Raw genomic sequence first — 57,671 nt, 5'->3', positions numbered from 1 at the left:
GCGTCACGGACCTGAAGGCGTACGGCGCGGGCAAGCTCGACGGCACGTACTCGCCCGGCCCGTGGAACTCGGTGCAGTCCGGCGGCGGCATCTACGGCCTGCCCATGGACTCGGGCCCGATGGCGCTCTTCTACAACAAGAAGGTCTTCGACAAGTACAAGATCGCCGTCCCGACCACCTGGGAGGAGTACGTCGAGGCCGGCCGCACGCTGCACAAGGCCAACCCCAAGGCGTACATCACCAGTGACGTCGGCGACGCGGGTCTGACCACCAGCCTGCTGTGGCAGGCCGGTTCGCGCCCCTACAAGGTCGACGGCACCAAGGTCGGCATCGACTTCTCCGACGCGGGCGCCAAGAAGTACACGGACACCTGGCAGCAGCTCATCGACGAGAAGCTCGTCGCGCCCGTCACCGGCTGGACCGACGACTGGTACAAGGGCCTCGGCGACGGCACCATCGCCACGCTGCCCACCGGCGCCTGGATGCCCGGCAACTTCACCACCGGCGTGAAGAACGCCTCCGGCGACTGGCGCGTCGCCCCGATGCCGCAGTGGACCAAGGGCGAGAACAAGAGCGCGGAGAACGGCGGCAGCTCGCTGGCCATGCCCTCGCTCGCCAAGAACAAGGAACTCGCCTACGCCTTCACCGAGTTCACCGCGGCCGGCGCGGGCGTGCAGACCCGGATCGACGGCGGCGCCTTCCCGGCGACCACGAAGGACCTGAACTCGCGGAAGTTCCAGGACACCGAGTTCCCGTACTTCGGCGGCCAGAAGGCCAACAAGATCTTCGCCGACTCCGCGAAGGCCGTGCCCAGCGACTGGAAGTACCTGCCGTACCAGGTGTACGCCAACTCGATCTTCAACGACACCGTCGGCAAGGCGTACATCTCCGGCACGAAGCTGACCGCCGGCCTGACGTCATGGCAGGACGCGTCCGTGAAGTACGGCAACGAGCAGGGCTTCACCGTCGAGAAGTAGCCCTCGCACCTTTTTCACCGCACCGCTGGAAGGACCTGGAAGGACCTTGATGACCGCCCCCCGCACCTCCCGTTTCCCGTACGCGAAGGGCCCCGACGGCGCTCGCCTGATCGGCTACGGCGCCGACTACAACCCCGAGCAGTGGCCGCGGGAGGTGTGGGAGGAGGACGTCCGGCTGATGCGCGCGGCCGGGGTGAACGTCGTCTCCCTGGCGATCTTCTCCTGGGCGCGCCTCCAGCCCACCGCCGACACCTGGGACCTCGGCTGGCTCGACGACGTGATGGACCTGCTGCACGCGGGCGGCATCGGCGTCGACCTCGCCACCGCGACGGCCTCCCCGCCGCCGTGGCTCACCACCGCGCACCCGGAGATCCTGCCGGTGACCGCGACCGGCGAGACGCTGTGGCCGGGCGCCCGGCAGCACTGGCGGCCCACGTCGCCGGTCTTCCGCGAGCACGCCCTGCGTCTCGTACGGGAGCTGGCGACGCGGTACGCCGACCACCCCGCGCTCGTCGCCTGGCACGTCAACAACGAGCTCGGCTGCCACAACGTCTACGACTACTCCGACGACGCCGCCCGCGCCTTCCGCACCTGGCTGCGCCACCGGTACACGACCCTCGAATCCCTCAACCACGCCTGGGGGACGGCCTTCTGGTCGCAGCGCTACAGCGACTGGGAGCAGATCCTGCCGCCGCGGCTCGCCGCCTCGCACCCGAACCCGACGCAGCAGCTCGACTTCAAGCGGTTCTCGTCCGACGCGCTCAAGGACCATCTGCTCGCCGAGCGCGACCTGCTGCGGGAGCTGACCCCGGACGTCCCCGTCACCACCAACTTCATGGTGATGCCCGGGACCAAGGGCATGGACTACGCGGACTGGGCTGGCGAGGTGGACTTCGTCGCCAACGACCACTACGTCATCCCCGGGCCGCAGGACCGCGACGAGCTGTCCTTCTCCGCCAACCTGACGAGCGGCATCTCGGGCCACCGGCCCTGGTTCCTGATGGAGCACTCCACCAGCGCCGTCAACTGGCAGCCCGTCAACCTGCCCAAGAAGCCCGGCGAGTTGGCGCGGGACTCGCTCCTGCACGTGGCGCACGGAGCCGACGCCGTCTGCTTCTTCCAGTGGCGCCAGTCGGCCGCCGGCGCCGAGAAGTACCACTCGGCGATGGTGCCGCACGCCGGTGAGGACAGCGCCCTCTTCCGCGACGTCGTGGAGCTGGGCCGGACGCTGGAGGCGCTCGCGCCGATCGCCGGGTCCGTCCGCGAACCGGCCCGCGTCGCCGTCCTGTTCGACTGGGACTCGTGGTGGACCAGCGAGCAGGACTCGCACCCCACCTCCCGCCTCGACTACCACGGCGAGGCCCTCGACTGGTACTCGGCGCTGCTGCGCCTCGGCGTCCGCGCCGACATCGTGCCCGTGCACCGCACCGACCTGTCCTCGTACGACGTTGTGATCGCGCCGGTCCTGCACGTGGTGCCGCAGCCGCTCGCCAAGGAGCTCACCCGGTACGTGGAGGGCGGCGGCCACCTCGTCACCACCTACTTCTCCGGTGTCGTCGACGAGAACGACCACATCTGGCTCGGCGGGCACCCCGGCGCCCTGCGCGAGCTGCTCGGGGTGCGCATCGAGGAGTTCGGTCCGCTGCTCGACGGCGACACCGTCGGCCTCGACAACGCGACCACCGGCAGCCTGTGGACCGACCGGATCGAGGTCGCTGCGCCGGACGTCGAGGTGCTGGCCCGCTACCGCACCGGTCTGTACGCCTCCCGCCCGGCCGTCACCCGCCGCACGACGGGCCGTGGTTCGGCCGCGTACGTCTCCACGCGGCTCGGCGCCGACGGCCTCGCCACGCTCCTGCCCCAGCTCCTGGCGCCGGCCGGGGTCGACAGCGAACTCCCGGAGAGCGCGCGCGGGTCGGTCGAACTCGTCGTCCGCAGGGACGCCGACAGCCGCTACCTGTTCCTGGTCAACCGGAGCGAGGAGAGCGTGCCGCTGCCCGGCGTGGCCGGTGACGTCCTCGTCGGCCGGGAGACCGGGGACGACGGGATCGTCCTGGCGCCCCGCGAGGTCCTCGTGCTGCGCCGCAGCGCCGGCTGACCCCGGATCCCGAGGGACCGTCCCCGAACCCCCGCACCACCGACCCACCACCCACACAACGACGTTGGGAGCACACGTTGGCGCGCTTGAATCGCAGACGGTTCCTCGGCCTCGCCGCCGCCACGGCGGCGGCCGCCGGAACCCAGCTGTCCTTCGCCCGGCTCGCCGCCGCGGCCGGTACGACCGTCACGATCACCCCCGACCCCTCGTACGCGCACGAGCGGTTCGAGGGCTGGGGCACCAGCCTCGTCTGGTTCGCGAACGCCACCGGGCACTACCCGGACGAGATCCGGGAGCGGATCGCCGACCTGGTCTTCGGCCGTGACGGGCTCAACCTGAACATAGCCCGCTACAACATAGGCGGCGGCAACGCCCCCGACGTGAAGGACTACCTGCGGCCCGGCGGCGCCGTCGAGGGCTGGTGGAAGGCGCCCGAGGGCACCACCCGCACCGACACCGACTGGTGGGACCCGGCGAACCCGGACCACTGGAACGAGGACGCCGACGCCACCCAGCGCTGGTGGGTGGACCGCGTCAAGGGCGGCATCACCCACTGGGAGACGTTCTCCAACTCGGCGCCGTACTTCATGACGGTCAGCGGCTATGTCTCCGGCGGCTTCGACGCGTCGAAGGACCAGCTGAAGGAGGCGTCCGTCGACGCCTTCGCCGCCTACCTGGCGGGCGCGACCCGCCGCCTGGAGCGGGCGCACGGCATCACTGTCGACACGGTCGACCCGTTCAACGAGCCCAACACCAGTTACTGGGGTACCCGGTTGGGCACCGACGGCGAGCCGACCGGCGGACGCCAGGAGGGCTGCCACATCGGGCCCGCCCTCCAGCAGAAGGTGATCCCCGCGCTCGACGCCGCCCTGAGGAAGGCGCGGACCCGCGCGGTCGTCTCGGCGATGGACGAGACCAACCCGACCACCTTCGCCACGAACTGGACCAGCCACCCGGCCGCGGTGAAGGACCTCGTCGGGCAGTTGAACGTGCACACGTACGGGACCGGCGGCCGCACCACCGTCCGCGACCTCGCCAAGGCGGCCGGCAAGCCGCTGTGGATGAGCGAGGTCGAGGGCGACTGGGGCGACGGACAGTCCTTCACCGACATGCGTCCCGGGCTCGGCCTCGCCCAGCACATCGTCGACGACCTGCGCGAACTGGAGCCCACCGCCTGGGTGTTCTGGCAGCCCGTCGAGGACTACGACAACATGAGGCCCGGCGGCGAGTCGGCGAAGGGCGGCAACTGGGGCGAGATCCAGGTCTCCTTCAGCGCCGGCGCCGACGACACCCTGGAGACCTGCCCGGTCCGCACCAACACCAAGTTCGACACCGCCCGGAACTTCACCCACCACATCAGGCCCGGTGACCGCCTCGTCAAGGTCGGCGACCCCAACAGCGCCGCGGCCGTGACCCGGTCCGGCCAGGGCGCCACCGTCGTGCACGTCAACAGCACCACCGACACCCGCACGGTGACACTCGACCTGTCGAAGTTCGCCTCCGTGCGCCGGGATGCGACCGTCACCCCGGTCGTGACCAGTGCCGACGGCAAACTCGTCGCGCGGCCCCCGCTCGCGGTCACCGGCACGTCCGTCGTCTGCGCGGTGCCCGCGCAGTCGGTGACGACGTTCGTGATCAAGGGCGTCTCCGGGGTCGCGAAGGACGCGGCGGCACTGCGGCACGGCCGCACGTACACGCTCACGGGCGTACAGAGCGGCAAGGACGTCACGGTCGCCGACGACGGCACGAAGCTCGTCATCAGGACCGGTGCCGCGAGTGCCGGTCAGCGGTGGCGGCTCGCGCAGATCAGCGGTCCTGGCGCCGCCCACCGCAAGCGGTACGTGTTCACCAGCGCCGCCGACGGCAAGCGGCTCGCCGTGCGCGGCGACGTCCCCGTCGTCGAACCCGACACCGACGAGCGGGACGCCGCCACCCAGTGGATCCTGTCGACGACCGGCGACGGCACGTACACGCTGGTCAACGCCGGGACCGGCAAGCTCCTCGAGGTCGGCGGGCAGGCCACGAACGACGGCGCCGCCGTCACCACGTGGCAGCCCAACTCGGGTGCGAACCAGCGCTGGAGGGTCACCGACGTGACGTCGTAGGCCGGTCGGGCACGGGCCGGCCGAACGACGCTCGGCGGGGCGCCGTGCCCGAATGCGCGTGACGGCCCGCCTCGCCGTCCGTAGCGTGTCCCGATGACTTCCGAGACCTCCGCCACGGACCGCGAGCGGCTGCGCCGTACCTTCACCGAGGACGCCGAGCTCTACGACCGGATGCGCCCCGGCTACCCGCCCCGCGTGTACGACGACCTCGCCGACATCGCCGGGGTGGGCCCCGGCTGCCGGGTCCTGGAGATCGGCCCCGGGACCGGGCAGGCGACCGTGCCGCTGGCCGAGCGGGGGTGCCGCGTCGTCGGGGTGGAGCTCGGCGCGCAGATGGCCGCCGTGGCCCGGCGGCGCCTCGCCGGACACGGCGACACCGAGATCCACGTCGCCGCGTTCGAGGAGTGGCCGCTGCCGCCCGAGCCGTTCGACGTCGTCCTCGCGGCGACCGCGTTCACCTGGATCGACCCCCGGGTCCGGGTCGCCAGGGCCGCCGCCGCGCTGCGCCCCGGCGGGGTCCTCGCCACGATCGCGACCCACCACATCAAGGGCGGCACCGAGGACTTCTTCGCCGCGGCGCAGGAACCCTACGAACGGTTCGACCCGTCGACACCGCCCGGCCTGCGCCTGAGGCCCGCGGCCGACATCCCGTACGACAGCGCCGAATCGGGCGGTGTCCGTACGGACCTGAACAGTGCGGCGGCGCCGGGCTCCGACCGCTTCGAACCGCCCGTCTTCCATCGCTACGAGTGGGACGCCACGTACACCACGGACCAGTACCTGGCGCTCCTGTGCACGTACTCGGGGCACCGCGACCTCGCCCCCGGGCCCCGCGCCGGACTCCTCGCCGCGCTCGGCCGTCTGATCGACCGCGACCACGGCGGCACGATCACCAAGCGGTACCTGACGGAGCTCCGCACGGCCCGCAGGCGCGGCTGAACCACCGTTCCCGCGGGCCGAGTCGGGGCGCCCCGTCCGGCTTAGGGTGGGCGGCATGAGCGAAAAGCTGACCGTAAGCGTCCTCGGCACCGGCATCATGGGCGCGGCGATGGCCCGCAACATCGCGCGGGCCGGGCACTCCGTACGGGCCTGGAACCGAAGCCGCGCCAAGGCCGAACCGCTGACCGCCGACGGCGTCCACGTCACCGACACCCCGGCCGAGGCCGTGACCGGCGCCGATGTCGTCCTGACCATGCTGTACGACGGTCCCGCCGCCCTCGACGTGATGCGGCAGGCGGCCGACGGGCTGCGGCCGGGAGCGGCCTGGATCCAGTCGACGACGGCGGGCCTCGACGGCCTGGAGGAACTGGCCGCGTTCGCCGCCGACCACGACCTCGTCCTCTTCGACGCCCCGGTGCTCGGCACCCGCCAGCCCGCCGAGGCCGGGCAGCTCCTCGTCCTCGCCGCGGGCCCCGGCGAGCACCGCGACAGTGTGGCGCCCGTCCTCGACGCGGTCGCCGCGCGCATCGTGTGGACCGGTGAGGACGGCGCCGCGGGCAGCGCGACCCGGCTGAAGCTGGTCGCGAACAGCTGGGTCCTCGCGACCACGAACGCGGCCGGTGAGGTCCTCGCCCTGTCCCAGGCGCTGGGCGTCGATCCGCAGCACTTCTTCGACGCGATCGCGGGCGGCGGCCTCGACATGCCGTATCTGCGGCTCAAGGCCGGGCTCGTCCTCGACGACAAGCTGACCCCGCCCCAGTTCGCCGTGGACACCGCCGCGAAGGACGCCCGCCTCATCGTCGAGGCGGGCCGCGCGAACGGCGTCCGCCTCGACGTCGCCGAGGCGAGCGCCGCCCGGCTGACCCGCGCCGCCGAACTCGGCCACGGCGACGAGGACATGGCCGCCGCGTACTACGCCTCGTTCGCACCCGACGCGGACTGAGCCGCGAGGCCCGCGCCGCCGCCCGCCGTCATCCCAGGTGCGGGATCTCGATCGCCGGGCACTTGTCCATGACCATGGCGAGGCCGGCGGCGCGCGTGCGGTCGTAGGCCTCCTCGTCGATGACGCCGAGCTGGAACCAGACCGCCTTGGCGCCGACGGCGACCGCCTCGTCCGCGACCGGGCCCGCGAGGTCGCTGTTGACGAAGACGTCCACCACGTCGACGGGGAACGGGATGTCGGCGAGCGAGGCGTAGCCCTGCTCGCCGTGGACCGTCTCCGCCTTGGGATGGACGGGGACGACCCGCTTGCCGAAGTGCTGGAGCACCTCCGCCACCCGGTAGGCGGCACGGGAGCGGTTCGAGGACAGGCCGACGACGGCCCAGGTGTCACCGCTCTCGGTGAGGATGGTGCGGACGGTTTCCCGGTCGCCGTACATGGACGCCTCCTGCGGACGGTGTGTCGCTCTCGTAGGCGTAACCCGGCGGGCGCCGGGAGGATTCCGCTCAGCGGGCGGCAAGGACCTCCCGGGGGACGAATCCCTCCGCCGCGAGCCGCTGCCACAGCTCGTCCGGGACCGGGAAGCGGGCGGCCGCCGCGTTCGCCGTGACCTCGTCCGCCGAGCGGCAGCCGACGACCACCGAGGTGACGGCCGGATGCAGGTACGGGAACTGGAGCGCGGCCGCGGGCAGCGGTACGCCGTACGCGTCGCACAGCTCCCGGGCCCGCCGCGCCCGGTCGAGGGTCCGCGCGGGGACCGGCCGGTAGTTGTACATCGCGCCGGGCGTCGGGTCGGCGAGCAGACCGGTGTTGAACACGCCGCCCACGACCACGGCCGTGCCCCGCGCCGCGCACCGGGGCAGCAGCGTGGTCAGCGCCTCGTGGTCGAGGAGCGAGAAGCGGCCCGCGACGAGCACGACGTCGACGTCGAACTCGTCGACGTAGCGGGCGAGCGGGGCGCTGTGGTTCATGCCGAAGCCCAGCGCCCGGACGAGGCCCTCCTCGCGCAGCTTGCGCACCGCCGGGTACGCGGTGCGCCGGATGTCCTCGGCGTAGTGGTCGGGGTCGTGGAGGTAGAGGATGTCGACGCTGTCGCGGCCGAGGCGGGTCAGGCTCGACTCCAGGGACTCCCGGATGCCGCGCTCCGTCCAGTCCGTGACGACCTCGCCGGGGGAGCCGTCCGGGCGGGGGCGCAGCAGCCAGCCCGTCTTGGTGGAGATCACCGGGTCGGTGATCCCGGCCGGGCCGAGCAGCCGTCCCAGGCGTTCCTCGGCCTGGCCGTGGCCGTAGCGGGGCGCCGTGTCGACGTACGTGATGCCTTCGGCGGCCGCGGCCTTCAGCGTCGCCGCCGCGTCCTCCTCGGTGACCTCCGCGAAGAGGCCGCCCAGGGGTGCGGTGCCGAGGCCGAGCCGGGGCAGGTCGAAGGGCAGTCGGTGCGTCATGCCGTCTCCCACGGGGAGGCCAGGGCCGCGCGGCCGGCGCGCAGCGTCATGGTCAGGGTCAGTCGGATGCGGGTGTTCCCCGGCAGGTCGACGCGGCAGTACGGTCCGTCGACCGGCTGCTCCGGGCCGTCGTCCACCCGGACCGTCGCGACGTGGTGCTCGGCGAACGAGCCCGTCTGCACGAGCAGGGAGCGCGCCGAGCCGCCGAGATTCACCAGCTCCACCACCGTGTGCTCGGGGCGGATGTCGGTCACGAGCGCGGCGACGTCCGTGGGCAGACCGGGGCGGCGCGCGTCCATGTCGTGGTAGCGGACGTGGAGTTGGGTCAGGCCGCCGTTGTAGAGGACCTGCGGGGAGCCGGTGGTCAGCTGCAACAGGGCTTCCGTGACGACCGGGTTGAGATGCTGCCAGTGGTGGATGTCCAGGACGTCGGGGCCGACGGCCGGGTCGGTCGGGTCGTTCTCGATGGCCGCGACCCGCTCGGCGCAGCTCGCGAGGGCGCTGCGCAGCATCCGCTCGGGGAACCCCGGGTTGCGCCCGTGCAGGAACTCGTACCAGGGCTCCTCGTGGCCGGCCTCGTCCTTGATGCGCTGCGTGTGCACGGCCGTCCAGTCCCAGGAGGAACCCGTGCGCAGCACCTCGATGCGCTCCCGGTCGGCCTCGTCACGGCTGAAGTGCCACAGTCCTACGGGGAGTTGGCCCGGCATGACGGTGTAGTCGAACCAGCCCGCGTCGTTGTGCCGCTGCGGCACCATCAGGGTGCGCTCGGCCTCCATCGCGGCCAGGTGCGGGTCCCAGCGTTCGCCGAGCGTCCCGCGCTCGTCGGCGCCGCGCTGTTCCGCGTGGCGCAGCACGGTGTCGAGCGGGTTGCGCGCCAGGTCGAGGAAGCCGCGGTCGCCGGTGAGGAGCGTCGCGTTGGCCGCGCCGACGAGGGTGGAGCTGGCGACGGGGGAGAGTCCGTGCGGCCAGGACCAGCCGTAGTGGCCGCCGTACCAGCGGCCGTCGAGGTACTCGCCGACGACGCCGTGCGCCCCGGCGTTGTCGGGCACCACCTCACGGCCTTCGAGCCGCTCCCGCCACACGCCCACGTACTCGGCGACCCAGTCCGCGTACCGCTGCTCCCCGCTGAGCAGGAAGGCGTGGGTGGCCAGGCCCGTGGCGCCCAGGTTCGCGAGGGTGTCGCCGCGGCCCATCCGGTCCCACATCGCCCGGCCGTACGCGCGGGCGAGTTCCGGTGACGCGGCCAGCTCGTCGAAGGACGTGACGCCCTCGAAGCCGTCCAGCGGAAGCCCGTACGGATGCAGCGCCAGGCTCCACGGGAAGTACGGCTCCTCGTCGCTGAACCCGAAGCGCGGCCCGGCGGCGCCGTTGTGCGGGGCGCGCAGGACCCGGTGCTCCGGGTCGTAGTTCGGACCGCCGGGAAGGTACAGGTCGGCGAACCGGCCCGCGAGCGCGCGCAGTTCCGGGTCGCCGGGGTCGGCGAGGCACAGGCCGTAGAAGAGCAGCAGGCCCTCGCCCTGGTGGAACCAGTCGTAGCCGCGCTCCAGGCCGTCGACGAGCATGCCCATCTCGGTGAGCTGTGCGGTGACCCCGCGCCAGTGCCGCCGCGCCGCCGTCAACAACTCCGCGCTGCCGCCCAGGACATACAGCGTCGGCCAGTTGAAGAACGGCTCGTAGAAGTCGTCCACGCCGTCCCGGCCGTCCATGCCCGCACCGAGCGTGTCCCGGAAGACGAGCCGGCCGTCCCCCTCGGTATAGCGGTCGGCGAAGAGCCGCCACGCCTTCTCCTGCGCGGCGAACAACTCCCTTTCGAGCAGCGCCCATCGGGGGTGTTCGGTGAGCGTCCGGCGCGCGGTCAGGCGGGGCCCGAACGTCTCTCCCCCTGTCTGTGTGCCGTCGGTCGGCTCAGGCCTGAGCATCGAGAACACCCGCTCCCTCGTCACCTACGTATTGAACAATCGCCCATCGATAGACGATGGTTAGAGTCACCGGCGGGGAGCCGACGTGTCAATACGTAGGCGGCGAGGGAGCGGACCGTGATCGACTGCCATGTCCATCTGTGGAACCCGGCCGAGGGGTTCGGGTGGATCCGGCCGGAGAGCGTGCACCACCGGGTCTTCGACGAGGCCGACCTCGGCCGATCAGGTGCGGACGTACCGGAGTTGGCGGGTGCCCTCCTGGTCGAGGCGTCGCGCGGGGACCTCGGTGAGACCCTCGCGCTGCGGGCGCTGCGGCTGCGCCGCCCGGATCTGGTCGCGGGCTACGTGGCGAACCTGCACGTCCACGGCGACGAAGGCGCCGGGCGGTTCCTGGAGCGGCTCGACGCGTGGGGCGCGTCCCGTCCCAACGGCATGCGGCTCGGCGGCGCCGCCTGGAAGGACACCCCCGAGGCGGCCCGCGCCCTCGTCCCCGTCCTCGCCGCGACCGGAGTCGTCCTCGAACTCAACCTTCACCAGGGCGCGTTGACCGCGGCGGCCGAGGTCGCCGAGCGGCACCCCGCGCTGACCGTCGTCGTCGACCACCTCGGCAACGCGCCGCACCTGCGCGCGCGGGACGCGGGGGACTGGCACCGGGACGTCGAACGGGCCGCGGCCGCCCCGAACGTGCTGGTGAAGGCCTCCGGGCTGCTCACCCAGCAGCACGGGGTCGAGCCGGCGCGCGTCGCGCACCTGGTGCGCCACGTCGTCGACACCCTCGGCCCCGACCGCTGCCTGATCGGCTCCGACTGGCCGATCTGCCTGCCGCGCGGCACCCGCGCCGCCTCACTGGCCCTGTCCCGCAGCGGACTCGACCACCTGGACGCCGGCGACCGCGAGCGCGTCCTGCACACGAACGCCGTCCGCGCCTACGGCCTCGACGGCTGACCACTCACCCTGCCCCCCGCCCTCACCCGGAGGTTCCCCATGGCCCAGTTCGACCTGCCCCTCGACGAGCTGGAGAGATACCGCCCCGACATCCCCGAACCGGACGACCTCGACGCGTTCTGGCGACAGACCCTCGACGCGCAGGAACAGCACGACGTGGCCGCCGTGTTCGAGTCCGCGCACAACGGGCTCGCCACGATCGACACCTTCGACGTCACCTTCGCCGGCTACGGCGGCCACCCCGTCCGCGGCTGGCTCCAGCTGCCGGTCACCCGCTCCGGCCCGCTGCCCGTCGTCGTCGAGTACCTGGGCTACGGCAGCGGACGCGGCGCCCCGCACGAGAAGCGGCTGTGGGCCGACGCCGGCTACGCGCACTTCGTCATGGACACCCGGGGGCAGGGCGCCGAGACGCCCGACCCCGACCCGGCCACCGGCGACGTCGCCGCCCCCGGCTTCCTCACCCGCGGCGTGCTCGACCCCGAGCGCTCCTTCTACCGGCGCCTGTACACCGACGCGGTGCGCGCCGTCGCCGCCGCGCGCACGCACGAGGCCGTCGACCCCACCCGCACCGTGGTCACCGGCACCAGCCAGGGCGGCGGCATCGCCCTCGCCGCCGCGGGGCTCGTCCCCGACCTCGTGGCCTGCATGCCGGACGTCCCGTTCCTGTGCCACTTCCCGCGCGCCACCACGATCACCGACATGCCGCCGTACGCCGAGGTCACCACGTACGTGAAACTGCACCGCGAGCACGCGGCCACCGTGGTCCGCACCCTGTCCTACGTCGACGCCGCGACCCTGGCCCGCAGGGCGAACGCGCCGACGCTCTTCTCGGTCGGCCTGATGGACCGCATCTGCCCGCCCTCCACCGTGTACGCGGCGTTCAACCATTACGGCGCGCTGCGGAATGTGGACCAGGCCGACAAACAGATCCGGGCCTATCCGTTCAATGACCATGAAGGCGGCGGGCCCACCCACGAGACCGTGAAATTGGAATGGCTGGCCAAGCAGCTGGAAACATCCGTGTGATTCCATCGATAGACGATGGGTGCGTATCATGGCCCGACAAGGGATCAACTGACGTGCCCCGGCGCGGGATTGGGAATTCATGGCATCTGACGCGTCAGCTGGTTTCGTCTCCACGCTGGCTACGAACAAGGACCGGTTCCGCAAGACGCTGATCTCGGACCAGGTCTACGACCTGCTCCGGCAGGCCGTCGTCGAGGGCGACCTGGAGCCGAACGACCGGGTGGTCGAGTCGGAGATCGCGCGGCGGCTCGGGGTCAGCCAGGCCCCGGTGCGCGAAGCGGTCAAGCGGCTGGCCCGTGAGGGCCTGCTCACACACGTGCCGCGCCGCGGCCACTTCGTCGTCGAGATCTCCTCGAAGGACGCCGAGTACGCCCGGCAGGTGCGCGAACCGCTGGAGCGTCTCGCCGCGCAGCTGGCGGCCGAGCACGCCACCGAGGAGCAGCTCGCCGAGCTGGACGCGGTGGTGGACCGGATGCACGAGGCGGTCGCCGCGGGCGACGTCAGCGGCTTCCGGGACGCCGACATCGAGTTCCACACCCTGGTCAGCCAGTTCGCGGGCAACCCGTTCCTGGCCCGGATGTGGGAGGTCATCGAGCCGAGCCTGCGCACGCTGCGGGCCATCTCCGACCCGCTCTTCGACGGCGACCGGGGCGCGATGGCCGAGGAACACGGCCGTCTCGTGGGCCTGTTGCGGTCCGGTGAGCCCGACAAGGCCGCGGCGGCCTTCGCCGATCACGCGGCGGGCCGCGGTCCCGTACCGGACGCGCGCGAGGTGAGGAAACCGCGGAAGAGGGTCGCCGCAAAGAAATCAGGCTGACTCGATAAGGGGCCCGGTGCGGAATTCCGCACCGGGCCCCTACTGTTTTGCAAGTGAGTTGCAGAGTCTGCGTGAAATCGGGGAATTATCGGCGGGCGCCGGCCTCCCACTTCGGTGCGCCGTACTGATACGCGCCCAGACTCGGTGTCGCGTCCGTGGAACCGTCATTGATCCCGGGCAGCGGGATCGCCGCATTGCGCGCCGGGGAATCGGCGGTCAGCCGGAAGTCGTGGTTCGCCGCGTCGACGAAGCGCGGATCGCTCTCCGGGGGAAGGTTGTTCGACAGGACCAGGCCGCCGTTCGTGGCGTCGGTCAGGCCCCGGATCGTCCCGACGTTGTTGTAGATCCGGGTGCCGGTCGACGCGTTCGGCTCCTTCACGTAGAACAGCGTCATGCCCCCGGTGTTGTTCGCGACGAGGTTGTCGTGCGAGCCGGTGCCGAGCCCGTTGAGCATCACCGTGCCCTCGCGGTTGCCCCAGCCCACGTTGTTGTGGATCCGCAGATCGCTCTGGCCGTTGTCCGCGTACACCCCGGAGATGCCGAACGTCGACGACGTCGTGGTCGGCGCCGGGTCGTGCAGCACGTTGTGATCGAGGGACGAGCCCATCATCGACGCGCTGCAACAGGTGTAGATCGCGGCGACGTCCAGGCTGAGCCGCGCGTACCCGGAGATGTCGTTGTACGCGATGACGTCCTTGCCCGGGGCGAGGCCCTCCACGGTGTTCCACTGGAGGTTGATGCCGCTGCGGCCGACGCGCGAGATCGTGTTGTGCGTGACGGTCTGGCTGTTGCCCTGCACGGCGATACCGGCCGCGTACGTGCCCAGGTAGTCGACGTCGTGGATGACGTTGTCGGACGCCGTGTTGTTCTGGCCGCGCAGCGCGATGCCGTTGCCCGCGCTCAGCGACAGATCGCTGTTCACGACCTTGTTGTACGTGCCGTCGATGATGAGCCCGGTGTCGGCGACGCCCCGCGTCACCGTCGAACCGCAGTCCGTCGCGCCCTGGGTGATGTCCGTGTAGTGCGACAGGTACTGGCCCTTGATGCCGTCGAGCGTGACACCGGTGCTGGTGGGGCCCGTCCGCACGGTCGTGGCGAACAGCGAGATCCCCGCGACCTTCGTGTGGCTGGTGGCCGTCAGATCGAAGCCCAGGGTGCGCCGCTTGGCCTCCATCCGGTGGTTGTCCGGGTCGTCCTCCCCGTACACGTACAGCCGCTTCGCCGTCGGGTCGTAGAACCACTCACCGGGGTGGGCGAGCTCGCCGATCTTGCCGGACAGCGCGTAGCGCGTCTCCTTCGGTACGACCTTGTGGACGCACGGCGGTGCCACGTCGAGGGTCACCGAGCCGACGGCGGAGCTCTTCACGGTCCCGGTGGCCGAGACGTACCAGTAGCCGGTGAGGGCCCGCGCGCCGTCCCAGTAACCGGCCGGGCGGGTCAGGTCCGCGTCGGCGATCGTGGCGCTCGCGCTGCCCTCACCGGCGTACTGGAGCGAGGGGTCGAGCAGGTCGAGTCCCGGGTAGGGCCATTGGGCCTCGACGCCCATCTTTCGGTCGGTCAACACCTGCACCGTGGACACGTCGGAGCCGAGGTCGACATCGGTGCTGTAGATGTGGCCGGCCGCCACCGCGTCGCTGAACTGCGAGTCGGCGGCGTACGGATCGGTCGTCGCGATCCGCGCGACATCGGCGGCGGTCACCGGGGCGAAACCGGTGAGCGACGAGGCGCCGCTGACCGTCACGTCCGCGCCGGGAGCCGCCCGGTACGTGATCGGCAGCTCGGCGGTGCCGGACCGGGCGGGCACCACCGTCTCCTCGTACCGGCCCGACACGATCTCGCACGTGTCGCCCGGCACCATCACGTCCGCGCACTTCTGGATGTGCCGGAACGGATACGTGGCGTCGGTCCCCGCGGCGCTGTCGTCACCGTACGGACCGACGTAATAGACCTTCCCCGCCTGCGACGTGGCCGGATGGGCGGCGGCCGGGTGACCGGCCGCGACCACCGCGAGGCAGGCGAGCAGTACGGCCGCGGAACGGCTTCTTCCTCTCCTGGGCACTCCGAGATCCTTTCTCCTGGGGCGGCTCAGCCCTTGACGGCGCCGACCGTGAGACCGCTGATGATGTGGCGCTGCATGTAGATGAAGAAGATGACGACGGGCGCGACGGCGAGCAGCAGGTTCGGGAACACCTTCGTCAAATCCGTGGAGTACTGGCTGATCCCGGCGTAGATCGCCGTCGTCACCGTGTAGTGCCCGGAGGACGGGCTGAGCAGGATCTGCGGCGACACGAAGTCGTTCCAGATCCCGATGGAGTTGAGGATCAGGACGGTGACGACCGCGGGACGCATCAGCGGGAAGATGATGGTCCAGAAGGTGCGGTAACGACCCGCGCCGTCGATCGTCGCCGCGTGGTCGATGTCCACCGGGATCGTGCGGATGAAGCCGACGAACAGGAAGATGCTCACCGGCAGCGTGGACGCCACGTCGTGCGCGACGAGACCGGTCACCGTGTTGGCGAGGCCGATCTCGCGCAGCACGTAGATCACCGGGATGATCACGGCGGCGCCCGGGATGAACGTGCCCGCGAGGAAGTACAGCAGCACCAGCTGCGTACGCCGCTGGAGGCTGCGCGCGATCGCGTACGCCGCCGGACCCGCGAGCAGGATGCAGAACACGTCCACCAGCACGACGAGGAACAGCGTGAAGCCGTACCCGCCGATGACGTTGAACTGCGGGCTGCTGATCGCCGCCGACATGTGCGCGAAGGTGAGCCCGCCGAACGGGATCGAGAACGGGTTGTCGAGGATCTCCTGCTGCGACTTGAACGCGTTGACCACGAGCAGGTAGATCGGCACGACCATGACCACGAGCAGCACACCGAGCAGTACCCGGCGCACCGGTGAGCGCGACTCCTCGCGGTCCGCCCGCACCGTGTCGTCACTCCTCGGCCGGCTGCCCCGCGCGGCCTTCGGCCGGTCGTCGGCCTGTGCCTCAAGTACCACCACTGCTGCTCCTCAACTCCCTGTCGCGGCTTGGTCTTGGCGGTTGCGCAGCGCCGTCACGAAGAGGGCGAGCGCGGCGGACACCACCATCAGGAACACCGCCTGCGCGGTCGCGTAACCGACCTTGGTGCCCTCGAAGGACCGGGCGAGGATGAGATACGTGAACGTCTGCGTCGACCCGGCGGGACCGCCGCCGGTGAGGCTGACCACGATGTCGTACGCCCGGATGAGCCCCACCAGGTTCAGGACCGTCGCCACGGTCACCACGGGCGCGATCATGGGGACCACGACCCGCAGATTGATCTGCCTCCTGCTCGCCCCGTCGATCGCCGCGGCCTCCAGGAGCTCGGCGGGGACGGTCTGGAGGGCGGCGACGAACAGCACCACGTTGAAGCCGAACCCGGCCCACACGATCACGGCGATCAGTGAGATCAGCGCGAACGTCTCGTCGAAGAGGAAACCGACCGGTTCGACGCCGAACTTCGCGAGGGTGTTGTTGATCGCGCCGTTCGTCCCGAGGATCGCCGCCCACAGATAGCCGAGGATCAGGGCGCTGATCACGTGCGGGAAGTACGCCACGGCCCGGAAGAACGAGTTCGAACGGGACCGGCCCTTGAGCGCGAGCGCGTACACGAGGCCGAGGCCCACCATGAGCACCGTCCCCGCGCCCGCGATCAGCGCCGTCACGTACCAGGCGTCCGTCGAACTCGGGTCGTCGAAGAGGTGCTTGTAGTTGTCGAGCCCGATGAACGAGGCCGTGGAGAAGCCGTCCCAGTCGGTGAGGCTGAGGTACACGGCGACGCCCACCGGGACGACGGTCATCACCGTGTACAGCAGGACGGCCGGGCCCATCATCCCGAACGAGACCGCCGCGTCGCGCAGCCGCGCCCGCCGCCGGCCCCGCAGCTGCTCCGCGGTCAGCCGGTCGCTCAGCCCTGCGAGTTCCACCACTTGTCCAATCCGTCGGCGACGGCCTGCGGGGACGCGCCCGTGTACAGGGACTGGACCTGCTTGTTGAGCTCGTCGCTGAACCCGGCGATCGGCTGGCTGTCCCCGGACTTCACGAGCACCGAGGGCGCCTTGTCGAGGATCTTCTGGACCGACGTGCCCAGGCTCGACATCGGGTACGTGAAGCCCTCGCGCAGATTGCCGTCGGAGGCGAGCTGGCTCTTGATGGCCTGCGGGTCGGTGGTCGCCCACTTCACGAACTCGATGGCCTCGGCCTTGTGCCGCGACTTGTTCACCACGGTGTACGGGTTCGAGATGTTGCCGAACTGGCCCGAGGGGTACGTCCCGTCGGTCGGCATGGTGAACACACCGATGTCGTCGCTCTTCTTCGCGGCGTCGGCGGCGGGCACGAAGAACGAGCCCATGATGTACATCGCCGACTTGCCGTTCAGGAACGCCGTCTGGCCGTCCGCGTAGGTGAGACCGAGCGCGCTCTTGTCGAGGTAGCCCTGGTCGATCCATTTCTTGTACGTCCGCAGGTAGGACAGGTAGCCGCTGTCGGCGAAGGACGCCTTGCCCCGGTTGCGCTTGGCCGTCCACTTCGGGTCCTCGGTCAGGACGCCCGCGTCGGCCATCATGGAGAACTGCGAGCCGGTGACCCACTGCCCCGCGGTCTGGAGCGGCTTGTAGCCCGCGTCCTTCAACTCGCCCATGGCGGCCGTGAACTGGTCCATGGTCTTGATGCCGGTCGCGTCCAGACCCGCCTTCTTGAAGGCGGCCTTGTCGTAGAAGACGAGCGACTGGATCTGCTCGCCCACGCCGACCACGTAGTGCTTGCCGTCGACGGCGTACTGGTCGGCGAGCGGTGTCTTCGCGGTCCAGGCCTGGTCGGACAGGTCGGCGAAGAGGGACGCCGTGTCGGCGGTCGGCGTGATCTGCTGGGCGACGTCCGGCGGGTCGCCGGCGGCGAGGTCCTGACGCAGCTTGGCGTCCGCCGAGATCGTGCCGGTCAGCTCCAGCTTCACCGTCACGCCCGGGTGGGCCTTCTCGTACGTCGCGAAGAGGTCGTTCCAGTACTTCTCCGTCAGGTTCGGCGTGATGTTCACGATGACCCGGAGGGTCGTGCCCTCCGCGGCCTGGTCGGACCCGCCGCCACAGGCGACGGCCGAGGCCATCACCAGGGGGGCCACGGTGAGCCCGCAGGCACGGCGCCACATTGTTCTCATCGGACACGCTCCGTTGCGTAGTCGTGGTGCTCAGACGTCTTGCTCGGTTGCCTTGTTCAGGCGTCTGGCTCAGATCTCTTGCTCAGATCTCTTACTCAGTCGTGAATAATCGATAGCTGGTGTTCGGCCGCCGGGCTCCCTGTGGAGCAGCGAGGGGGGAGGGGAGGTGGCGGTGGCGCGGCGGCGAACGGCCCGCGCCTCAGCGACTATCGTCTATCGATTGCCGATGCTATGGGCGGCAGTTCGCTTCTTCAAGAGTCGTGCAGCGACCAACCACCGTACGGACAGGCGACCTTCGGCCCCAGGGGCGCGCACCGTGAGCGTGAGCCGGGTGAGGTGGTCGCCCCAACTCCTGCTCAGCAGGGGGTCGTCCAGGTCCCGGCGCACGACCGTCGCGGTCGCGAGACGCGCGTCCCAGCGCATGCGCAGACCGCTTCCGTCCGGTGCGCGGACCGTGGCCCAGCCGTCCCCGAACGCGACCTCACCGGCCAGGACATGGTGCACCGCCACGCGTTCCGGGCCGCCCCGCCACCGGTCCTCGACGGTCACGTACGCGGCGTCGGCCGTCCGCGCCCGGGTCAGTCGCACCGTACGTTCCCAGCGGTCGACGGCGCCCGAGGGGTACGCGGCACCGATCTCCGCGGTCAACTCGGTGATGTCCGAGCCGAGTTCGACCCGTACGTCCCGGGCGCGGTGCTCCGGACCCGGCCGCTGCGGGGCGCCGGGCTCGGGCACGTTGTGCCAGTCGCCGCGCAACGGCCAGGCCGCGTAACGGTCCGGGCCGAACGTGGCCGCCGTGTACGTGGGTCTGCCGACGTCCACCACCAGTGGCCTGCCGTGCACCGCGACCCAGTACGAGCCGACGTCGAGGTGGTTGTGGTGCTCGCCGTTGTGGCCCGCCTTCACGGCGACGGTCAGGCCCTCGGCGCTCGCCGCCGTCTCGCGGGCCACCAGGACCTGAAGGCGGGGCAGCCAGGTCTCACGGGCCGACCACGGCGCGGCCCCCGACACGACCGGGGCCGTGACCGCCCGGCACCATTCGGCGTCGGCCAGCGCCGTGAGCGCCCGCCCGAGCCCGGCCCTCGGCGGCGCGGCCCGCCCCGCGCCCCGGCCACCGCGTGTGCCACGGTCTCCGGCTGCCCGAGCCGCACACCCCAGCGGAACGGCACCTGCCAGGGCTGCCGCGCGTCGAGCCGGGCGGGCGCGTCGCCCACGTTCACGTACCAGGCGCCGCCGAGGTGCATGCGCTGCGGATAGCGCAGCAGCTCGGCGAGCAGGGGGAGGCGGCGGGCGTCGAGGGCCGGGGCGGCGGTCCTGCCCTGACCGTCCCGGTCCACGGGACCGGCCTCGGCGAGGAGGTCGAGGATCTCCAGCAGGCGGCACGCGCCCACCCACCAGTACGCGATGCCCTCGTCGATCCCGCCGTCGTCGGGCAGCGTGGCCACGTAAGGGTCGAGGCCCTCCACGACGAGCCCGACGAGCCGCGCGCGCCGGGCGTCGTCGTCGCACAGCAGCAGGGCGCAGGCGAGCACCGCGCCATGGATCCACGGGTTCCAGTTGTTGGCGCTCCCGTCGGCGCCGATCCAGCGCCAGTCCCGGCGCCGCTCGAACGGCAGCAGCACCCGCCGCTCCACCTCGCGCCGCAGCCGCCGGCGCAACCCCGGCATCCTGCGGTCGAGGTGGGGGCCGAGCGCGTGGTCCGCCCAGGCGAACAGCGCGGCGACCTCCGCCGCGCCCAGGTCCAGGTACGGGTCGTCCGGGTCGGGCACCCACTCGCCGCGCTCCGCCGTGAACCGGTCGTGCGGCGCCCAGCACCAGGAACTCGCCTCGGCGAACGCCATGAGTCCGTCGATCGCCGCGTCCAGGTGCGGACACGCCTCGGTCTCCCCGGTGGCCGCGGTGGTCCCGGTCGCCGAGGTCGCGTCCGCCGCCTCGCCGGTCAGGACGGCGGCGAGCGCGAGCAGCGAGACCCGTTCCTGGAGGTCCCAGGCCGCGTTCTCGTACGCGCCGCGATTCCCGTCGCGGAAGGCACGCGCCCACGCCCCGGCGGACAGCCGGGGTTCGGGGCGGTCCAACTCCCGTGCGGCGTCGGCCAGTACGGACGCGCGGATGTCCGGCGGCACCGCGTCCCACACGGCACGGCAGGTGACATCGGGGACCTTCACCCGCCCCGCCGGCGTGAGCGGCCGGTTCCCGAGGAGTTCGCTCAGCGGCCCCGGCACGGTTTCACTCCCCGCCGTCGTGTTCGCGCTCAGGACCGAGTTCGAGCTCGATCACGGGGAGCAGCACGTCGGGCCGGGCGATCGGCAGGTCCAGGGTGAGGGTGCCCGCCGGCTGGCCGGGCGGCGCCAGGTTGTTGTGCTCGTGCCGGGCGCCGTCCGTCTCGTGGAAGCGGATCTCCGAGCCGTCGTGCAGGAGTTGGGCGTAGCGCACCCGCCCCGCGAGGCCCGGCAGGTGGAGGTGCTTGAGGGGCCAGGCGAGGAGGTGCAGATAGAGGTGCCGCCCGCGCTGCGTGTAGAGCGCGTTCGCGGGCGCCTCGAACGCGCTCGCTCCGGCGCCGTGCACGGACCGGGCGTGCGGCGCGGTCCACTCGGCGATGGCCCGCAGGATCTCGCGGGCCCGCGGATCGAGGGCGCCGCGGCCGGTCGGTCCGACGTTCAGGATGAGGTTGCCGCCGCAGGCCACGGACTGCACCAGCATCCGGACGAGCAGCGCCGGATCCTTGTGGTCGTGGTTGTCGCGGTCGTACCCCCACGAGCCGTTGAGCGTGTGGCACGCCTCCCAGCGCACCGGCTCCCCGTCACGTTCGAGCGGCCGGTCCGGCTGGTACTGCTCGGGTGTGACGTAGTCGCCGGGTATGCCCATCCGGTCGTTGACGAGGATGCCCGGCCGCACCTCCCGTACGACGCGCATCAGATGGTCGGCGCCCCACTCCTCGGGTCCCTTCTCCGGATAGCTGAAGTCGAAGAACAGCAGGTCGATCTCGCCGTACCCGGTGAGGAGTTCCCGCACCTGCCCCTCCATGTACGCGCGGTAGCGCGCCATGTCGCGGGGCTCCCGCTCCGCCGGGGTGCCGCGCAGCGGGTGGTGTTCGTCGACCGTGAAGTCCGGGTGGTGCCAGTCGAGGAGCGAGTAGTACAGCCCCACCCGCAGCCCTTCGGCGCGCATCGCCTCGACGAACTCCCGCACCAGGTCACGCCCCGTCGCCCGCACCGACGTGTAGTCGGTCAGCGCCGAGTCGAACAGGCAGAAACCGTCGTGGTGCTTGGCGGTCAGGACCGCGTAGCGCATCCCCGACTCCCTTGCGGTGCGCGCCAGTTCGCGCGCGTCGAACAGGTCGGGGTCGAAGCGGTGCAGGTAACGGTCGTACTCCTGCTGGGACATGGACTCCCGGCTGCGTACCCACTCGTGCCGCGCGGCCATGCTGTACAGCCCGAAGTGCACGAAGAGGCCGAACCTGGCCTCCTCGAACCACCCTGCTGACGAGGCGAGTTGAGTGTTTTCGGGGGAAGCACCGGCCACCGGGATCTCCTGACGAGGCAACGAACGGAAGCGATCAGTGAAGCGGCGAACGGAAGCGGTGGGACGCATTGACATCACTAATCGATTGGCTGTTATCTACCATCGATAGGCGATGATGTCACTGGCGTTGCGTGCGACGAGCGCGCGGAGAGGCACGTGCATGCACCCGACTGGGGATCAGAAGGCGCCGTCCACGGGGAAGACCCGTACGAACGGGACGGAGGTGCCCGAGCCTCGTCCCTACGACTCGATGCGCGCGCCGGTCCACACCTCGACCTACGTACGGCCCACCGCGCGGATGGTGGAGGCGCTGAAGGACGTCAGCGCGGCGACGGCCTGCGCGAAGCTCCACCAGATGGGCATCACCCGGACGTTCATCGACGGGCCGGTGCCGCTGCACCGCGAGCCGGACGTGAAGATCACCGGCGGCGCGGTGACGTTGCAGTTCCTGCCGCAGCGCGAGGACGTGTTCAACGGCGCCGAGCAGGAGGACATCGAGCGCAAGACCCCGCTGTGGGGCGTCCTGGAGTCCATCAGGCCCGGCGACGTGCTCGTCGTCTCCGCCCACGGCAGCCACTTCACCGGCTGCCTCGGCGACATGCTGGTGCGCTACTTCAAGCTGCGCGGCGGCGCCGGGATCGTGGTCGACGGACGGGTCAGGGACGCGGCCCGGATCCGGGCGCTCGGCGTGCCCGTCTGGTGCACCGGCGTCACTCCGCACTACGCGTCGCAGACCGAGCTGTTCCCGTCGGCGTTCAACGTGCCGGTGGGCGTGGGCGGCTCCCTCGTCACGCCCGGCGACCTGATCGTCGCCGACGAGGACGGCGCCGTCGTCGTCCCGCAGGACAAGGCGGTCCCCCTCGCCGAGGACTCGCTGCTGCACCAGGACCGGGAGGCGTTCGCCCGCCGCCGGCTCGACGAGGGCGCGCGTCTCTCCGACTACTACCCGCTGACCGGCGAAGGTCTGACGGAGTACCTGGCGAGCCGCGCCGCCACCTGACCGGCGCGGGCCGGCCCGCGGGCCGTGTCAGCCCCCGTCGGCCGGTCAGCCCACGTGGACGCGCGGCCGCAGCTCCGGGTCGGACTCCGCGCGCCGCAGGACCTCCCGCGTCACCGGCGCCACCTCGCCGTCCCCGAAGACGAGGAAGCGCAGCAGATGGCTGACGGGGTGGCCCTCGGTCCAGTTGAAGTACGCGTGCGGGACCTCGCCCGTGCGCTCCCGCAGGTTCATCAGGACCGCGGCGACCGTGTTGGGGACGCCGGGCCCGTGCACCCGCAGCCGGCGCACGCCGTGCTTCTCGTCGCCGTGCACGACCAGGTCCTCGGTGAAGTCCGACGAGTCCTGGATGAACACCTCCAGGAACAGCACCGGGCCGCCCTCCGGGATGTGCGTGTCCTCGCGCTGGCAGTACTCCTTGTTCCGGTACTCGGCCGTGCTGTGCTCCTGCGGTTCGTTCGCGATGATCCGCAGCGGGCCCTGCGCGGCCGCCTCGTCGATGATGCGCGCGGCCGTCTCGTCGTACGTCACCGCGCCCGCCCGCAGTTCGAAGGCGCGATGCACGCGCGACGCGAAGGAGGTGACCAGGATCGCCACGATGAAGATGAGGGCGATCTTGATGCCGTCGGGGCGCTCCACCACGTTCGTGACGAGCGTGTACGCGAAGACGGCGGTGATCGTGCCGAAGCCGATCGCCGCCGCGCGGTGCCCGCGCCGGTGCACCGCGACCGTCGAGGCGAAGGAGGCGGAGAGCATCAGGACCAGGACACCGGTCGCGTACGCGCCGGACTGCTCGTCGACGTTCGCGTTGAACCAGAGGGTGATCGCGACCGCCGCCGCCATGAAGGTCAGCACCAGCGGGCGCACGGCCCGGGTCCACTCCGGGGCCATGCCGTAGCGCGGCAGATAGCGCGGGACCAGGTTCAGCAGACCCGCCATCGCGGAGGCTCCGGCGAACCACAGGATGGCGATCGTCGAGATGTCGTACACCGTGCCGAAGGCCTCGCCCAGGTAGGTGTGGGCGAGATAGGCGAGCGCGCGCCCGTTCGCCGAGCCGCCGGCCTCGAACTCGTCCTGCGGGATCAGGATCGTCGTCGCCAGGCTGGACAGGAGCAGGAAACCGCTCATGATCAGGGCGGCGGTGGTGAGCAGCTTGCGGGTGTCGCGGATACGGCCCTCGGGCTTCGCGAACGTGTCCGTCGGGTCGCCCTTCACCTGCGGCATCACGGCCACGCCGGTCTCGAAGCCGGACATGCCGAGCGCCAGCTTCGGGAAGACGAGCAGCGCGACGCCGACCATCACGAAGGGCGAGGAGTGCTCCGCCGTCATCGCGTCCCACCAGTTGGTGATCTTGACCGGCTCGGTGAGGACATGGGTGGCGGCCGTGACGAGCACGACCACGTTCAGCGCCAGGTACGCGGCCACCAGCACCACGGCGACCCGGATCGCCTCACCGAACCCCTTGAGGAAGACCGCGCCGAGCGCGGCGAGGAGCAGCAGCGTGATCCAGGTGTTTGCGCCGTGCAGCGACGTGGGGGCGAAGGGGTTCTCGACGACGTGCGCCGCCGCGTCCGCCGCCGACAGCGTCATCGTGATCATGAAGTCGGTGGCGGCGAAGCCGAGCAGCACCAGGACGAACAGCTTCCCCGCCCACCACGGCAGCAGCCGCTCCAGCATCGCGATCGAACCCTCGCCGTGCGGCGACTCCTTGGCGACCCGGCGGTACACCGGAAGCGCGCCCAGGAGAGTGAGCGCGATCAGGACGAGCGTGGCGAGCGGCGACAGCAGACCGGCGGCGAGCGCCGCGATGCCCGGCTGATAGCCCAGCGTCGAGAAGTAGTCGACGCCCGTCAGGCACATCACGCGCCACCACTTGTGGCCCTTGTGCTCCTGCGGGGCGTGACCGTGCGGCCCCTGGTGACGGGCCGTCTGCTCGCTCAGTCCCTCCAGGAGCCAGGACCGCCAGCGGTGCGTGGCGGCAGGCGTGGCTACAGGCTGGGCGGCAGGGCTCTCGGCCTGGGTGCCGGTCATGGGTCGACGCTTCCTGTTCGGACGGCTCGGACGGTGTCGCCTCACGACGACGACGAGCGAGTATCCATCACATCGTCGCCCGTGCGTCGGGCGGGGGCGAGCCCGGCGTCACCTGCGCATACGCTGGTGCGATGCCGGACGAGTACCGCACCGTGGCCCACGAGGGCGTGCACGAGACAGAGATCAACCGTTCGCGGTTCCTGTGCGCGCTCGCGCCCGCCGCCACCGAGGAGGAGGCCCAGGCCTTCGTCGCGCGCGTCCGCAAGGAGCACCCGACGGCGTCCCACAACTGCTACGCGTACGTCATCGGCGCCGACGCCTCGATCCAGAAGGCCGGCGACGACGGCGAACCGGGCGGCACCGCGGGCGTCCCGATGCTCCAGATGCTCACCCGGCGCGAGATGCGGTACGTCGTCGCCGTCGTCACCCGCTACTACGGCGGTGTGAAGCTCGGGGCGGGCGGCCTCATCCGGGCCTACGGAGGTGCGGTCGGGGAGGCCCTCGACGCGCTCGGCACCGTGACCCGGCGGCGCTTCCGGCTCGCCACGGTGACCGTGGACCACGCGCGCGCCGGAAAGATGGAGAACGACCTGCGGTCCACGGGGCGCGAGGTCCGCGACGTCCGCTACGGCGAGGACGTCGCCATCGAGATCGGGCTGCCGGAGTCGGACGTGGAGCGGTTCACCGCGTGGCTGGCCGATGTGAGCGCGGGGTCGGCCGGGCTTGAACTGGGGGGAGAGGCGTACGGGTGAGGGGGCGGGCGGTTTCGCGCGTACGGCTCCGTCCTCGCAGGGCTCGGCAGGCCGCCAGGGCTCACGGGGCTTCTCGGCCTTCCAGGGCTCATCGGGGGCGTAGGGGCTGCGTCCTCGTGTGACCTGCGTGTGAACAGGTGGTCGGCCCTCTCGACGCGGCGGCGGGGCGACTGTTTGAATCGCGGTATGGATGCAGGGCGAAACGAACTCACGCGGCGACGGCACGTCGACCTCGCGCGGGTCTCCAGCGCCACCTGTCGCCGCTCCCGCTGAGCCGCGCTCCCACCGGGCTGCCCCGCTCACCCGCACCGCTCCTCCCGCGCAACTCCTCCCGCCGACACGGCGGTCGAGGTCACTCCCGCCTGTCCCGGCACCGCGCACGTCCGCGTGACGTGTGCGTCCGCTTCCGCCCGCACGCCTTCGCGCACCCGTACGCCCTCGTGTAAAGGACCTCCCGTGGCCGTCCTCCTCGCCCTCACCGGCAGCGCCTCCGCCCCCGGCACCTCCCGCACCGCCCGCCTCGTCCAGGACATCGGGCGCCGGTACGCCGCGCACGGCCACGAGGTCCGCCACCTCGACGTCCGCGACCTGCCCGCCGAGGCGCTGCTCTCCGCCGACGTCGCCGATCCCGAAGTCGCCCACGCCGTCGGCCTCGTGGCCCGCGCGGACGCCCTGATCGTCGCGAGCCCCGTCTACAAGGCCGCGTACTCCGGTGTCCTGAAGACCTTCCTCGACCTTCTCCCGCAGTACGCGCTGCGCGGCAAGTCCGTGCTGCCCCTGGCCACCGGCGGCTCGCCCGCGCACGTCCTCGCCGTCGACTACGCGCTGCGCCCCGTCCTCACGTCCCTCGGAGCCGATGTCGCGCAGGGCTGGTTCGTTCTCGACCGGCACATCACCGTCGCCGCCGACGGGTCCGTCACCCTCGCGCCCGAGACGCGGGAGGCGCTCGCCCCGGTCCTCGACCGCTTCGGCGAGGGCCTGCCCACCGGCGCACGCCTCGCCGCCGCGTAGCCCGCCCGGCCCGCCCGTCGGTTCCGTAGCCCGCCCGGCCCGTCCGTCGGTTCCGTAGCCCGGCCTCTGCCTCGCCGGTTCCCGTGCCGCCGGGTTCCGTCTCCGCGGCTTCTGTCTCCGGCCTCCGTCTCCCGGCCCCTGTGAGGACTCGTATGTCCCTGACCTTCCACTGGTTCCTGCCCACCAACGGCGACAGCCGGCACATCGTCGGCGGCGGCCACGGCGTCCCCACCGGCGCGGCCGGCGGCGACCGGCCCGCCTCCCTCGCCTACCTCGGCCAAGTCGCGCGCACCGCCGAGCAGTTGGGCTTCGAGGGCGCGCTCACCCCCACCGGGGCCTGGTGCGAGGACGCCTGGCTGACCACCGCGATGCTCGTCGAGCAGACCGAGCGGCTGAAGTTCCTGGTCGCGTTCCGGCCCGGCCTCGTCGCACCCGCCCTCGCCGCCCAGATGGCCGCCACCTACCAGCGCCACTCCGGGGGACGGCTGCTCCTGAACATCGTCACCGGCGGCGAGGACCCCGAACAGCGCGCCTACGGGGACTTCCTCGACAAGGAGGCGCGCTACGCCCGCACCGACGAGTTCCTGCACATCACGCGCGCCCTGTGGCGCGGCGAGACCGTCGACTTCGACGGGGTGCACGAGCGCGTCGCCGGGGCCCGCCTGAACCGGCTGCCCGACCCGGTCCCGCCCGTCTACTTCGGCGGCTCGTCCCAGGTCGCGGGCCCGGTCGCCGCCCGGCACAGCGACGTCTACCTGACCTGGGGCGAGCCGCCCGCGCAGGTCGCCGAGAAGATCGACTGGATCCGTACGCTCGCCAAGGCCGAGGGGCGCGAGGTGCGGTTCGGGATACGGCTGCACGTCATCGCCCGCGACAGCGCCGAGGAGGCGTGGGCCCAGGCGGACCGACTGCTGTCCGGGATCGACCCGAAGACCGTCGCCGAGGTCCAGGCCGGGCTCGCCCGGTCCGGCTCCGAGGGACAGAAGCGGATGCTCGCCCTGCACGGCGGCAGCGCCGACCGCCTGGAGATCCACCCCAACCTGTGGGCGGGCATCGGCCTCCTCCGCGGCGGCGCGGGCACCGCGCTGGTCGGCTCGCACACCGAGGTCGCCGACCTGATCGCCGAGTACCACGCCCTCGGCATCGACGAGTTCGTGCTCTCCGGATATCCGCACGTCGAGGAGGCGTACTGGTTCGGCGAGGGCGTCCTTCCGGTCCTCGCCGCGCGCGGGCTGTGGCGACACCCGGAGGCGCGCCGCCCCTGACACGGCTGCTTTGCCACGCTCCCTTCTGCCACGCTTGGCCCGCGGGGCGACGGGGGGGGCGGTCCGGGCGGTCCGGGCGGTGCCGGACGGTTCGGGTGATGCGGTCGCTTCAGCCGTTTCGGCCGTTCCGGCCGTGATGTCGGACCCACCCGTTAGCCTCGTGTGCCATGAGGCTGCTGCATACATCCGACTGGCACCTGGGGCGCGCGTTCCACCGTGTGTCGATGCTCGACGCCCAGGCCGCGTTCATCGGCCACCTCGTCGACACCGTGCGCGAGCGCGGCGTGGACGCGGTGGTCGTGTCGGGTGACGTGTACGACAGGGCGGTCCCGCCGCTCGCCGCCGTCGAGCTGTACGACGACGCGCTGCACCGCCTCGCGGACCTCGGCGTGCCCACCGTGATGATCTCCGGCAACCACGACTCGGCCCGCCGCCTCGGCGTCGGCGCCGGACTCATCGACCGCGCCGGCATCCATCTCCGTACGGAGCCGAACCGCTGCGGCGACCCCGTCGTGCTGGCCGACGACCACGGCGAAGTCGCCTTCTACGGGCTGCCGTACCTGGAGCCCGCCCTGGTCAAGGACATGTTCGGCGTGGCGAAGGCGGGGCACGAGCATGTGCTCGCCGCCGCCATGGAGCGGGTGCGCGCCGACCTCGCCGAGCGCCCCGCGGGGACTCGGTCCGTCGTCCTCGCACACGCCTTCGTGACCGGCGGCGCCCCCAGCGACAGCGAGCGCGACATCACGGTCGGCGGCGTCGCCGCCGTCCCGTCCGGCGTCTTCGACGGTGTCGACTACGTGGCGCTCGGGCATCTGCACGGCAGCCAGGTCATCTCCGAGCGCGTGCGCTACAGCGGATCACCGCTGCCCTACTCCTTCTCCGAGGCCGACCACCGCAAGAGCATGTGGCTGATCGACCTCGACGCCGACGGCGCCGTGAGCGCCGAGCGGATCGACTGCCCGGTGCCGCGCCCGCTCGCCCGCGTCCGCGGTGACCTCGACGATCTGCTGGCCGACCCGGACCTCGCAGGCCACGAGGAGTCGTGGGTGGAGGCCACCCTCACCGACGCGGTCAGGCCCGACGACCCCATGGCCCGCCTCACCGACCGATTCCCGCACACGCTCAGCCTCCTCTTCGAACCGCGCCGCACCGAGACCCGGCCGGACGCCAGCTACGCGGAGCGCCTCAAGGGGCGCGACGATCACGAGATCGCGGAGGACTTCGTGACCCACGTCAGGGGCGCGGGGCCCGACGACGACGAGCGGGTGGTGCTGCGCGCCGCGTTCGACGCCGTGCGGACCGACTTCTTCCGGAACGGCACGCGCGAGGTCGCCCGGTGAGGTTGCACACACTGACGATCACGGCGTTCGGGCCCTTCGGCACGACGCAGAAGATCGACTTCGACGCGCTGTCGTCCGCAGGGCTCTTCCTGCTGCACGGGCCGACCGGCGCCGGGAAGACCTCCGTCCTCGACGCGGTCTGCTACGCCCTGTACGGGACCGTGCCCGGCGCCCGCCAGCACGGCAGCGGCCAGGGGCAGCACCTGCGCAGCGACCACGCCGAGCCGGGCGTGCGCACCGAGGTCGCCCTCGACCTGACCGTCGCGGGCCGCCGTCTGGAACTCACCCGGCAGCCGCCGTTCGCGCGCCCCAAGAAGCGCGGCACCGGTTTCACGACGGAGAAGGCGCAGAGCTGGCTGCGCGAGTACGACGCCGCCGCGGGGGAGTGGAAGGACCTCAGCCGCTCCCACCAGGAGATCGGAGAGGAGATCACCCAGCTCCTCGGCATGAGCAAGGACCAGTTCTGCCAGGTGGTCCTGTTGCCGCAGGGCGACTTCGCACGGTTCCTGCGGGCCGACGCCGAGGCCCGGGGGCGACTCCTCGGGCGGCTCTTCGACACGCACCGCTTCGCCGCCGTGGAGCAGCGGCTCGCCGAGGACCGGCGCGCCGCCGAGAAGCAGGTCACCGCGGGCGACACGGAATTGCTCGCGGACGCGCACCGGATGCAGCAGGCCGCGGGCGACCTCGTGGACCTGCCGCCGGTCGACGCCGCACCCGGCGACCCCGGCCTCGCCGACGCCGTCCTGACCTGGGCGGCGACCGCCCGCTCCAGCGCCCGCGAGCACTACACGCACAGCCATCTCGCCCTGGCCGCCGCCGAGTCGGCCCGGGTCGCGGCGCAGCGCGAGCTCACCGACGTACGGGAGAGACACCGGTTGCAGCGCCGGTTCGCCGAGGCGCAGAGCCGGGCCGCGTCCCTGGAGGAGCGGGCCGACGAGCACCGGGCGCTGCGCGAGCGGATGGAGCGGGGCCGCAAGGCGGAGACGGTGGCACCCGCGCTCGCGCTGCGGGACGCGGCGGACGCGGAGCACACGGCGGCGCAGCGGGAGGCCCAGGAGGCCCGGCGGGAGCTGCGGGCAGCGACCGACAGCACGCTCCTCGGCGGCGCCGGGCAGCACACCGCCGACACGGCTGACACCGTCGACGCCGACGGCCCTCCGGAGGCGCTCGCCGAGGCCGCACGGCGTGTCGCACAGGAGCTCGGCGGGCTCGAAGCGGCGCGCCGGGCCGAGCGGCGCCTCGGCGACCTCGCGCGGGAACGGGCCGGACTCGACCGCGAGGAGCGTGCCGACACCGACCTGCTCGCCGAGGCCGCCCAGTGGCTCGACGCATGGGACGGCCGCCGCACCGAGCTCCAGACCCGTGTCGACGACGCCCAGGAAGCGACGACGCGCACCGAGCACCTCGCCGGACAGCTCGACCCGGCACGGCAGCAGGCGCGCGCCGCCGTCGAGCGCGACCGGCTCGGCGCACAGACGGACACCGCTCAGGCCGCGGCCCTGCGCGCCCGCGAGGACGCGTCCGCCGCCCATGAGCACTGGCTCGCCCTGAAGGAACAGCGACTGCGTGACGTCGCCGCCGAACTCGCCGAGGGGCTCGTGGACGGCGCGCCCTGCACGGTCTGCGGCGCCACCGAACACCCCGCGCCCATGCGGAAGTCCGCGGGTCATGTCGACCGCGCCACTGAGGAGAGCGCCCTCGCCGCCTACCGCACCGCGGACGAGCGGCGCACCGACGCCGAGCGCCGGCTCGGTGCCGTACGCGAGGAACTGGCCGCGGCGAAGGCCGCCGCCGGCGACACACCGGCCGGGCAACTCGCCGACGCCGTACGGGAGATGGAGGCGCGACACGCCGACACCCGCGCCCTCGCCTCGGGGCTGCACGCGGCCCGCGAGGCCCTCGCCCGCGCCGAGAGCGAGCACGAGCGCCGGCTCACCGCCCGCCAGGACGCCACCACGCGCACCGCGGCCCGCGCCGCCGCGCGCGACGCCATCGAGCGTGAACAGGGAACCCTCGAAGGGAGTTGGCGCAGGCGCGCGGAGCCGCCGAGAGCGTCGAGGTGCGCGCCGCACAGCTGGAGCGGCGGGCCGCCCTGCTCACCGCCGCCGCGGACGCGGCCCGCGCCGTGGAGGACACCGCGCAGCGCCTCAAGGACGCGGACGCGCGACTCGCCGACGCCGCGTTCCGCGCCGGGTTCGACACGCCGCAGGACGCGGCCGCCGCCCTCCTCGACGACGCAGGACACCGCGACCTCCAGCACCGCCTGGACGCCTGGCAGTCGGAGGAGGCCACGATCCGCGCGGTGCTCGCCGAGGAGGAGACCGCCGCGGCGGCCCGGTCGCCACAGGCCGACGTGGCCGCCGCGCTCGCCACCGCCGAGGCCGCCGACGCGCGCGTCCGCGCAGCGGGCTCCGCCCGGGACGCCGCCGCCCGCCGCTGCGACGAACTCGACCGGCTCTCCCGCCGCGCCGCCACCGAGGCCCGCCGACTCGGGCCGCTGCGCGCCACGTACAACCGCGTCGCCCGGCTGGCCTCCCTCGCGGCCGGCACCTCCGCCGACAACGAACGCAAGATGCGCCTGGAGTCGTACGTCCTGGCCGCCCGCCTCGAACAGGTCGCGGCGGCGGCGACGGCACGCCTGCGCCGCATGTCGTCCGGGCGGTACACCCTCGTGCACTCCGACTCCCTCGCGGGGCGCGGGCGTTCGGGCCTCGGCCTGCACGTCGTCGACGCGTGGACGGGCCGCGAGCGCGACACCGCGACCCTCTCAGGTGGCGAGACGTTCTTCGTGTCCCTCGCCCTCGCGCTCGGCCTCGCCGACGTCGTCACGGACGAGGCGGGCGGCGTCCGTCTCGACACCCTCTTCATCGACGAGGGCTTCGGCAGCCTCGACGACCAGACCCTCGACGAGGTCCTCGACGTCCTCGACGCCCTGCGCGAGCGCGACCGCAGCGTCGGCATCGTCAGCCACGTCGGCGACCTGCGCCGCCGCGTGCACGCGCAGCTGGAGGTCGTGAAGGGGCGGGAGGGGTCGATGGTGCGGCAGCGTGGGGTGGGGGACGGGTAGCGGGGCGGGACAGGATTCGGTGCGGGTGTGCGGGTGTGCGGTGCCGAGCCCTGGCCGCGCACCCGGGCCGGGTCCGTCGGTCGTGCACCCGGGCCGTGTCGGTCGGTCGTGCACCCGGGCCGTGTCGGTCGGTCGTGCACCCGGGCCGTGTCCGCCGACCGCGCACTCGAGCCGTGTCCGGCCGACCGCGTACCTGACCCGGCGGCCCGCCCGGCAGGGCCTCAGTGGCCGATCGCTCGCCGTGGCAGCGGTGACGAGTACACGACGCTCGTCGTCACGGAGCCCAGCGCGCCGATCTTCCCGGAGACCTCCTCCAGATGCCCCATCGACCGCGCCGCCACCTTGATCACGAAGCAGTCGTCGCCCGTGACGTGGTGCGCCTCCAGGATCTCCGGCGTCACGGCGACGAGGTCGTGGAACGGCTTGTAGTTCCCGTTCGGATAGCGCAGCCGCACGAACGCCAGGATCGGCAGCCCGAGCCGCTCCGGCACGACCACCGCCGTGTACCCCTGGATCACCCCGGCCTCCTCCAGGCGGCGCACCCGCTCGGTCACGGCGCTCGCGGACATGGACACCGCCCGCGCCAGTTCGGCGTAGCTCGCCCGGCCCTCCTGCTGGAGGACCTCCAGAATGCGCCAGTCGGTGGCATCGGGGACGTAGACGGATGCGGGTGTGGAATCGGCGGTCATGAAGCAGGGATAGCAGGGGAATCCTCGGCAGATCAAGCGCTATCCCGGCGATCGGGCCTTCAGCCGCACGGCCACCGGCCGTAGATTTCTGGTCAGGAAGAACGCGCCGGGCAACGCGCCACAGCCGCCGTCCCGATCGCACGAACCGTACGAACCGCACGAAACGGTACGAACCGCACGACCCACAGGGGGCAGCGCCATGACGACGACCACCACGACCACCGCCGCCACGACCGCGACGGCGACCACGTCCACCGAGACGACCCGGGCCACGCCGGCCGCGCCGACCACGCCGGCCCCTGTCAATCCGGTCCTGCGGGTCGCCCCCGCCTCGCCGGCCGCCGCGGCCGCCTACTTCAGCGCCAGCCTCGCCTTCCACGCCGATGTGTCCGACGTCGCCGCCGCCCTCGCCGCGGACGGCGACCCCGGGTTCGTGGTCGTCGACTCGCGCTCCACCGCCTCGTGGGACCAGGGCCACGTCCCCGGCGCGATCCACCTGCCGACCGCACTCATCGCCGAGCAGGCCGAGAGGCTGCTCGACAAGTCCGTCCCCGTGGTCACGTACTGCTGGGGCCCCGGCTGCAACGGCGCGACCCGCGCCGCCCTCGCCCTCGCCGAGCTCGGCTTCCAGGTCAAGGAGATGCTCGGCGGCTTCGAGTACTGGGCCCGCGAGGGCTTCGCGTACGAGACGTGGGAGGGCCCGGCCCGCAAGGACGCCGACCCGCTGACCGCGCCGGTCGACTCCGACGACTGCGGCTGCTGACCCGCGGGAACCACCGTGTCACGGGGACGCGCGCGCAAACTCCGCGTCCCCGTGACACGCCGGATGCCACCGGCTCCGGATCAGAGCTTGGACAGCTCGTCCACCAGGTCGTCGAGCCCCAGGGACCCCTGGGACAGCGCCGCCATGTGCCACGCCTTCGCGTCGAACGCGTCGCCGTGGGCCGCCTGCGCGTTGGCCCGGCCGAGCAGCCACGCCCGCTCGCCCAGCTTGTAGCCGATCGCCTGGCCGGGGATCGACAGGTACCGGGTGAGCTCGCTCTCCACGAAGTCCGCCGGGCGGCTGCTGTGCGCCCCGAAGAACTCCTGCGCCAGCTCGGGCGTCCACCGCTCGCCGGGGTGGAACGGCGAGTCCGCCGGGATCTCCAGCTCCAGGTGCATGCCGATGTCGACAATGACACGCGCCGCCCGCATCATCTGCGCGTCCAGGTAACCGAGCCGGGTCTCCGCGTCGGTGAGGAAGCCGAGTTCGTCCATGAGCCGCTCCGCGTACAGGGCCCAGCCCTCCGCGTTGGCCGAGACGATGCCGAGCGTCGCCTGGTAGCGGGAGAGGTCACCGGCGACGTGCGCCCACTGCGCGAGCTGGAGGTGATGGCCGGGCACGCCCTCGTGGTACCAGGTCGACACCAGGTCGTAGACGGGGAAGCGGGTCTGCCCCATCGTCGGCAGCCACGTACGGCCCGGCCGCGAGAAGTCCTCCGACGGCGGCGTGTAGTAGGGGGCCGCCGCGCTGCCGGGCGGCGCGATGCAGGACTCCACCGTCCTTACCCGCTCGGCGAGTTCGAAGTGGGTGCCGTCGAGCGCGTCGATCGCCTCGTCCATGACGTTCTGAAGCCACTGCCGCACCTCGTCGACGCCCTCGATGTGCCGCCCGTGCTCGTCGAGGTGGGCGAGCGCCACCCACGGCGTCGCGGCCCCGGGCAGGATCTTCTCCGCCTCGGTCCGCATCTCGCCGAGCAGCCGGTGGAACTCGCTCCAGCCGTACGCGTACGCCTCGTCCAGATCGAGGTCCGTGCCGTTGTAGAAGCGCGACCAGCGGGCGTACCGCTCGCGGCCCACCACGTCGGGCGCCCCCTCGATCGCGGGCGCGTACACGTCGCGCATCCAGTCGCGCAGCGCGACCGTCGCGGCGTCCGCGGCGCGCGCCGCCTCGGTGAGTTCGGCGCGCAGAGCCTGGGGCCCGTCGGCGCTGAACTCCTCGAACCAGCCGGGCTTCTCGCCCGTACCCGCCCACTCGGTGAGCTGCCCGATGAACGTCTCCGTCGGCCGCGGGCCTCCGTACAGCTTGCGCTCCAGGCCGAGGGTCAGTGTCTCGCGGTAGCCCTCGAACGCCGCCGGCACCGCCCGCAGCCGCTCGGCGATCGCCGCCCAGTCCTCGTCGGTCTCGGTCGGTGTGACCGTGAAGACCTCGCGTACGTGGTGGACCGGGGAGCCGAGATTGGTGACGACGCGCAGGTGCTCCTCGGCGTCGTGCACGGCGAGTTCGGCGGTGAGCCGCTCGCGCAGCAGCCGCGCGCAGCGCCGCTCGACGTCGTCGTCGGCGCCCGGCGCGCGCTCCGCCTCGTCGAGCCGCGCGAGCGTGTCACGGGCGAGATCGGCGAGGGCCGCGAGACCGGCGGGGGACAGATCGGGGAGCTTGCTCGACGACGCGCGGACGCCGAGGTACGTGCCGTTCACGGGGTCGAGGGCGACGAGTTCGTCGACGTAGCGGTCGGCGATCTGTCGCGGCAGTGGGGCCTGGGGCTGAGAGGTGCTCGCGGTGTCTGACATGCGGACATCCTCGTACGAGTCAGGGGGCCGCGTCACCATGATGCGCATCCGGCGTCGCGGGCGCGCCCGGCGGCAGCAGCGGGCCGCACTCCCACTGCTGGAAGATCAGCCTGGTCTCGACCCGGGCGACTTCGCGATGCGCCGTGAACTCGTCGAGCACCAGGCGCTGAAGATCCGCCATGTCCCGCACGGCGACCTGCACCAAGTAGTCGTCCGGGCCGGTCAGATGGAAGACGGTCCGCGCTTCGGGCAGCGCCCGGATCCGCTCCACGAACGGCCCCACCAGCTCCCGGCGGTGCGGCCGCACCTGCACCGACAACAGCGCCTGGAGCCCGCGGCCGAGGCGCGCCGGATCGAGCCGCAGCACATGCCCGAGGATCACCCCCGCCCTGCGCAGCCGGGTCACCCGGTCCAGACACGTCGACGGCGCGACGCCGACCTGCGCCGCGAGATCCCGGTACGTGGTGCGGGCATCGTTCTGAAGGAGTCGCAGGATCTCAAGATCAACCGGATCCAGTACGAGGGAATCGCCCATCCGGCGAACGTAGCACGGGAGTTGACCCACTCGATCCGGTCCCTGTTCATCCTGGCGCCATGGACATCAACGAGGATGTGACGTACTCCCGGACGGCACCCACCGCACCCCGTCCCCGGGCGCTCGCCACCGAAGCCGTGCACGCGGGCCGCGACGATCTCGCCGCCCTCGGCCTGCACGCCCCGCCCATCGACCTGTCCACGACGTACCCGTCCGCGGACAGTCGCGCCGAGGCCGCCCGCATCGACGCGTTCGCCGCCGACGGCGTCCTCGACGACGGGCCGCCCGTCTACGGCCGGCTCGGCAACCCGACCGTCGCCCGCTTCGAGACGGCCCTCGCCCGCCTCGAAGGGACGGACAGCGCGGTCGCGTTCGCCAGCGGCATGGCCGCCCTGACGGCGGTCCTTCTCGTCCGTCTGTCGGCGGGCCTGCGCCATGTCGTCGCGGTCCGCCCGCTGTACGGGTGCAGCGACCATCTCCTCACCGCGGGCGCGCTCGGTTCGGAGGTCACCTGGGTCGACCCGGCCGGGATCGCCGACGCCGTCCGGGCCGACACCGGTCTGGTGATGGTGGAGTCGCCCGCCAACCCGACCCTGGCCGAGGTCGACCTGCGAGCCGTCGCGCACGCCTGCGGTTCCGTGCCGCTGCTCGTCGACAACACCTTCGCGACGCCCGTGCTGCAACGGCCGGTCGAGAGCGGCGCCCGGCTCGTGCTGCACAGCGCGACCAAGTACCTGGGCGGTCACGGCGACGTCCTGGGCGGTGTCGTGGCGTGCGACGAGATGTTCGCCAGGGAACTGCGCAAGGTGCGGTTCGCGACGGGCGGCGTGCTGCATCCGCTCGCCGGCTACCTGCTGCTGCGCGGGCTCTCCACGTTGCCGGTGCGGGTGCGCGCCGCCTCCGCGAGCGCGGCGGAACTCGCGCGGCGCCTCGCCGGGGACCCGCGCGTCACCCGCGTCCACTACCCGCGCATCGGTGGCGCGATGGTCGCCTTCGAGGTCGCCGGGGATCCGCACGCGGTGACCGCCGCGGTGGAACTCGTCACCCCGGCGGTCAGTCTCGGCAGTGTCGACTCCCTCATCCAGCACCCGGCCTCGATCAGTCACCGCATCGTGGCCGCCGACGACCGCAGGGCGGCGGGCGTCAGCGACCGGCTGCTGCGTCTGTCGGTCGGCCTGGAGGACGTCGAGGACCTGTGGGCCGACCTCGACCGGGCACTGGACGCGAGCGCTTCGGGCCGGCCGTCGGCCGTCAGCGGCGCTCGATCTGCTCGTACGGCGGCCGCGACGCCACCGGTGTCGTATCGAGCCGGGCGGTGATCACCAGCGTGCCCTCCTCGATCTGGTAGTCGAGCGGCAGACCGAGCGCGCGCATCGCCGCGACCATGCCCGTGTTGGACGCCTGCGTCACCGCGTACACGCTCTCGCATCCGGCCTCGACCGCCATCGCGACCAGTCGGCCGAGCAGTTCGGAGCCGACCCCGCGGCGCTGCCAGTCGTCCTCCACGAGCAGTGCGATCTCGGTCTCGTCGCCGTCCCAGAGCAGATGCCCCAGGGCGACGACCTTGCCGGACGCGGTCTGCGCGGCCAGAGTGCGGCCGAAACGGGGGCTCAGCAGGTGGTTCAGATACCGGTCCGCATCGCTGACCGGCCCGTGGTACCGCATGCTCAACGTCCGCTGCGAGCACCGCTCGTGCATCTCCTTCGACGCCGCCACATCGGCGACGTCGGCGCGGCGCACCGTGATCTCGTTGCCCTCGGGCAGCGTCAGCACGTCCTGGCTGCGCGGCACCCGCGGCCCGAGCCGCGTGTCGAGCTCGACGAGGGCGCGGGCCCGCGCGAACTCGGTGGGGGTGAACGGCAGATACGGTCGCTCCACCGTGATGACCCCGCCCTCGGGCGTCCGCAGCCGCATCCCGGTCTCCTCGAAGCCGCCCTCGACCGGGGCGCCGTCACGCCCCGCCGCCCCCGGCGCCGTGGCAGGCAGCGACTTGATCGTGCACCGGCCCAGCAACTGGCGCAGCGCCAACGGCAGTTCCGCCGCGTCCAGCGCCGTACGCGTCGCCAGACCCAGGATCCGGGTGGGCGCGTCCACCAGGTCGTGGGCGTCCGCCCGCTCGATCCAGGTACCGGCCCCGCCGGCCTGCGCGACCGCCCGGGTCAGCTCGGCCGCGGTCAGCTCCTGCGGCGCGCGCAGCAGGAACTCGTCCACGGTGCCGTCCGCCAGCGGGTGCGTCTGAAGGTTGAGGATGTCCACCCGGTGCCGGGCGAACGCCGTGCACAGCGCCGCGAGCGAGCCCGGCTCGTCCCGCACCGTCGTCCGCATCCGCCACAGCACGCTCTGCGCCGGATCGAGCGGCGCGGCCGCCGTGACCGGCCGCCCGGCCGTCGCCCCGGAGGAGGCGGACGACCGGGCGCCGGTATCCGGCGATGGCGGCGCGTGATCGTGGCGCCGTGACCACCACACGTGGAACCCGGCCGTGGCCAGCAGCACCACGGCCGACACCGTGAGCAGCACGGGCCCGTCCGGGCCGTGCCCGATCATGTTGGCCACGGCGTCCGCGACCGCCACGGCCGTGAACAGGGCGGCCAGTTCGACCAGATCCCGGCGCCAGTGGTGGGCGGGCCGGCCGTGCTTCACTCGCGTCACATCAGACATGTCTGGACTCATGCATCCACTGTGAAGGAACGGTGTTGCGTGATCACGAACGGTTTGTGACCGATGGGTAAAGAGTGCTTATGGCTGTTTTGGCCGGTTTTTACTTCTGGATGTGCCGAGTGGCCTTGCGAGAGCCCCCGCCCAGCGATCCCGCCCAGCGGGCCTCGCCCGGCATTTCCCACCCAGCGGTCCCAGTCGGCGGGCCTCGCCCGGCGATCTCAGCGGCGGTCTCGCCGGGCGGCCTGACCTGGTGGTGACACCAGCTCAGCGGCGGTCTCGCCGAGCGGTACTACTCGGCGATCACACCCGGCTGCCGCCTCAGCCGGTCGCCGCGTGCAGCCGTCGCGCCTGCGCCACCAGTCGGGACGAGCCCTTCCGCGCGGCGACATCGGCGAGGCCGGGTATCGCCTCGCGCTCACCCGTCCGCTCCGCACAGTCAGCCGCCACCCCGAGCAGATCGCCGAGTCCCCGCAACGCGACCGGGCTCTCCTTCCTCGCGAGCAGCGTCGGCACCAACCCCCGCAGCACCTGCGACACCGTGCCGAACGCCCCGGTCGCCGCAGCCGTCCCGAGCGACTCGGCCAGGCGCGTGGCCTTGACGTCGGCGAGATCCCAGGCCTGCGCCAGCAGCGAGCCCAGCAGCCGCCCGTCGAGCTGTCGGCGGCCCGCCAGGATCAGCAGCGCGTCCACCGCCGCCAGCCGGTCCTCCGGATGACGGGCCGCCAACCCGTACGCCACCGACAGGTGAACGGCCGTCCCCGCCGTACCTTCTGCCTCGGCGAGCAGCGGCAGATACGCGGCAGCGCCCCGTATCTCGTACACCGTGCAGAACGACACCTCCTGCAGCAGGCGCGCCGCCACGGTCTCGCGCCGCCCGGGAAGTACCGCGAGCCAATGGGCCTGCTCCTGCGGGGTGCCCGACTCGACCTGCCAGTACGACACCGACTCCTCGGGCAACGGCAACGACTTCCCGAGACGCCGGAACGGGTCGGGCAGCCCGTCGTGCAGATCGGCCTGTTCCCCGAGCCCCACGAGCAGATGGCCACTGTCTGCGCCGAGGGTCATTGCCGCCTCCACGGGCGTCGGTGAGCGCAGCCAGTCGGCGAGCCGCCCACCCTCGCGCGTACCGAGCGCTGCCGCATCCCGCGCGGCGTCCTCCGCCTGTGCGCTGCCGCGATCGACCCGCAGCAGGGCCTGCGCGAAGTCGGCACTGCCCACGCGGGCGCCCGCATCCCGGTAGGCCGCGAGACGCTGCACCAGCGCGGCCGGCTCGATGAACCCCGTGCTCCACGTCGGCGTCGCCAGCAGGAAGGGCACCGGCGCGGTGCGGATCTGGTACGCCGCCTCCCACAACCGGGCGTCGTAGCACCGGCGCAGCGCGCTGTCCGCGTGGCTCGCGCGCCCCTGCGGCCCATGGGTGACCGCCTCGTGCAGGACCCCCGTCCGTACGGTGTCGGCCACCGCCGCCGCGACGACCTCCAGGCCGTAGGTGGCGCCCCGGAAATGCGTCTGCGCAAAACCCTGCCGGTCCGAGTCGTACCACCAGCGGCGTGACACCGCCGGCAGCAGCGCCTCCTTCAACGCCGCACGGTCGCGGTACGCATGGCGCATCAGACCGTCGAGGGTCCGCTCGAACGCCGCCATGTCCCCTCCGGACGCGAGCAGCGCGCCCACCTCCTCGGCCACCTCCGCGGCCGAGTCGGGCGCGGAGGCGAGACGGAACGGCTCCGCGGCGGTCGGCAGCACCTCCTCGTACGGCCCGTCGGCGCTGAGACGCACCCCCAGCACCTCCTCGGCACGCGATCGCAGTCCCGCGCTCAACTGGTCCGCCGCGAGAGCCAGTTGACTCCTGGCCGCCGCCCCGGCGTCGGCGATGTGCCGCGCCACCAGCTTCAGGGCCCGCTCCTGCACCTCCGTGTCGGCATGACCGAAGGCCTCGCCCGCAGCGGGCAGGAGCTCGTCGGCCGCCGGACCCCCTTGCCGGCCTATGCTCCTGAGGACCCTGTCGAGCAGGACGAGCTGCGCCCGCACCAGCTTCTTCTCGGGCCGGAACAGCACCGCCACCGACACCTCGGCGAGCGAGCGGGCCGACACCTCACCGTCCAGCGCCAGCGCGCCGAGCACCTTCTGCGCGTACGTGGCGACCGGCGCCGCCCCGTCCGCGCACAGCGCCACCCAGTCGGCGAGCCGCTCCCGCTGCTCGTCGCGGCTCAGCGCCAACCGGTCCAGGACCTTGAGGAACAGCCGGACGTCCGACGGACGTCCGCCGCGCACCAGCCGCGCGACACAGCCGTCGACCAGGGCCTTGCGCTCCAGCACCCCCTCCGCCGCCAGCTCCGCCAGACCGCGCGACCAGCTCCACCGGTCGTTGGGTTCGTACCAGTCGAGGCGGCCGCCGATGTCGTCCGTCTCGAACAGCGCCGCCGTCAGCTCCGCCAGATGAGGCTCGGCGCGCAACCGGTCGGCCAGCGACTGGCGGTGCCCGCGACCCGTGTTGACATGGTCGACCCAGCCGACGACGTACGCCTCCGTCGTCGGAACCGGACAGCCGGACAACGCGACCAGACCCGACAGCACCCCGTACGGCACACCGCGCGACGTCGGCAGTGCCGCGAGCCGGTGGGCCACATCGGCCAGCCACGCCGTCTCACGGTCGCCGAGCAGGTGCAGCAGCACCTGCGGGGCGGCCTGCCGCGACCACCGCCAGTCGGCCGCCCCGAGCCACGTCGCTGCCGCCGCCGCACCGGTGTGGCACGCCGCCCCGGCCGCCTGAAGCGCCGGATAGGCGACCCGGGCGTCGGAGCTCCACGGCTCCGCACGCAGCTCCTTGCGGAATTCCTTCAACGCGGGCAGGCAGGCCCGGCGCTCCACGTCGGTCATCCCGTCGAGGAGATCCGCGACCTCGTCAAGGTCACCCTTGCGCACCCACCGCAGCAGCGTCTCGTGGCTCATCGCACGCCCTCCACGACCACCGCGGCCGAGGTGCCGCTCGTGCCGGGGGCCGCCGCGCCCCGCCGCACCATCCGCACCGCGAGCGCGTGCTTGCAGGGCCCGCGCCCACCTCGATACGTGGCCCACCATACGCACGTACAACTCAACGTCCCCCCGTCCTCGCGGACCCGGTGCACATGACCGTCCTCCGCCGTGACCGTGCCGAGCTTCCCGTCCCACGCCACCGCTCCCGCCCCCAGCAGCGCCCGCGCGTCCCGCAGCCGCGGATTGTGCCGCTCCACGCGGCCCGCCTCGTAGGGCAGTTCACGGTGGAAGTACGCCGCCTCCGCCGTGTCGTACCCGACCCGCCCCGACGTCCCGAGCCGCACCAGGGCCGCCCGCACCCGGTCCACCGGCAGCCCCGACGACGCGGCCAGATCGGCGAGATCGACGCGCGGCTCCCAGGCGAGCAGCACGGATATCAACTCGGCGTCCTCGGCGGCCTGATCCGTGGCCAACGCCTCCAGCACACCGCCTTCCCCGGAGAACCCGCGCGCGGCGTCCGGCGAGAGGGTGAGGGTCAGCCGCATCCCGGGCAGCACCGCTTCCCACGCGCCGGCCACCGCCGCGTCCGAGGAGACGACCGGGCCGTACACCCGCAGCGCCGTCGCGTGCCGCAACACCCGCTGGAGAGCAACGAGCCGCTCCGGCCCCGGCAGGCACACGGCGCCCGGCACCGCACGCGTCGTCGGCCGCAGCGTCCGGCCCGCGGGCACCACCCAGCGTGGCCCGCGCCCCGCCGAGCGCGGCAGCGAGCGCAGGAACCGCACCGCTTCCGACGCCGTCAGCTCGGCCCGCAGCTCGAAGCCGGCCGCTGTCACCTGCGCCTCGGCGAAGCCGCGCAGCCAGCGGTCAGGCAGCGGCACCTTCTTCTCCACCACCGGCCCGTCGAGCGTGGTCACGGCCAGCGCGTCAGGCCCCACCCGCAGATGCAGCGGATCGTCCGAGCCGATCCGTGAAAGGGCCTGTCGCAGCGGGATGTTGACGTCCACATTGGTCGTGCCGTGCCGGATGTCGTCACCGTCGAGCCCTTCCGACAGGACGTCCAGGCGCGCGTACACACCCCCGCAGCCCGAGAACGACTCGAACCGCAGCCGGTCCCCGCTGCCCGTCACGACCGGATCGATCGAGGCCCGCAGCTGCTGCTGGTAGTACCGCGCCGCCGCCACGTCCGCCACCGCGAGCAGCCCGGCCGACGCCACCTGGGGCGCCGTCAGAAACCCGGCGAAGAACTGCGGATGGTCCTGGGGGCCCGCGGGGGTGGCACCCCGCGAGGTCTCCAGTCCCAAGCGGCGGGCACCCGCGGCGGACTCCAGCGCGGAGGGTCGACGATAGGTCACGGCCTGTGTTGATCGCGTCATGGGAAAACCGTAGAGGCCACCACTGACAATCGGCTCTGACCTGCGACTACGCCTACTTCTCGGGGAGTTGGCGGGTATCGGCGGCGGGCCACGGACAACTACTCTCCGCGCTCGGGATGCGTCGGCGTCCCGCGCCCATCGTTCGTCCGCGTTCCGTGCCCGGGATGCGCCCGCGCTCCGCGCCCGCCCCCGTCACTGACCGACGCGCCCCGGCTGCAACGTCTTCGTGAACAGGACGTCGCCGCCCTCCTGCCGCAGCCGCACGGTCAGCTCGCCGCTGCCGCCGTCGATCTCGACCTCGCCGAAGTACGGCGGTGTCTCCGCCGGCGACGTGTTCGCCCGCGCCGGGGCCTTGAGGAACACCTGCTGAGGTCCGAACGTCCCGTCCAGCTTCGCCGCCGGGAAGCCGCCCGCGGCCAGCGGCCCCGACACGAACTCCCAGAACGGCTCGAAGTCCTGGAACGCGGCGTGCGACGGCTCGTAGTGCTGCGCCGACGTGTAGTGCACGTCCGCCGTCAGCCACAGCGTGCCCGTGATCCGCTCGTGCTTGATGTGCCGCAACAGCTCCGCGATCTGCAACTCCCGGCCGAGCGGCGCGCCCGGGTCGCCCTGCGCCATGGCCTCGAAGTTCACGGCGCCGTCCGTCACCACGAGCCCGAGCGGCATGTCGGAGGCGATCACCTTCCACACCGCTCGCGACGTCGACAACTCCCTCTTGAGCCAGGCGAGTTGCTCCGCGCCGAGAATGCCGGTCACGTCGTCGGCCTGCCGGTTCGGCGAGTTCGCGTCGCGGTACGTCCGCATGTCGAGGACGAACACGTCGAGCAGCGGACCCTGCCGCAGCACCCGGTACACCCGGCCGTCCGCGTCGCCCGGCGGCAGCGTCGAGACGGGGAAGTACTCGCTGAACGCGCGCAGCGACCGCGCGGACAGCACATCGACGTTCTTCTCGGTGTAGCGGTTGTCGCTGAGGATCTGGCCCGGGTACCAATTGTTGTGCACCTCGTGGTCGTCCCACTGCGTGATCGTGGGGACCTGCGCGTTGAAACGGCGCAGGTTCTCGTCGAGCAGGTTGTAGCGGAACGCGCCGCGGAACTCCGCCAGCGTCTCGGCGACCTTCGCCTTCTCCTCGGTCGTCACATTGCGCCAGACCCGCCCGTCGGGCAGCGTCACGCTGGGCAGGATGGGGCCGTCGGCGTAGATGTTGTCGCCGCTGCACAGGAAGAAGTCCGGGTCGAGGGCGCGCATGTCCTCGTAGACGTGGTAGCCGCCCCGGTCGGGGTTGATGCCCCAGCCCTGCCCGGCGATGTCACCGGACCACAGGAACCGCACGTCGTCACGGCGCCGCACGGGCGAGGTGCGGAACGTTCCTGTGACCGGCTCGCTCGTACGGCGCGGATCGTCCGGGTCGGCGAGCAGGACGCGGTAGTGGATCTGCTCGCCCGGCGGCAGGCCGCGCAGTCGGGTCGTGCCCGTGAAGTCGGTGCCGGCGCCCACGAGGGGGCCGCGCCATCTGACGGGGTTGCGGAACGATTCGGTCGCGGACGTCTCCACGATCATCCGGGCGGGCCGGTCCGATCGCACCCACACCAGGCCCGAGTGCGCGGTGACGTCACCGGCCTGCACGCCCCAGCCCGCCTTCGGGCGCCCCGACAGGGCGAACGCGGGAGCCGCGGCACCGCCGATCGCGGGCAGCGCGAGCGCCGCCGTCGCGGCGAGCGAACCGCGCAGCACTCCGCGGCGGCCGGGCAGGGGACTCGGCGGACGGTGTGACATGGGCGCCTCCAGTGACGGTTACGACGACGGTGCGGAGCCTGGACCGTGCGCGGCGCCGCAGCGCCACACCTACTGTTTCGCCACGGCGCGCACACGAACCCCAAGTGAACAACTGCCCCCACCATCAAGGGAACCGGGCGCGCGGAAGCCGCATCCAAGAGCCCCGGGTTCAGGGACGCGGCGCGGACACCTCAGTAGCGCGCGTGTTCTTCCGGCCTCCCCGCCACGGCTACCGCTTCGTGCTCCGCGCACGCGCGTGGTCCGCCCGCTGAGCCGCGTGCGCCATCAGACGCACGCCTTCGGAGATGCGCGCGGGCGTCAGATGCGCGTAGCCGAGCACGAGGGACAAGCGTTCTTCGGTGCTGGTCCCGTAATGGCTCAGTGGGCGGACCGCGACCCCGGAAGCGGCGAACCGCTCAAGGAGCGTGCCGTGCGGACCGCAGCCTTCGGGAAGCGTGGCGATGGCGTGCAGGCCCGCCGCGATGCCCGACACCTCCGTGCCCGGAAGATGCTCCTCAAGAGCGGCCAGCAAGGCGTCCCGCCGCTCCTTGTAGGCGCGTTGGCAGCGGCGCAGCTGCCGGTCGTAGTCACCGCGCGCGATGAAGCGAGCGAGCGTGGCCTGGTCGAGCGCCGGATTGCCGAGGTCCATATAGCGCTTACGGGCGACGAGTTCGTCGGTGAGGCCGTCGGGCACGACCAGCCAGCCCAGCCTGAGCCCCGGCGCCAGCGACTTGCTCACCGAGCCCGTATAGGCGACGTGTTCCGGATCGAGCCCCTGCAACGCGCCTACAGGGGCCCGGTCGTACCGGAAGTCCCCGTCGTAGTCGTCCTCCACGATGATGCCGTCCCGCGCGCGTGCCCAGTCGAGGAGCTCGGCCCTGCGCGACGGCGTGTACGCGATGCCGGACGGGAAGTGGTGCGACGGCGTCGTGACCACGGCGCGCACCCCGGACTCCCGCAGCGGCCCCGGGACGAGGCCCTGGTCGTCCACGGGCAGCCGCACCGCCCGCGGCCCCGCCGTCGCGAACAGGTCCTCGTACTGCGGGCTCCCGGGGTCCTCGACACCGACGGCGTGCTGCCCGCGCGCGTGGAGCACGATGCCCAGCAGCGTCACCGCCTGCGTCACCCCGGAGCAGACGATGACGCGCTCCGGTTCCACCACCACACCACGCCGCCGCGCGAGCAGCGCGGCCAGCACCGTGCGCAGCTCCGGCAGACCGCGCGGGTCGGGATATCCGAGCGTGGCGTGCGGCAGCCCGGACAGGGCGTCGCGCTGCGCCGCCGCCCACGCCGTGCGCGGGAACAGCGACAGGTCCGGGCTGCCCGCCACGAAGTCGACCCGGGCGCCGGCGGGCCTGCCGGGCGCCAGATCCCGTGCGCCGGGCGGCGCGGCCCGCACCGCCTCGCCCACCCAGGTGCCGGCACCCCGCGTCGTGCGCAGATACCCCTCGGCGGCCAGTTGCTCGTACGCCTCGGTGATCAGGCCGCGCGACACTCCGAGGTCGCCCGCCAGATCCCGGCTCGACGGCAGCCGCGTCCCCGGGACGAGCCGCCCCGAACGCACCGCGTCCCGCAGCGCCGCCTGCAACGACCGGCCACGCGCGCGTGCCGGGGCGCCGGCCGCAGGCAGCAGCAACTCCCAGGCTGCGGAGGGCGGTTCGGCGCCGCTCACCTCGGTGGCCTCGGGAGGGTGGGGCGACGGTGTCATACCGGTGGACCCTAATGCGCCCCGCCGCCGCGCTCACTCCGCGACCCGATTGGTCCCCGACAGCGGCCCACAAGTGGACCTCGAACCGGACCACCGCGCCTCCTAGCGTCGACGGCATGAACGCCACCTCGGTCCGCGGTTCCCTCCTCGCCTCGCTCGCCTGCATCCTGGTGGGCGGCTCCTTCACCGCCAACAGCGTCCTGGGCGACTACCCGTACGCGGGCGGGCAGTTCCTTCGCTACGGCCTCGCCTGCCTGCTGCTCGTGCCGCTGGTGGGGCGGGGCGGCACGGCCCCGCTGCGACGGCTGACACCCCGCCAATGGGGGCGCCTCGCGCTCCTCGCCGCTGTCGGCATGGTCGGCTTCAATCTCGCGGTGCTCGCCGCCGAACGGACCGCGGAACCCGCCGTACCCGGTGTCTTCGTAGGCTGCGCGCCCGTGATCGTCGCCGTCCTCGTGCCCCTGCTCGGCGGACGACGGCCGCAACGGATCGTCCTCTACGGGGCGTCGCTCGTCGCCGCCGGGGCGTTCACGGTCCAAGGGTGGGGCCGCACCGACGCCCTCGGGATCGCCTTCTCCGTATGCGCCCTCGCCGGAGAGGTGGGCTTCGCCGTCCTCGCCGTACCGGTGCTGCGCCCGCTCGGACCCCGGCTCCTGTCGTGCGTGGTCTGCGGGGTCGCCGCCCTGGAGTCGATGGCCGTGGGCGTCGCCGTCGACGGCGCTTCCTGGTTGCGTGTCCCGGACGGAGCGGAGACCGCCGCACTGGTGTGGCAGGCCGTGGTCGTCACCGTCGTGGGGTTCGTCTGCTGGTACATGGGCATGCAGCGGATCGGCGCGGAGCGGGCCACGCTGTTCTCCGGGCTCATCCCGGTGGCCGCCGCCTGCACGGCCCCGCTGGTCGGCGCGGGGAGCTACGGCCTCGCCCAGGGCGCGGGCAGCGCGCTCGTCGCCACCGGAGTGGCCCTGGGCTCGGGCGTGTTCGGCGGCCGGTCAGCGGCTGGTGTCCAGGATGACGCGCGCCACGAGCGCCGGATCGTCGTTCATCGGCACGTGGCCGCACCCGGGCAGCCGGACCAGCCGCGCGTCCGGCAGGGTGTGCTTGGCCCGGATCCCCTGACGGCGCACGAGAAGCCGGTCGCGGGTACCCCAGGCGATGGTGACGGGCACATCGGGGATGTCGTCACGGAAGCGCACCGTGCGCCCCGCCTCGAGCGTCTGCCGGAATCCGGTCGCGTCCCGCAGCGCCAGGGTCTCGGCGACCACCGACTCCGGTGAACGACGGCCGGGCCGCGCGTAGATGGTGCTCGTCAGCGCCGCGCGCCCGGCGGCCGACCGGGACAGCCGCTCGATCATGGGGAGCGGCAGCGCCTTCGCTCCCTGGCGCATGGCCAACAGCGTGCCGAAGGCGTACCGCCGCTCCGCCTCGTTCCAGAACCCCGCGGGGGACAGCGCCGTGACGGACCGTACGCGCTTGTCCCGGCCCAGATCCAGGGCGAGCAGCCCGCCCAGCGAGTTCCCCGCCACGTGCGGCCGCTCGACGCCGAGATGGCGGCAGAACGCGTCCAGGACGGGCACCACGCTCGTCAGGTCGTAGGCCATGCCGTCCGGCAGCGCGGGGGACCGGCCGAAGCCCGGGAGGTCCACCGCGATCACGTCGCGTTCCAGCGCGAGGATCGGCAGTACCGGCTCCCAGGCCTGCCAGTGGTGGCCTATGCCGTGCAGCAGGAGCAGCGGCTCCCCGGCGCCCGCTCGCTCGTAGGACAAGGACACGGCGTGGGTTCCGCCGGGGCCCTCGATGGTGAAGGACGCCTGTTCCGCCATGTCGCTCGCTCCCTGTCCCCGCCACACCCCGACGGTTCCTTAGAAACCTTGTCAGCAACAATTACCGCTCAGTAGCGTCCAGTTCAAGAGGCGGGAGCGCCCCGACCGCGCCGCCGCTCCCGGCGGACCTCTCAATTCCGTGTGGACAGCGGATGATTCGTCGGTTGGGATGGGGGCGTGGCCGCCGATTCCGTGATCGATGTCTTCGAAGAGCACCGGCCCGTCCTGATGGGCGTCGCCTACCGCATGTCCGGCCGTGTCGCCGACGCGGAGGACGTGGTGCAGGACGCCTGGCTGCGCTGGTCGCAGACCGACCGCGGCCACGTACGCGATCCGCGCGCCTATCTGGTGCGCATCACCACGCACCTCGCACTGGACCGACTGCGTCAGGCCCGGACCCGACGCGAGTCCTATGTGGGGCCCTGGCTGCCCGAACCGCTCGTCACCGACTTCGGGCCCACCGTGCCCGACACCGCCGAACAGGCGGTGCTCGCCGAATCCGTGTCGCTCGCCGTCCTCGTCGTCCTGGAGTCGCTCTCCCCGCTGGAGCGCGCGGTGTTCGTGCTGCGCGAGGCCTTCGGGCTGCCCTTCTCGGAGATCGCCGCGACGCTGGACCGGGGCGAGGCCGCGGTGCGGCAGCTCGGCGCCCGCGCGCGCAAGCACGTCGAGGAACGGCGGCCGCGGTTCGACGTCGACCCTGTCCAACAGCGCGATCTCACCGAGCGGTTCCTCGCGGCCGCGAGCGAGGGCGATCTCGACGGCCTCATGGAGCTGCTCGCTCCCGACGTCCGCCTCGTCGGCGACAGCGGCGGCAGGGCGAAGGCTCCGCTGCGCGTCATCGAGAGCGCCGACAAGGTGGGCCGCTTCCTGGGCGGCGTCGCACGGGAGGGCATGGCCGAGGGCATGCGGTTCCACTTCGTGGAGTTCAACGGAGGCCCCGGGCTGCTCGTCTCCCACCAGGGCAAGCCCGACAGCGCCTTCCAACTCGATGTCCTCGACGGCAAGATCCAGTGCGTCTATATCGTGCGCAACCCGGACAAGCTTCAGTCGCTCCACGAGGCGATGGATCAGACGCCCTGAGATGAACGCCAGTTGAGGCCCGTTCCCGTCGCGTCACGGGAACGGGCCTCCTTCTTGTGTCGCGGCGGTCTCGCTGTGGCCCTGCTGTGCTGTCGCTGTGGCGCGGCACGAACGCCGCATGAACGGATTGCGGCCCCGCGTGAACGCTCTGCGGCAAGGCTCCTGTGCGGGCGGTAACCGATCGAGGATTGGTCTTGACCAAGTCAGGAGGCGGCCCTACCCTCGCAGGGATAGTGCAGGAACCTTTAATAAACAAGGGCGCTAAAAAGCCGCCGGGGCACGGCTGTTGCGGAGGATCAGGGTGGGGACCACGCAGTTGGAAGCGGCACCGGAGCCGAAGTACTGGCACCTCAAGACCGTGCTCAGCGAGGCACTCGACTCCGAGTTCGCCGTCGGGGAGATCCTTCCGAACGAGCGAGATCTCGCGGCCCGCTTCGGCGTGGCCCGCGCCACGCTCCGCCAGGCCCTTGAGCAGCTCGAGCTGGAAGGCCGGCTCCAGCGCCGTCGCGGGGTGGGCACCACCGTGGCGCCGCCGCGAGTGGGTGTCGCCGTCGCCTCCACGGACCAGGACTGGCCCGGCGCCAGCGGAGACGCCTGGCAGGCCGTCGACTGCGTGCCGGACGTGCCGCCGGCCGCGGTCGCCGACATGCTGGAGACCGCTCCGGGGGAGACCGTCCACGTGCTGCGCCGTACGCGCGTCTCGCACGGCCAGCCCGTCGCCGCCGAGCTGCTCTACGTCCCGTCGACCTCGGTGCCCGACCTCACCGCCATAGACGCCCCCTCCGGCGCCGCACGCGCGCGTGCCGTCCTGCGGGAGTTGCAGCGCTTCGGCCTCGACGGCCAGGACCGCGCGGTGGAGCTCGGCTCGGCCCGGGCCGACGACGCGAAGGAACTGGACCGCCTTCCCGGGGCTCCGGTCCTCGTCGTGACGACCCGCTACCTCAGCGGCGGCGTGACCGCGGCCGTCTCCATGGCGACGTACCGGGCGGACACCTGCCGCCTCACCTTCGGCGACAGCGCGGGCGTGGAGATCCACCACGCCCCCCACACCCAGGCCTCCTGACCGGCCTCAGGACACCCGGCTGGGGGCGCGGAGAACCGCGCGCCCAGCCACCACGGACGTGCCCACGCGAAGCCGCCCCTGCGTGACCGTCACTCTGGGCGCCCCCACACCGCCGCTGGCGACCATCGCCGCCCACGGGCGCGACGAACTGCCCGCCCAGGCCCGTACGACGACCAGCCGCCACCGGGCCGAACGCCCCACCCCACAAGGCGCCCCCACGCCAGCAGGCACCCCGCACGGCCCGCCACCGGTTACCGGCGGGCCGTCACCGTGCCCTCCGTGGCGAACAACTGCTCCTCCACATGGTCCAGCGCCAGCCGCAACGCCCCCGTGGCCACAGCGGCCTCCCCGAGCAGCGACAGCGCCACTCGCGGCGGCCGCAGGCAGTACCGCTCCAGCTCCCGCCGCAGCGGATCCAGCACCCCGTCGAGCCCGGCAGCCCATCCGCCGACGACGACCAGCTCCGGGTCGAGCGCGAGCACCAGCGCCGCCACATCGTGCACCAGGCGTTGAATGAACCGCTCCATCGCGGCCCCGGCGCGCTCGTCACCGTCGCGGGCCAGCGCGAAGACCTTCGCCACCGCCTGCTCGTCCAGCGGGTGCAGCGGTTCGTCCGTGGTGGAGAGCAGTGTCTCCGGCCGCACCTCGCGGCCCAGCAGATGCAGCGCCCCGATCTCCCCGGCCGCGCCTCCGTAGCCGCGGTGCAGCCGCCCGCCGATCAGCGCGCCCGCACCCGGGCTCAGCCCGGCCAGGACGAACACCATGTCGTCCGAATCGACGGCGGCGCCCTTCCAGTGTTCGGCGACGGCCGCCGTGTTCGCGTCGTTCTCCACGATCACGGGGCACTTGAAGGAGCGGCGCAGCCGTTCCCCGAGCGGCAGTCCGGTCCATCCCGGCAGCGCGGTGCCGAGCCGTACCGTCCCGTCGGCCTCCACGATCCCGGGGCTGCCCACGCCGACAGCACGCAGGGAGCTGCGGGCCACGCCCGCCCGGCGCAGCAGATCGGCGACGGTTCCGCGCAGCCGCTCGATGCGCTCCTCCGCGGGGGCCGCTTCCTCGACGTCCTTGGACGCCGAGCCGAGGATCCGCCCGTCGAGCGCGGAGAGCACGGCGGCGACCCGGTGCGGGCCGATCTCCAGGCCCAGCAGATGCCCGGCCTCGGCCCGGAAGCGGAACTTCCGCGCGGGCCGTCCCTGGCGCCGTGCACCGGGCTCCTCGACCATGGTCTCCACGACGAGCCCGGCCTCGATGAGCCCTTCGACGACGCCTTCCACGGTCGGCCGGGACAGACCCGTGACGCGTGTGATCTCGGTGAGTGTCGCGAAATCCGTGGACCGCAGCGCGTGCAGCACCACCGCGGAATTGATCCGCCTGAGCAGAGAGGGGTCCCCGCCGGTCAGCCGCCCCAACGTCAGTCCTCCCAGCAGTTGCGCGTGTCCGCCGGATGGTACTCGCCGGAACCGGTGGCGGCGAGGGCCGGGTGCACTTCTGCGGCGCGTCCCGCTCACCCGGGCAGACCACGAAACGGACGCAACGGACGTCAGCTCGGCGCGACGAAACCGGATTCGTACGCGGCGATGACCGCCTGGGTTCGATCGCGGGCCCCGAGCTTGGCCAGCACCGCGCTCACATGGGACTTGACCGTCTCGGTGCCGACGACGAGATCCGCGGCGATCTCCGCGTTCGACAGGCCCCGCGCCATCAGCCGCAGCACCGACGCCTCGCGCTCGGTCAGCGCGGCCCGCTCCAGGGCGTCCCGGGCGGAGGCGTTGCCGTACTCGGCCGCCAGTTTCCGCACCGCCGCCGGGAAGAGGAGGGACTCGCCCGCCGCGACGAGGCGGACGGCGTGCACGATCTCGGCGGGCCTGGCCCGCTTCAGGAGGAACCCGTCGGCGCCCGCCCGCAGCGCCCCGTACACGTACTCGTCGTTCTCGAACGTCGTGATCACGAGGATCTTCGGCGGCCCCTCCACGGTGCGCAGGACCGCGCGCGTGGCCTCGATCCCGTCGAGCAGCGGCATCCGTACGTCCATGGCGACCACGTCGGGGCGCAGTTCGCGCACCAGCGGAACGACGGCCGCGCCGTCGGTGGCCTCGCCCACCACTTCGATGTCGGACTGCGCTTCCAGTACGGCGCGCAGCCCCGCGCGGACGAGGGGTTCGTCGTCGACGAGGAGCACGGTGATCGGCACGCGGCCAGCGTAGATCACCCCACCGGAAGCTCGACGTGCACCTGCCATTCGTCGCCGAGGCGCCCCGTCCGCGCGCGTCCACCGAGCAGCGCCGCCCGTTCCCGCACCCCGCGCAGACCGCTGCCCGTACCGCCACCGCCGGACGCCGCACCAGTAGGCAGCGCGTTGCGCACCTCCAGGGTCAGCAGGCCGTCCGCGACGACGAGGTCCGCGCGGACCGGGCCGGCGCCGCAGTGCCGGAGCACGTTCGTGAGCGCCTCCTGAAGGATGCGGTAGCCCTCCCGGGAGACGGGGCCGGGAATCGTCTCCAGGGGGCCCGACACCGTGACGTCCACCTTCGCGCCGGACGCCCGCGCCGAATCGAGCAGCCGGTCCGCCTCCTGGAGCGTGGGACGGCTGCTCGCCGGCCGCTCCGCCTCCCGCAGCACCACGAGGACACGCTCCAGATCCTCCAGGGCGGCCCGCCCGGTCTCCTCGATGGCGCCCAACGCCCGCTCGGTGAACGCCGGATCGGCCGCGGCCCGCGCCGCGCCCGCCTGCACCACGGCGACCGTCAACGCGTGGCCTATGGAGTCGTGCAGTTCCCGCGCGATGCGGTTGCGCTCCAGAAGCTGCTCGGTGCGCTCCTCCAGGGCGGCCAGCCGCTCCGCCGCGGACGGGCCGAGGAGCAGGGGAGCGGCCCGCGCCATCAGCCACCCCGCGCCCACCACCCCGTACAGCAGAGTCAGCAGGACGACGGGTGCCGCGAGTCCGTACCACCAGCCCGTGCCCGAGATCGGGACGGGGGAGACCGAGGAACCGGGCCGGGTGCCGGCCGCCGCCCCGGCCAACTCCAGTACGAGCGCCATCGCCTGGCCCGAGAGCAGGGCCACCGACAGCCCGAGGAAGAGGCGCAGGACGAGCCACAGCGACGTGCGGACACGGTCGCGCCAGGACGCGGACGGCGCGACCGAGACGGTGCGCGCCTCGTCGCTGCCCGCCACACGCGCGTGCCCGCCCGGAAACAGCATCAGACGTGCCTGAAGCCCCTCGGCCCGACGCATCGCGGGCACCAGGCCCGCCGCGACGAGCAGCGGCACCGGCACCGCGTACACCAGCAGCCAGTCCCCGAGCGTCGGCCGCGACAGACCCGGGTACACCGCCGCGCACACGAAAGCGACCACGGCCGCGCACAACAGGTGCAGCCAGCGGGTGTAGGTGACCGCACGCGTCAGCGGTCTCAGGGAGCGAGGCATGCCGTCATCGTGCCAAACGGCCCGGCCCCGGCGGTTCCCCCGTGCGGGGGAGAAGGTCTCCACCCGCGGGGGAGGCGGGGGCGCCCCGCCTCCCGCGAGGCTGAGGCCATGACCAGCATCGACGTCCTGGACCTCACCAAGGAGTACGGCACGACACGCGCCGTGGACCGGCTGACCTTCCGGGTCGAACCGGGTCGCGTCACCGGATTCCTCGGCCCGAACGGCGCCGGCAAGTCCACCACCCTGCGCCTCGCTCTCGGCCTCGACCGCCCCACTTCGGGGAGCGTCCTCATCGGCGGACGCATGTATGCGGACCACGACGAACCGCTGCGCCTGGTGGGCGCGCTGCTCGACGCGCAGGCCGCCCATGGCGCCCGCACGGCCCGCGACCACCTCCTGGCGCTCGCCGTCAGCAACCGCATCCCGGTACGCCGCGTCGACGACGTGCTCGAACAGGCCGGTATCGCCTCCGTGGCGAAGCGCCGCATCAAGACGTTCTCGCTCGGCATGCGGCAGCGGCTCGGGATCGCGGCGGCACTGCTCGGCGACCCCGAAGTGGTCCTGCTCGACGAGCCGTCCAACGGACTCGACCCCGAAGGCATCATCTGGATCCGGGAGTTGATGCGCGACCTCGCGCGCGCGGGCCGCACCGTGCTGGTCTCCAGCCACCTCATGAACGAGACGGCGACCTTCGCCGACCATCTCGTGGTGCTCGGCCGCGGCCGGCTCCTCGCCGACACCCCGATGCCGCAGTTCATCGCCGCCCACAGCGTGCGTCGGGTCCGCGTGCGCACCACCGACCCCGAGCGGCTGAGCGCCGCACTCGCGCGCGCGGGCCACACGCCGGTCCTCGCCGACGACGGCCGGTGCTCGGTCGACGGCGTCACCGCCGCGGACGTGGGCATCCTCGCCGCCGCCGAGGGCCTCCCCGTCCTCGAACTCGTCGACGAGCGGGCCTCGTTGGAGGACGCCTACCTCGCCCTCACCGCGGGCGCCGCCGAGTTCGCCGCCCCGTCCCTCCAGGAGGCATGACCGTGTCCACCACCGCCGTACTGCACTCAGAGTGGATCAAGGTCAGGTCGCTGCGCGGCAGCCTGGGCTCGCTGATCAGCGTCTTCGTGGCCACGGTCGCCGTCACCACGCTCGTCTTCGCCACCGTCGGCAAGGACGAGGTCGAGCACGGCGACGACCTGCTCTTCGGCGCCTTCTACGCCCTCAACTTGGGTCAGATCGCCGCCCTCGCGTTCGGCGCCACCGCCGTCTCCTGCGAGTTCCTCAACGGAGCGCTGCGCGTCTCCCTCGCCGCCGTGCCCGACCGCAACCTCTTCTACGCCGCCAAGACGGCGGTCGTCGGCGGCTGCGCGCTCGTCGTCGGGACGGTCACGACCTTCACGACGTTCCTCGCCGGTCAGGCGTTCATGGGATCCGACGCGCTCGGCCTCGGGGACCCGGGTGCGGTGCGGGCCTGCGTCGGCGGGGGCGTGTACCTCGCCCTCATGGTCCTGTTCGCGGCGGGGCTGACAGCCGTGCTGCGCAGCGCGGTCGCCGTGCTCAGCATCCTCGTACCGTTCCTGCTGATCGTCTCGTTCGTCCTCGGTGACGTGGCGGGTTCGGCCGCGGACTTCCTGCCCGACCGCGCCGGTCAACAGGCCCTGCGCAGGGAGGCCGTGGGGTCGCTCGGACCCTGGAGCGGGCTGGCCGTGACCGCGCTGTGGTCGGCCGCCGCCGTGCTCGCCGGCTGGTGGGCGGTGCGGCGCAGGGACACCTGACGGGCCGTCGGTCCGTTGTCAGTGGCGGGCGCTTTACTGGATCCATGAACACCGCGGAGCAACTCGCGACGATCGACCAGCTGTGGGCGAGCCCTTTCCCGGCCGACCACGGCAGGTCGGCCGTGGGCTGGGGCGGGCCGCGTTTCGTCATGGCCGAGTTGGCGGAGCGCGGCGGGGTGCGCGACCTCGCGGAGGCCCAGGCCGACGCGGACCGTGACGGCCTCTCCGCGCTGCTCGCGAGCCGGTGGGGTGCCCCGCACGAGCTGAGCCTGTGGAGCCTGAACGCGCGAGCGCTGGAGTACGGCGAGGAGATACCCGAGCCCTGGGGCTGGCTCAGCGCCTGCGCCCAGGACATCCACCTGTGGAGCGTCGGTGAGCGCTGGGTCGCCCTCGCCGTCTCCCGGCAGGGGGACGGTCAGCCGTACCAACTCCTCGCCGTGATCACGGACATCCCGCCTCCCTAGTCCGCCCGTAGGACACATGTGCGGAACTCCCGTGCCACCATGGGATCTTGAGACCTGACGAGCTCCATCACAGGCCTCGACCTCAGCCTGACCACCACCGCACACGCACACCGCACGAAGGAGAGCACATGAGCGACGACAGCGCGCAGCAGCCGGGGGAGCGGATCGCCAGCCACATCGCGCACAACGCCCGTGTGTGGAACTACTGGCTGGGCGGCAAGGACCACTACGAGGTCGACGAGCAGGTCGGCACGATGGTCACGTCCATGTACCCGAGCATCGGCGAGGTCGCCCGCGCCGACCGGGACTTCCTGGGCCGCGCCGTCGGCTTCCTCGCAGGCGAGGCAGGCATCCGCCAGTTCCTCGACATCGGCACCGGCCTGCCGACCGTGGACAACACGCACGAGGTCGCCCAGCGCATCGCGCCCGACGCCCGCATCGTCTACGTCGACAACGACCCGATCGTGCTCACCCACGCCCGCGCGCTGCTCACCAGTTCCGCCGAGGGCTCGACCAGCTACGTCGACGCGGACGCGCACGACCCGGCCGCCATCATCGAGGCCGCGTCCGGGACCCTCGACTTCGACAAGCCCGTCGCGATCATGCTCCTGGGCATCCTGAACTTCGTCCTCGACACCGACGAGGCCACGTCCATCGTGCGCCGCCTCGTCGACGCCGTTCCCTCCGGCAGCTACGTGGTCCTCACCCACCCGACCCTGGAACTGGGCGGCGAGGGGAACGAGGCGGCGATGAAGTTCTGGAACGAGAACGCGACGCCTCCGATCACCGCCCGCACCGGTGCCGAGGTCGCCGCGTTCCTCGACGGCCTGGAGATCCTGGAGCCGGGCCTCGTCTCCTGCGCGCGCTGGCGCACCGAAGGCACCGAAGAGGGCCCGCTGGTAGCCCAGTTCGGAGTCGTGGCTCGCAAGCCCTAAGGCGACGAAGGGGCGGAGGCGCTCGCAGCGAGGCGCAGCCGGGCGAACTCCTCCGCCATCGTCGCCGCCGTCCAGTGCGCGTTCAGGCCGCTGGGGTTGGGCAGCGCCCACACCCGGGCGCCGCCGATCGTCCGCTCCTGCGGACCGATCCGCGCCTTCGGCTCGCCGAAGGCGGACCGGTACGCGGTCACGCCCACCACCGCGAGCCAGGCCGGCCGGAGCCGGGCGACCTTCTCCTCCAGGAGCCGGCCGCCCTCCCGGAACTCCTCGGCGCTCAGCTCGTCCGCCCGCGCCGTGGCCCGCGCGACGACGTTCGTGATGCCGAGCCCGTACGACAGGAGTTCCTCCTGCTCGGCGGGCCGCAGCTGCCGCGGCGTGAAGCCGGACCGGTGCAGGACCGGCCAGAAGCGGTTGCCGGGACGCGCGAAGTGGTGCCCCGTCGCCGCCGTCATCAGGCCCGGGTTGATCCCGCAGAA

The 57,671-nt window shown here is 72.5% G+C and carries 46 protein-coding genes and 2 pseudogenes (2 of these 48 running past the window's edge); 24 read left to right on the top strand and 24 right to left on the bottom strand.

Translation table 11 applies throughout. The features are described from left to right. The 5 genes from V2W30_RS05620 to V2W30_RS05600 form a co-directional block, all read left to right on the top strand. Positions 1-977 carry the 3' portion of a sugar ABC transporter substrate-binding protein gene (locus V2W30_RS05620; protein ID WP_338694149.1) on the top strand. The gene continues 364 nt to the left of window position 1, outside the view, so 977 of the gene's 1,341 nt are visible here — the last part of the coding sequence; its start codon lies beyond the left edge, outside the window; it ends in the stop codon at positions 975-977. A gap of 49 nt (positions 978-1,026) precedes the next feature. Further along, positions 1,027-3,075, top strand: a complete 2,049-nt coding sequence (locus tag V2W30_RS05615) for a beta-galactosidase (RefSeq protein WP_338694148.1) — start codon at positions 1,027-1,029, stop codon at positions 3,073-3,075. 77 nt (positions 3,076-3,152) lie between these two features. After that, positions 3,153-5,180, top strand: a complete 2,028-nt coding sequence (locus V2W30_RS05610; protein ID WP_338694147.1) for an RICIN domain-containing protein — start codon at positions 3,153-3,155, stop codon at positions 5,178-5,180. A gap of 93 nt (positions 5,181-5,273) precedes the next feature. Continuing rightward, positions 5,274-6,119 carry a class I SAM-dependent methyltransferase gene (locus V2W30_RS05605; protein ID WP_338694146.1) on the top strand — a complete coding sequence of 282 codons (846 nt, stop codon included), beginning with the start codon at positions 5,274-5,276 and terminating at the stop codon, positions 6,117-6,119. A 55-nt stretch (positions 6,120-6,174) separates the two neighbouring features. Further along, entirely contained in the window at positions 6,175-7,062 is an 888-nt protein-coding gene (locus tag V2W30_RS05600) for an NAD(P)-dependent oxidoreductase (RefSeq protein WP_338694145.1), read from the top strand. A gap of 28 nt (positions 7,063-7,090) precedes the next feature. Here V2W30_RS05600 and V2W30_RS05595 read toward each other — a convergent pair whose 3' ends face one another. The 3 genes from V2W30_RS05595 to V2W30_RS05585 all read right to left on the bottom strand — a co-directional run bounded on the left by V2W30_RS05595 (position 7,091) and on the right by V2W30_RS05585 (position 10,420). After that, positions 7,091-7,498, bottom strand: coding sequence for a CoA-binding protein (locus V2W30_RS05595; RefSeq protein WP_338694144.1), 408 nt, complete (start codon positions 7,496-7,498; stop codon positions 7,091-7,093). A gap of 67 nt (positions 7,499-7,565) precedes the next feature. Further along, entirely contained in the window at positions 7,566-8,501 is a 936-nt protein-coding gene (locus V2W30_RS05590; RefSeq protein ID WP_338694143.1) for an aldo/keto reductase, read from the bottom strand. Beyond that, a complete protein-coding gene (locus V2W30_RS05585; RefSeq protein WP_338694142.1) occupies positions 8,498-10,420 on the bottom strand; it encodes a hypothetical protein in 1,923 nt (640 codons plus the stop codon). Before V2W30_RS05585 ends, V2W30_RS05590 begins: the two co-directional genes overlap by 4 nt. 117 nt (positions 10,421-10,537) lie before the next feature. Between V2W30_RS05585 and V2W30_RS05580 the strand changes: the two genes are divergently transcribed. The 3 genes from V2W30_RS05580 (at position 10,538) to V2W30_RS05570 (ending at position 13,208) form a co-directional block, all read left to right on the top strand. Continuing rightward, positions 10,538-11,365, top strand: a complete 828-nt coding sequence (locus V2W30_RS05580; protein ID WP_338694141.1) for an amidohydrolase family protein — start codon at positions 10,538-10,540, stop codon at positions 11,363-11,365. 39 nt (positions 11,366-11,404) lie between these two features. Further along, positions 11,405-12,391 (top strand): acetylxylan esterase, encoded by a 987-nt coding sequence (locus V2W30_RS05575; protein ID WP_338694140.1) that lies wholly within the window; start codon positions 11,405-11,407, stop codon positions 12,389-12,391. A 79-nt stretch (positions 12,392-12,470) separates the two neighbouring features. Next, a complete protein-coding gene (locus tag V2W30_RS05570) occupies positions 12,471-13,208 on the top strand; it encodes a GntR family transcriptional regulator (protein WP_338694139.1) in 738 nt (245 codons plus the stop codon). An 85-nt stretch (positions 13,209-13,293) separates the two neighbouring features. Here V2W30_RS05570 and V2W30_RS05565 read toward each other — a convergent pair whose 3' ends face one another. The 7 genes from V2W30_RS05565 to V2W30_RS05535 all read right to left on the bottom strand — a co-directional run bounded on the left by V2W30_RS05565 (position 13,294) and on the right by V2W30_RS05535 (position 21,907). Beyond that, entirely contained in the window at positions 13,294-15,267 is a 1,974-nt protein-coding gene (locus tag V2W30_RS05565; protein WP_338694137.1) for a right-handed parallel beta-helix repeat-containing protein, read from the bottom strand. A gap of 26 nt (positions 15,268-15,293) precedes the next feature. Further along, complete coding sequence (locus tag V2W30_RS05560) at positions 15,294-16,214, bottom strand: carbohydrate ABC transporter permease (RefSeq protein ID WP_338694135.1); 921 nt, start codon at positions 16,212-16,214, stop codon at positions 15,294-15,296. Positions 16,215-16,223: 9 nt separating this feature from the next. Next, positions 16,224-17,162 carry a sugar ABC transporter permease gene (locus V2W30_RS05555; RefSeq protein ID WP_338694133.1) on the bottom strand — a complete coding sequence of 313 codons (939 nt, stop codon included), beginning with the start codon at positions 17,160-17,162 and terminating at the stop codon, positions 16,224-16,226. Further along, complete coding sequence (locus V2W30_RS05550) at positions 17,141-18,385, bottom strand: ABC transporter substrate-binding protein (RefSeq protein ID WP_338694131.1); 1,245 nt, start codon at positions 18,383-18,385, stop codon at positions 17,141-17,143. The genes V2W30_RS05555 and V2W30_RS05550 overlap by 22 nt, the downstream gene beginning before the upstream one ends. A 213-nt stretch (positions 18,386-18,598) precedes the next feature. Beyond that, positions 18,599-19,336 carry a heparinase II/III domain-containing protein gene (locus tag V2W30_RS05545; protein ID WP_338694129.1) on the bottom strand — a complete coding sequence of 246 codons (738 nt, stop codon included), beginning with the start codon at positions 19,334-19,336 and terminating at the stop codon, positions 18,599-18,601. After that, positions 19,300-20,607, bottom strand: coding sequence for a hypothetical protein (locus V2W30_RS05540; protein WP_338694127.1), 1,308 nt, complete (start codon positions 20,605-20,607; stop codon positions 19,300-19,302). The genes V2W30_RS05545 and V2W30_RS05540 overlap by 37 nt, the downstream gene beginning before the upstream one ends. Before the next feature lie 4 nt (positions 20,608-20,611). Continuing rightward, the gene (locus V2W30_RS05535) at positions 20,612-21,907 is read right to left on the bottom strand and encodes an alpha-L-fucosidase (protein ID WP_338694125.1); all 1,296 of its coding nucleotides are present in this window, start codon (positions 21,905-21,907) and stop codon (positions 20,612-20,614) included. 160 nt (positions 21,908-22,067) lie between these two features. On the opposite strand from V2W30_RS05535, the gene V2W30_RS05530 reads away from it, so the two are divergent. After that, positions 22,068-22,907: a ribonuclease activity regulator RraA gene (locus tag V2W30_RS05530; RefSeq protein ID WP_338694123.1), complete on the top strand. Its 840-nt coding sequence runs from the start codon at positions 22,068-22,070 to the stop codon at positions 22,905-22,907. Positions 22,908-22,952: 45 nt separating this feature from the next. Here the strand turns inward: V2W30_RS05530 and V2W30_RS05525 are convergent, their stop codons facing one another. Beyond that, entirely contained in the window at positions 22,953-24,935 is a 1,983-nt protein-coding gene (locus V2W30_RS05525) for an amino acid transporter (RefSeq protein ID WP_338694121.1), read from the bottom strand. Between the two features lie 131 nt (positions 24,936-25,066). Here V2W30_RS05525 and V2W30_RS05520 point away from each other — a divergent pair, with 131 nt between their 5' ends. From V2W30_RS05520 to V2W30_RS05500, 6 genes and pseudogenes are all read left to right on the top strand, one after another. After that, positions 25,067-25,687, top strand: coding sequence for a YigZ family protein (locus V2W30_RS05520; RefSeq protein ID WP_338694120.1), 621 nt, complete (start codon positions 25,067-25,069; stop codon positions 25,685-25,687). Positions 25,688-25,873: 186 nt separating this feature from the next. Beyond that, complete coding sequence (locus tag V2W30_RS41520) at positions 25,874-25,960, top strand: putative leader peptide (RefSeq protein WP_425244665.1); 87 nt, start codon at positions 25,874-25,876, stop codon at positions 25,958-25,960. A 183-nt stretch (positions 25,961-26,143) separates the two neighbouring features. Beyond that, the gene (gene ssuE / locus V2W30_RS05515) at positions 26,144-26,698 is read left to right on the top strand and encodes an NADPH-dependent FMN reductase (protein WP_338694118.1); all 555 of its coding nucleotides are present in this window, start codon (positions 26,144-26,146) and stop codon (positions 26,696-26,698) included. A gap of 152 nt (positions 26,699-26,850) precedes the next feature. After that, positions 26,851-27,963 (top strand): LLM class flavin-dependent oxidoreductase, encoded by a 1,113-nt coding sequence (locus tag V2W30_RS05510; protein ID WP_338694116.1) that lies wholly within the window; start codon positions 26,851-26,853, stop codon positions 27,961-27,963. A 167-nt stretch (positions 27,964-28,130) separates the two neighbouring features. Beyond that, entirely contained in the window at positions 28,131-29,303 is a 1,173-nt protein-coding gene (locus V2W30_RS05505; protein ID WP_338694114.1) for an exonuclease SbcCD subunit D, read from the top strand. After that, positions 29,300-32,370: pseudogene (locus V2W30_RS05500) on the top strand (AAA family ATPase). Before V2W30_RS05505 ends, V2W30_RS05500 begins: the two are co-directional and overlap by 4 nt. A gap of 221 nt (positions 32,371-32,591) precedes the next feature. On the opposite strand, the gene V2W30_RS05495 reads toward V2W30_RS05500, so the two are convergent. Beyond that, on the bottom strand, positions 32,592-33,059 hold the full coding sequence (locus V2W30_RS05495) for an Lrp/AsnC family transcriptional regulator (protein WP_338694112.1): 468 nt from the start codon (positions 33,057-33,059) through the stop codon (positions 32,592-32,594). Between the two features lie 199 nt (positions 33,060-33,258). Between V2W30_RS05495 and V2W30_RS05490 the strand changes: the two genes are divergently transcribed. Further along, positions 33,259-33,822 (top strand): rhodanese-like domain-containing protein, encoded by a 564-nt coding sequence (locus tag V2W30_RS05490; protein WP_338694110.1) that lies wholly within the window; start codon positions 33,259-33,261, stop codon positions 33,820-33,822. Between the two features lie 80 nt (positions 33,823-33,902). On the opposite strand, the gene V2W30_RS05485 is transcribed toward V2W30_RS05490, so the two are convergent. Next, on the bottom strand, positions 33,903-35,609 hold the full coding sequence (locus tag V2W30_RS05485) for a DUF885 domain-containing protein (RefSeq protein ID WP_338694108.1): 1,707 nt from the start codon (positions 35,607-35,609) through the stop codon (positions 33,903-33,905). Positions 35,610-35,628: 19 nt separating this feature from the next. Then, positions 35,629-36,144, bottom strand: coding sequence for an Lrp/AsnC family transcriptional regulator (locus tag V2W30_RS05480; protein WP_338694106.1), 516 nt, complete (start codon positions 36,142-36,144; stop codon positions 35,629-35,631). Between the two features lie 59 nt (positions 36,145-36,203). Between V2W30_RS05480 and V2W30_RS05475 the strand changes: the two genes are divergently transcribed. Then, complete coding sequence (locus V2W30_RS05475; RefSeq protein WP_338694104.1) at positions 36,204-37,463, top strand: trans-sulfuration enzyme family protein; 1,260 nt, start codon at positions 36,204-36,206, stop codon at positions 37,461-37,463. On the opposite strand, the gene V2W30_RS05470 is transcribed toward V2W30_RS05475, so the two are convergent. The 5 genes from V2W30_RS05470 to V2W30_RS05450 all read right to left on the bottom strand — a co-directional run bounded on the left by V2W30_RS05470 (position 37,396) and on the right by V2W30_RS05450 (position 46,638). Continuing rightward, positions 37,396-38,802, bottom strand: coding sequence for a GNAT family N-acetyltransferase (locus tag V2W30_RS05470; RefSeq protein WP_338694102.1), 1,407 nt, complete (start codon positions 38,800-38,802; stop codon positions 37,396-37,398). The two genes, V2W30_RS05475 and V2W30_RS05470, sit on opposite strands and share 68 nt — an antisense overlap. 318 nt (positions 38,803-39,120) lie before the next feature. Next, positions 39,121-41,754, bottom strand: a complete 2,634-nt coding sequence (locus tag V2W30_RS05465) for a DUF6493 family protein (RefSeq protein WP_338694100.1) — start codon at positions 41,752-41,754, stop codon at positions 39,121-39,123. Next, the gene (locus V2W30_RS05460; protein ID WP_338694098.1) at positions 41,751-43,154 is read right to left on the bottom strand and encodes an SWIM zinc finger family protein; all 1,404 of its coding nucleotides are present in this window, start codon (positions 43,152-43,154) and stop codon (positions 41,751-41,753) included. The genes V2W30_RS05465 and V2W30_RS05460 overlap by 4 nt, the downstream gene beginning before the upstream one ends. A 192-nt stretch (positions 43,155-43,346) precedes the next feature. After that, entirely contained in the window at positions 43,347-44,930 is a 1,584-nt protein-coding gene (locus V2W30_RS05455; protein WP_338694097.1) for an alkaline phosphatase D family protein, read from the bottom strand. Positions 44,931-45,159: 229 nt separating this feature from the next. Then, positions 45,160-46,638: a PLP-dependent aminotransferase family protein gene (locus tag V2W30_RS05450; RefSeq protein WP_338694096.1), complete on the bottom strand. Its 1,479-nt coding sequence runs from the start codon at positions 46,636-46,638 to the stop codon at positions 45,160-45,162. A gap of 14 nt (positions 46,639-46,652) precedes the next feature. Between V2W30_RS05450 and V2W30_RS05445 the strand changes: the two are divergent. After that, positions 46,653-47,591, top strand: a pseudogene (locus V2W30_RS05445) (DMT family transporter); the annotation flags it as partial. A 36-nt stretch (positions 47,592-47,627) separates the two neighbouring features. Here the strand turns inward: V2W30_RS05445 and V2W30_RS05440 are convergent. Then, positions 47,628-48,458 (bottom strand): alpha/beta fold hydrolase, encoded by an 831-nt coding sequence (locus V2W30_RS05440; protein WP_338694094.1) that lies wholly within the window; start codon positions 48,456-48,458, stop codon positions 47,628-47,630. 228 nt (positions 48,459-48,686) lie between these two features. Between V2W30_RS05440 and sigJ the strand changes: the two genes are divergently transcribed. After that, entirely contained in the window at positions 48,687-49,538 is an 852-nt protein-coding gene (sigJ, locus tag V2W30_RS05435; protein ID WP_425244664.1) for an RNA polymerase sigma factor SigJ, read from the top strand. A gap of 301 nt (positions 49,539-49,839) precedes the next feature. Then, positions 49,840-50,601, top strand: coding sequence for a GntR family transcriptional regulator (locus V2W30_RS05430; RefSeq protein WP_338694091.1), 762 nt, complete (start codon positions 49,840-49,842; stop codon positions 50,599-50,601). Between the two features lie 251 nt (positions 50,602-50,852). Here V2W30_RS05430 and V2W30_RS05425 read toward each other — a convergent pair whose 3' ends face one another. The 3 genes from V2W30_RS05425 to V2W30_RS05415 all read right to left on the bottom strand — a co-directional run bounded on the left by V2W30_RS05425 (position 50,853) and on the right by V2W30_RS05415 (position 54,027). Continuing rightward, positions 50,853-52,010, bottom strand: coding sequence for an ROK family transcriptional regulator (locus V2W30_RS05425; protein ID WP_338694090.1), 1,158 nt, complete (start codon positions 52,008-52,010; stop codon positions 50,853-50,855). A gap of 131 nt (positions 52,011-52,141) precedes the next feature. Continuing rightward, positions 52,142-52,792: a response regulator transcription factor gene (locus tag V2W30_RS05420; protein WP_338694088.1), complete on the bottom strand. Its 651-nt coding sequence runs from the start codon at positions 52,790-52,792 to the stop codon at positions 52,142-52,144. A gap of 14 nt (positions 52,793-52,806) precedes the next feature. Beyond that, on the bottom strand, positions 52,807-54,027 hold the full coding sequence (locus tag V2W30_RS05415; RefSeq protein ID WP_338694086.1) for a sensor histidine kinase: 1,221 nt from the start codon (positions 54,025-54,027) through the stop codon (positions 52,807-52,809). A 108-nt stretch (positions 54,028-54,135) separates the two neighbouring features. On the opposite strand from V2W30_RS05415, the gene V2W30_RS05410 reads away from it, so the two are divergent. The 4 genes from V2W30_RS05410 (at position 54,136) to V2W30_RS05395 (ending at position 57,195) form a co-directional block, all read left to right on the top strand. After that, positions 54,136-55,059, top strand: a complete 924-nt coding sequence (locus V2W30_RS05410; RefSeq protein ID WP_338694085.1) for an ABC transporter ATP-binding protein — start codon at positions 54,136-54,138, stop codon at positions 55,057-55,059. Further along, a complete protein-coding gene (locus V2W30_RS05405; protein ID WP_338694084.1) occupies positions 55,056-55,796 on the top strand; it encodes an ABC transporter permease in 741 nt (246 codons plus the stop codon). Before V2W30_RS05410 ends, V2W30_RS05405 begins: the two co-directional genes overlap by 4 nt. 44 nt (positions 55,797-55,840) lie before the next feature. After that, a complete protein-coding gene (locus V2W30_RS05400; protein ID WP_338694083.1) occupies positions 55,841-56,260 on the top strand; it encodes a hypothetical protein in 420 nt (139 codons plus the stop codon). Positions 56,261-56,388: 128 nt separating this feature from the next. Then, positions 56,389-57,195, top strand: coding sequence for an SAM-dependent methyltransferase (locus tag V2W30_RS05395; RefSeq protein WP_338694082.1), 807 nt, complete (start codon positions 56,389-56,391; stop codon positions 57,193-57,195). Here the strand turns inward: V2W30_RS05395 and mug are convergent. Continuing rightward, positions 57,192-57,671: the 3' portion of a G/U mismatch-specific DNA glycosylase gene (gene mug / locus V2W30_RS05390; protein WP_338703493.1), read on the bottom strand. 84 nt of this gene lie beyond the right edge of the window; only the last 480 of its 564 coding nucleotides appear in the window; the start codon falls outside the window, past its right edge; the stop codon is at positions 57,192-57,194. The genes V2W30_RS05395 and mug overlap by 4 nt on opposite strands.

It is taken from the genome of Streptomyces sp. Q6 (assembly GCF_036967205.1).
Taxonomy (GTDB): domain Bacteria; phylum Actinomycetota; class Actinomycetes; order Streptomycetales; family Streptomycetaceae; genus Streptomyces; species Streptomyces citrinus.
The sequence above is the reverse complement of the archived record's forward strand: the minus strand, read 5'-3'. Positions and strand labels throughout refer to the sequence as shown.

Bases quoted from the DNA above. Each gene is read 5' to 3' on its own strand.
- V2W30_RS05615 (WP_338694148.1), top strand. From the start codon at position 1,027: ATGACCGCCCCCCGCACCTCCCGTTTCCCGTACGCGAAGGGCCCCGAC.
- V2W30_RS05605 (WP_338694146.1), top strand. From the start codon at position 5,274: ATGACTTCCGAGACCTCCGCCACGGACCGCGAGCGGCTGCGCCGTACC.
- V2W30_RS05600 (WP_338694145.1), top strand. From the start codon at position 6,175: ATGAGCGAAAAGCTGACCGTAAGCGTCCTCGGCACCGGCATCATGGGC.
- V2W30_RS05595 (WP_338694144.1), bottom strand. From the start codon at position 7,498: ATGTACGGCGACCGGGAAACCGTCCGCACCATCCTCACCGAGAGCGGT.
- V2W30_RS05590 (WP_338694143.1), bottom strand. From the start codon at position 8,501: ATGACGCACCGACTGCCCTTCGACCTGCCCCGGCTCGGCCTCGGCACC.
- V2W30_RS05585 (WP_338694142.1), bottom strand. From the start codon at position 10,420: ATGCTCAGGCCTGAGCCGACCGACGGCACACAGACAGGGGGAGAGACG.
- V2W30_RS05575 (WP_338694140.1), top strand. From the start codon at position 11,405: ATGGCCCAGTTCGACCTGCCCCTCGACGAGCTGGAGAGATACCGCCCC.
- V2W30_RS05570 (WP_338694139.1), top strand. From the start codon at position 12,471: ATGGCATCTGACGCGTCAGCTGGTTTCGTCTCCACGCTGGCTACGAAC.
- V2W30_RS05550 (WP_338694131.1), bottom strand. From the start codon at position 18,385: ATGAGAACAATGTGGCGCCGTGCCTGCGGGCTCACCGTGGCCCCCCTG.
- V2W30_RS05530 (WP_338694123.1), top strand. From the start codon at position 22,068: ATGCACCCGACTGGGGATCAGAAGGCGCCGTCCACGGGGAAGACCCGT.
- V2W30_RS05525 (WP_338694121.1), bottom strand. From the start codon at position 24,935: ATGACCGGCACCCAGGCCGAGAGCCCTGCCGCCCAGCCTGTAGCCACG.
- V2W30_RS05520 (WP_338694120.1), top strand. From the start codon at position 25,067: ATGCCGGACGAGTACCGCACCGTGGCCCACGAGGGCGTGCACGAGACA.
- V2W30_RS41520 (WP_425244665.1), top strand. From the start codon at position 25,874: ATGGATGCAGGGCGAAACGAACTCACGCGGCGACGGCACGTCGACCTC.
- V2W30_RS05510 (WP_338694116.1), top strand. From the start codon at position 26,851: ATGTCCCTGACCTTCCACTGGTTCCTGCCCACCAACGGCGACAGCCGG.
- V2W30_RS05505 (WP_338694114.1), top strand. From the start codon at position 28,131: ATGAGGCTGCTGCATACATCCGACTGGCACCTGGGGCGCGCGTTCCAC.
- V2W30_RS05495 (WP_338694112.1), bottom strand. From the start codon at position 33,059: ATGACCGCCGATTCCACACCCGCATCCGTCTACGTCCCCGATGCCACC.
- V2W30_RS05490 (WP_338694110.1), top strand. From the start codon at position 33,259: ATGACGACGACCACCACGACCACCGCCGCCACGACCGCGACGGCGACC.
- V2W30_RS05485 (WP_338694108.1), bottom strand. From the start codon at position 35,609: ATGTCAGACACCGCGAGCACCTCTCAGCCCCAGGCCCCACTGCCGCGA.
- V2W30_RS05480 (WP_338694106.1), bottom strand. From the start codon at position 36,144: ATGGGCGATTCCCTCGTACTGGATCCGGTTGATCTTGAGATCCTGCGA.
- V2W30_RS05475 (WP_338694104.1), top strand. From the start codon at position 36,204: ATGGACATCAACGAGGATGTGACGTACTCCCGGACGGCACCCACCGCA.
- V2W30_RS05470 (WP_338694102.1), bottom strand. From the start codon at position 38,802: ATGTCTGATGTGACGCGAGTGAAGCACGGCCGGCCCGCCCACCACTGG.
- V2W30_RS05465 (WP_338694100.1), bottom strand. From the start codon at position 41,754: ATGAGCCACGAGACGCTGCTGCGGTGGGTGCGCAAGGGTGACCTTGAC.
- V2W30_RS05460 (WP_338694098.1), bottom strand. From the start codon at position 43,154: ATGACGCGATCAACACAGGCCGTGACCTATCGTCGACCCTCCGCGCTG.
- V2W30_RS05455 (WP_338694097.1), bottom strand. From the start codon at position 44,930: ATGTCACACCGTCCGCCGAGTCCCCTGCCCGGCCGCCGCGGAGTGCTG.
- V2W30_RS05450 (WP_338694096.1), bottom strand. From the start codon at position 46,638: ATGACACCGTCGCCCCACCCTCCCGAGGCCACCGAGGTGAGCGGCGCC.
- V2W30_RS05440 (WP_338694094.1), bottom strand. From the start codon at position 48,458: ATGGCGGAACAGGCGTCCTTCACCATCGAGGGCCCCGGCGGAACCCAC.
- sigJ (WP_425244664.1), top strand. From the start codon at position 48,687: ATGGGCGTCGCCTACCGCATGTCCGGCCGTGTCGCCGACGCGGAGGAC.
- V2W30_RS05415 (WP_338694086.1), bottom strand. From the start codon at position 54,027: ATGCCTCGCTCCCTGAGACCGCTGACGCGTGCGGTCACCTACACCCGC.
- V2W30_RS05410 (WP_338694085.1), top strand. From the start codon at position 54,136: ATGACCAGCATCGACGTCCTGGACCTCACCAAGGAGTACGGCACGACA.
- V2W30_RS05405 (WP_338694084.1), top strand. From the start codon at position 55,056: ATGACCGTGTCCACCACCGCCGTACTGCACTCAGAGTGGATCAAGGTC.
- V2W30_RS05400 (WP_338694083.1), top strand. From the start codon at position 55,841: ATGAACACCGCGGAGCAACTCGCGACGATCGACCAGCTGTGGGCGAGC.
- V2W30_RS05395 (WP_338694082.1), top strand. From the start codon at position 56,389: ATGAGCGACGACAGCGCGCAGCAGCCGGGGGAGCGGATCGCCAGCCAC.